The organism is Nucisporomicrobium flavum (genome assembly GCF_016464385.1).
Classification (GTDB): domain Bacteria; phylum Actinomycetota; class Actinomycetes; order Mycobacteriales; family Micromonosporaceae; genus Actinoplanes; species Actinoplanes flavus_A.
Genome location: NZ_JADMLH010000008.1, coordinates 70621 through 127929, shown reverse-complemented (window position 1 = coordinate 127929; position 57309 = coordinate 70621). Strand labels below are relative to the sequence as shown.

52 protein-coding genes (1 of these 52 only partly in view) are annotated in these 57309 nt (G+C 72.1%); 17 read left to right on the top strand and 35 right to left on the bottom strand.

Annotation, left to right across the window (positions count from 1 at the left end; all coding sequences use genetic code 11):
* Positions 1-3145 carry the 5' portion of a hypothetical protein gene (locus IT780_RS20485; protein ID WP_199513222.1) on the bottom strand. 884 nt of this gene lie to the left of the window's left edge, so the window shows 3145 of its 4029 coding nt (coding positions 1-3145); the start codon lies at positions 3143-3145; the stop codon falls past the left edge of the window.
* A gap of 746 nt (positions 3146-3891) precedes the next feature.
* On the opposite strand from IT780_RS20485, the gene dnaB reads away from it, so the two are divergent.
* Positions 3892-6549 carry a replicative DNA helicase gene (dnaB, locus tag IT780_RS20480; RefSeq protein WP_372443742.1) on the top strand — a complete coding sequence of 886 codons (2658 nt, stop codon included), beginning with the start codon at positions 3892-3894 and terminating at the stop codon, positions 6547-6549.
* A 182-nt stretch (positions 6550-6731) separates the two neighbouring features.
* Here the strand turns inward: dnaB and IT780_RS20475 are convergent, their stop codons facing one another.
* The 3 genes from IT780_RS20475 to IT780_RS20465 form a co-directional block, all read right to left on the bottom strand.
* Positions 6732-7160, bottom strand: coding sequence for a TFIIB-type zinc ribbon-containing protein (locus IT780_RS20475; RefSeq protein ID WP_199513221.1), 429 nt, complete (start codon positions 7158-7160; stop codon positions 6732-6734).
* Positions 7161-7272: 112 nt separating this feature from the next.
* Positions 7273-8541: a glycosyltransferase 87 family protein gene (locus IT780_RS20470; RefSeq protein ID WP_372443755.1), complete on the bottom strand. Its 1269-nt coding sequence runs from the start codon at positions 8539-8541 to the stop codon at positions 7273-7275.
* Between the two features lie 2 nt (positions 8542-8543).
* On the bottom strand, positions 8544-11048 hold the full coding sequence (locus IT780_RS20465; protein WP_372443741.1) for a putative bifunctional diguanylate cyclase/phosphodiesterase: 2505 nt from the start codon (positions 11046-11048) through the stop codon (positions 8544-8546).
* 586 nt (positions 11049-11634) lie between these two features.
* Here IT780_RS20465 and moaC point away from each other — a divergent pair.
* Genes moaC through IT780_RS20445 form a run of 4 tightly spaced genes read left to right on the top strand, consistent with a single transcriptional unit; the run spans position 11635 to position 14247 of the window.
* Positions 11635-12108, top strand: coding sequence for a cyclic pyranopterin monophosphate synthase MoaC (gene moaC, locus IT780_RS20460; RefSeq protein ID WP_233413191.1), 474 nt, complete (start codon positions 11635-11637; stop codon positions 12106-12108).
* Positions 12105-12590: a MogA/MoaB family molybdenum cofactor biosynthesis protein gene (locus IT780_RS20455; RefSeq protein ID WP_199513218.1), complete on the top strand. Its 486-nt coding sequence runs from the start codon at positions 12105-12107 to the stop codon at positions 12588-12590. Before moaC ends, IT780_RS20455 begins: the two co-directional genes overlap by 4 nt.
* A gap of 11 nt (positions 12591-12601) precedes the next feature.
* On the top strand, positions 12602-13825 hold the full coding sequence (locus IT780_RS20450; RefSeq protein WP_199513423.1) for a molybdopterin molybdotransferase MoeA: 1224 nt from the start codon (positions 12602-12604) through the stop codon (positions 13823-13825).
* The gene (locus IT780_RS20445) at positions 13822-14247 is read left to right on the top strand and encodes a molybdenum cofactor biosynthesis protein MoaE (protein WP_199513217.1); all 426 of its coding nucleotides are present in this window, start codon (positions 13822-13824) and stop codon (positions 14245-14247) included. Before IT780_RS20450 ends, IT780_RS20445 begins: the two co-directional genes overlap by 4 nt.
* Here IT780_RS20445 and IT780_RS20440 read toward each other — a convergent pair.
* From IT780_RS20440 to IT780_RS20425, 4 genes are all read right to left on the bottom strand, one after another.
* Complete coding sequence (locus tag IT780_RS20440; protein ID WP_199513216.1) at positions 14234-15583, bottom strand: glycosyltransferase 87 family protein; 1350 nt, start codon at positions 15581-15583, stop codon at positions 14234-14236. The genes IT780_RS20445 and IT780_RS20440 overlap by 14 nt on opposite strands.
* Before the next feature lie 126 nt (positions 15584-15709).
* A complete protein-coding gene (locus IT780_RS20435) occupies positions 15710-16285 on the bottom strand; it encodes a DoxX family membrane protein (RefSeq protein WP_199513215.1) in 576 nt (191 codons plus the stop codon).
* A 40-nt stretch (positions 16286-16325) separates the two neighbouring features.
* Positions 16326-17528: an ATP-binding protein gene (locus tag IT780_RS20430; protein ID WP_199513214.1), complete on the bottom strand. Its 1203-nt coding sequence runs from the start codon at positions 17526-17528 to the stop codon at positions 16326-16328.
* A 91-nt stretch (positions 17529-17619) separates the two neighbouring features.
* A complete protein-coding gene (locus IT780_RS20425) occupies positions 17620-18315 on the bottom strand; it encodes an LppU/SCO3897 family protein (protein WP_233413189.1) in 696 nt (231 codons plus the stop codon).
* Between the two features lie 172 nt (positions 18316-18487).
* Here IT780_RS20425 and IT780_RS20420 point away from each other — a divergent pair, with 172 nt between their 5' ends.
* Positions 18488-19186 (top strand): prepilin peptidase, encoded by a 699-nt coding sequence (locus IT780_RS20420; protein WP_199513213.1) that lies wholly within the window; start codon positions 18488-18490, stop codon positions 19184-19186.
* On the opposite strand, the gene IT780_RS20415 is transcribed toward IT780_RS20420, so the two are convergent.
* From IT780_RS20415 to IT780_RS20390, 6 genes are all read right to left on the bottom strand, one after another.
* Positions 19183-22341 (bottom strand): UvrD-helicase domain-containing protein, encoded by a 3159-nt coding sequence (locus IT780_RS20415; RefSeq protein WP_199513212.1) that lies wholly within the window; start codon positions 22339-22341, stop codon positions 19183-19185. The genes IT780_RS20420 and IT780_RS20415 overlap by 4 nt on opposite strands.
* The gene (locus IT780_RS20410) at positions 22338-22679 is read right to left on the bottom strand and encodes a hypothetical protein (RefSeq protein ID WP_199513211.1); all 342 of its coding nucleotides are present in this window, start codon (positions 22677-22679) and stop codon (positions 22338-22340) included. The genes IT780_RS20415 and IT780_RS20410 overlap by 4 nt, the downstream gene beginning before the upstream one ends.
* A 605-nt stretch (positions 22680-23284) precedes the next feature.
* Positions 23285-24631, bottom strand: coding sequence for a metallophosphoesterase (locus IT780_RS20405; RefSeq protein WP_372443754.1), 1347 nt, complete (start codon positions 24629-24631; stop codon positions 23285-23287).
* A 35-nt stretch (positions 24632-24666) separates the two neighbouring features.
* Positions 24667-24909: a MoaD/ThiS family protein gene (locus IT780_RS20400; RefSeq protein ID WP_199513210.1), complete on the bottom strand. Its 243-nt coding sequence runs from the start codon at positions 24907-24909 to the stop codon at positions 24667-24669.
* A 5-nt stretch (positions 24910-24914) separates the two neighbouring features.
* On the bottom strand, positions 24915-25964 hold the full coding sequence (moaA, locus tag IT780_RS20395) for a GTP 3',8-cyclase MoaA (protein ID WP_199513209.1): 1050 nt from the start codon (positions 25962-25964) through the stop codon (positions 24915-24917).
* 136 nt (positions 25965-26100) lie between these two features.
* Positions 26101-26982, bottom strand: a complete 882-nt coding sequence (locus IT780_RS20390) for a fructosamine kinase family protein (protein ID WP_199513208.1) — start codon at positions 26980-26982, stop codon at positions 26101-26103.
* A gap of 71 nt (positions 26983-27053) precedes the next feature.
* On the opposite strand from IT780_RS20390, the gene IT780_RS20385 reads away from it, so the two are divergent.
* Both IT780_RS20385 and IT780_RS20380 read left to right on the top strand, forming a co-directional pair.
* A complete protein-coding gene (locus tag IT780_RS20385) occupies positions 27054-27542 on the top strand; it encodes a GNAT family N-acetyltransferase (protein WP_307831279.1) in 489 nt (162 codons plus the stop codon).
* A gap of 200 nt (positions 27543-27742) precedes the next feature.
* A complete protein-coding gene (locus IT780_RS20380; RefSeq protein WP_199513206.1) occupies positions 27743-28849 on the top strand; it encodes a DUF4192 domain-containing protein in 1107 nt (368 codons plus the stop codon).
* Between the two features lie 22 nt (positions 28850-28871).
* Here the strand turns inward: IT780_RS20380 and IT780_RS20375 are convergent, their stop codons facing one another.
* Both IT780_RS20375 and fdhD read right to left on the bottom strand, forming a co-directional pair.
* Complete coding sequence (locus tag IT780_RS20375; RefSeq protein WP_199513205.1) at positions 28872-30524, bottom strand: alkaline phosphatase D family protein; 1653 nt, start codon at positions 30522-30524, stop codon at positions 28872-28874.
* 105 nt (positions 30525-30629) lie between these two features.
* Positions 30630-31457, bottom strand: coding sequence for a formate dehydrogenase accessory sulfurtransferase FdhD (gene fdhD / locus IT780_RS20370; protein WP_199513204.1), 828 nt, complete (start codon positions 31455-31457; stop codon positions 30630-30632).
* Positions 31458-31652: 195 nt separating this feature from the next.
* Here fdhD and mobA point away from each other — a divergent pair, with 195 nt between their 5' ends.
* The 3 genes from mobA (at position 31653) to IT780_RS20355 (ending at position 33933) form a co-directional block, all read left to right on the top strand.
* Complete coding sequence (gene mobA, locus IT780_RS20365; RefSeq protein ID WP_307831278.1) at positions 31653-32252, top strand: molybdenum cofactor guanylyltransferase; 600 nt, start codon at positions 31653-31655, stop codon at positions 32250-32252.
* Complete coding sequence (locus tag IT780_RS20360; protein ID WP_199513203.1) at positions 32249-32491, top strand: DUF6457 domain-containing protein; 243 nt, start codon at positions 32249-32251, stop codon at positions 32489-32491. The genes mobA and IT780_RS20360 overlap by 4 nt, the downstream gene beginning before the upstream one ends.
* A gap of 353 nt (positions 32492-32844) precedes the next feature.
* The gene (locus IT780_RS20355; RefSeq protein WP_199513202.1) at positions 32845-33933 is read left to right on the top strand and encodes a T3SS (YopN, CesT) and YbjN peptide-binding chaperone 1; all 1089 of its coding nucleotides are present in this window, start codon (positions 32845-32847) and stop codon (positions 33931-33933) included.
* 98 nt (positions 33934-34031) lie between these two features.
* Here IT780_RS20355 and IT780_RS20350 read toward each other — a convergent pair whose 3' ends face one another.
* A complete protein-coding gene (locus IT780_RS20350; RefSeq protein WP_199513201.1) occupies positions 34032-35888 on the bottom strand; it encodes a beta-propeller domain-containing protein in 1857 nt (618 codons plus the stop codon).
* A gap of 97 nt (positions 35889-35985) precedes the next feature.
* Entirely contained in the window at positions 35986-36444 is a 459-nt protein-coding gene (locus IT780_RS20345) for an Lrp/AsnC family transcriptional regulator (protein WP_199513200.1), read from the bottom strand.
* Positions 36445-36512: 68 nt separating this feature from the next.
* Between IT780_RS20345 and ddaH the strand changes: the two genes are divergently transcribed.
* Together ddaH and IT780_RS20335 are read left to right on the top strand one after the other, a co-directional pair.
* Positions 36513-37340 (top strand): dimethylargininase, encoded by an 828-nt coding sequence (gene ddaH, locus IT780_RS20340; protein ID WP_199513199.1) that lies wholly within the window; start codon positions 36513-36515, stop codon positions 37338-37340.
* A gap of 52 nt (positions 37341-37392) precedes the next feature.
* A complete protein-coding gene (locus IT780_RS20335) occupies positions 37393-37965 on the top strand; it encodes a bacterial proteasome activator family protein (RefSeq protein ID WP_199513198.1) in 573 nt (190 codons plus the stop codon).
* 4 nt (positions 37966-37969) lie between these two features.
* On the opposite strand, the gene IT780_RS20330 is transcribed toward IT780_RS20335, so the two are convergent.
* From IT780_RS20330 to IT780_RS20315, 4 genes are all read right to left on the bottom strand, one after another.
* Positions 37970-38779 carry an HAD family hydrolase gene (locus IT780_RS20330; protein ID WP_199513197.1) on the bottom strand — a complete coding sequence of 270 codons (810 nt, stop codon included), beginning with the start codon at positions 38777-38779 and terminating at the stop codon, positions 37970-37972.
* Positions 38779-39591 (bottom strand): Cof-type HAD-IIB family hydrolase, encoded by an 813-nt coding sequence (locus tag IT780_RS20325; protein WP_199513196.1) that lies wholly within the window; start codon positions 39589-39591, stop codon positions 38779-38781. Before IT780_RS20325 ends, IT780_RS20330 begins: the two co-directional genes overlap by 1 nt.
* A gap of 132 nt (positions 39592-39723) precedes the next feature.
* A complete protein-coding gene (gene serS, locus IT780_RS20320) occupies positions 39724-41007 on the bottom strand; it encodes a serine--tRNA ligase (RefSeq protein ID WP_199513195.1) in 1284 nt (427 codons plus the stop codon).
* Positions 41008-41041: 34 nt separating this feature from the next.
* A complete protein-coding gene (locus IT780_RS20315) occupies positions 41042-41809 on the bottom strand; it encodes a hypothetical protein (RefSeq protein WP_199513194.1) in 768 nt (255 codons plus the stop codon).
* Between the two features lie 67 nt (positions 41810-41876).
* Here IT780_RS20315 and IT780_RS20310 point away from each other — a divergent pair, with 67 nt between their 5' ends.
* The 3 genes from IT780_RS20310 (at position 41877) to IT780_RS20300 (ending at position 43552) form a co-directional block, all read left to right on the top strand.
* The gene (locus IT780_RS20310) at positions 41877-42305 is read left to right on the top strand and encodes an OsmC family protein (RefSeq protein WP_199513193.1); all 429 of its coding nucleotides are present in this window, start codon (positions 41877-41879) and stop codon (positions 42303-42305) included.
* A gap of 83 nt (positions 42306-42388) precedes the next feature.
* Positions 42389-42751 (top strand): metallopeptidase family protein, encoded by a 363-nt coding sequence (locus tag IT780_RS20305; protein ID WP_199513192.1) that lies wholly within the window; start codon positions 42389-42391, stop codon positions 42749-42751.
* A 66-nt stretch (positions 42752-42817) separates the two neighbouring features.
* Positions 42818-43552, top strand: a complete 735-nt coding sequence (locus tag IT780_RS20300; RefSeq protein ID WP_199513191.1) for an AIM24 family protein — start codon at positions 42818-42820, stop codon at positions 43550-43552.
* A 123-nt stretch (positions 43553-43675) separates the two neighbouring features.
* On the opposite strand, the gene pheA is transcribed toward IT780_RS20300, so the two are convergent.
* The 5 genes from pheA to IT780_RS20275 all read right to left on the bottom strand — a co-directional run bounded on the left by pheA (position 43676) and on the right by IT780_RS20275 (position 47185).
* Positions 43676-44632: a prephenate dehydratase gene (gene pheA / locus IT780_RS20295; RefSeq protein ID WP_199513190.1), complete on the bottom strand. Its 957-nt coding sequence runs from the start codon at positions 44630-44632 to the stop codon at positions 43676-43678.
* Between the two features lie 26 nt (positions 44633-44658).
* On the bottom strand, positions 44659-45294 hold the full coding sequence (locus tag IT780_RS20290; RefSeq protein WP_199513189.1) for a hypothetical protein: 636 nt from the start codon (positions 45292-45294) through the stop codon (positions 44659-44661).
* Between the two features lie 64 nt (positions 45295-45358).
* On the bottom strand, positions 45359-45748 hold the full coding sequence (locus IT780_RS20285) for an ACT domain-containing protein (protein WP_199513188.1): 390 nt from the start codon (positions 45746-45748) through the stop codon (positions 45359-45361).
* 77 nt (positions 45749-45825) lie between these two features.
* Complete coding sequence (locus IT780_RS20280) at positions 45826-46296, bottom strand: hypothetical protein (RefSeq protein ID WP_199513419.1); 471 nt, start codon at positions 46294-46296, stop codon at positions 45826-45828.
* Between the two features lie 148 nt (positions 46297-46444).
* Positions 46445-47185 (bottom strand): hypothetical protein, encoded by a 741-nt coding sequence (locus IT780_RS20275; RefSeq protein WP_199513418.1) that lies wholly within the window; start codon positions 47183-47185, stop codon positions 46445-46447.
* Positions 47186-47512: 327 nt separating this feature from the next.
* Here IT780_RS20275 and IT780_RS20270 point away from each other — a divergent pair, with 327 nt between their 5' ends.
* On the top strand, positions 47513-48739 hold the full coding sequence (locus tag IT780_RS20270; RefSeq protein WP_199513187.1) for an arginine deiminase: 1227 nt from the start codon (positions 47513-47515) through the stop codon (positions 48737-48739).
* On the opposite strand, the gene IT780_RS20265 is transcribed toward IT780_RS20270, so the two are convergent.
* From IT780_RS20265 to IT780_RS20230, 8 genes are all read right to left on the bottom strand, one after another.
* A complete protein-coding gene (locus tag IT780_RS20265) occupies positions 48711-49442 on the bottom strand; it encodes a glycoside hydrolase family 16 protein (RefSeq protein ID WP_199513186.1) in 732 nt (243 codons plus the stop codon). The genes IT780_RS20270 and IT780_RS20265 overlap by 29 nt on opposite strands.
* Positions 49443-50029: 587 nt before the next feature.
* Positions 50030-50917 (bottom strand): DUF5926 family protein, encoded by an 888-nt coding sequence (locus IT780_RS20260; RefSeq protein ID WP_199513185.1) that lies wholly within the window; start codon positions 50915-50917, stop codon positions 50030-50032.
* 67 nt (positions 50918-50984) lie between these two features.
* A complete protein-coding gene (locus IT780_RS20255) occupies positions 50985-52205 on the bottom strand; it encodes a sensor histidine kinase (RefSeq protein WP_199513184.1) in 1221 nt (406 codons plus the stop codon).
* Between the two features lie 85 nt (positions 52206-52290).
* Positions 52291-53094 carry a glycerophosphodiester phosphodiesterase gene (locus IT780_RS20250; protein ID WP_199513183.1) on the bottom strand — a complete coding sequence of 268 codons (804 nt, stop codon included), beginning with the start codon at positions 53092-53094 and terminating at the stop codon, positions 52291-52293.
* Positions 53091-53426, bottom strand: coding sequence for a rhodanese-like domain-containing protein (locus tag IT780_RS20245; RefSeq protein ID WP_199513182.1), 336 nt, complete (start codon positions 53424-53426; stop codon positions 53091-53093). The genes IT780_RS20250 and IT780_RS20245 overlap by 4 nt, the downstream gene beginning before the upstream one ends.
* Positions 53427-53441: 15 nt before the next feature.
* The gene (locus IT780_RS20240; RefSeq protein ID WP_199513181.1) at positions 53442-54629 is read right to left on the bottom strand and encodes an LCP family protein; all 1188 of its coding nucleotides are present in this window, start codon (positions 54627-54629) and stop codon (positions 53442-53444) included.
* 166 nt (positions 54630-54795) lie between these two features.
* Positions 54796-56139 (bottom strand): LCP family protein, encoded by a 1344-nt coding sequence (locus tag IT780_RS20235; RefSeq protein ID WP_434062843.1) that lies wholly within the window; start codon positions 56137-56139, stop codon positions 54796-54798.
* A 110-nt stretch (positions 56140-56249) separates the two neighbouring features.
* A complete protein-coding gene (locus IT780_RS20230) occupies positions 56250-57215 on the bottom strand; it encodes a UDP-glucuronic acid decarboxylase family protein (RefSeq protein WP_199513179.1) in 966 nt (321 codons plus the stop codon).
* Between the last annotated feature and the right edge of the window lie 94 nt (positions 57216-57309).

Genomic DNA, 57309 nt, shown 5'->3' with positions numbered 1-57309 from the left:
TCCGGGCGGCCGGTTCAGTGGGAGCTGGGCCCGCGGCGATGCCGTCCTCGGCGCGCATCTGGCTGCGCCAGGAGTCCGTGCGGGCTGCCGCCTGCGCCTCGGGCCGCCATGCGCCGGGCTGGGACGACACCGGGCGGGTGGGCGTGCCGGACACCGGGCGGGCCGGTGTCTGGCCGGGACCGGGCTGCGACGAGACCGGGCGTACGGCGGCCTGGCCGTACCCGGTCGGCGAGGCGGGGCCGGCGGGCGGGGACGAGACGGGTGGTGGCTCTCGACGGTCCTGCTGCCAGGCCGTGGGTGCCGCGGGTCCGGGACGGTCATCGGGTACGGCGGAGACCGGACGATTCGCCGCCACGTCCCAGCCGCCCGGCGCCGCCGAGACGGGACGCTCGGTGGGGGCGGGGTTCGGGCGGCCGTCCGGGCCGGCGTCGCGTTGCCAGGCGGCCGGTCCGGGTTCGAGCTCGCGGCGGCCGCCCAGGATCGGCCGGGTGGGTGCCTCGCCGTCGCGGCGGTAGATCTCCGGGTCGAGCGGTGCCTCGGGGGCGGCGCCCAGTTGCAGGGGGCCGTCCGGCGCTCGGCGGCGGCCCACGCCCTGGCGGCCACCACCCTGCGGACCTGCGCCGGGACGGTCGTCGTCGTCCTCCGCGCGACGGCGGCGCCGGGGTTCGCCGCTCTCCAGTGCGAGCGGCCCGCCCGGGACGTCGTCGCGCGTACGGGACCGGGAGGGGCCGCGGCGGGGTCGTCCGTCGGCGTCCCGGTCGTCCTCGTCGTCTTCGTCGTCCTCGACCTCGGCGCGGTGCCACTGGCCGGTGTCGCTGTCGCGCAGCCAGACGTCCGACTCCGGGTCGCGGTGCCAGGCGCCGGACTCGAGCTCGCGGGTCCAGCTGGTGTCGGGTTCGCGCCTGCGGGCGTACGCCGCAGGTCCCTCGCGTCGCGGCATGCCGGCGCCGCGCTGGGCGTCCAGGCCACGACGGGGCTCGCGTTGCGTCTCCGGGCCGCGGGGGCGGGCGGCGCGGCGGGCGCGGGTGCCTTCCGCGTCGCGCTGCCAGGAACCGGTGTCGGTGCGGCCACGCGGTTCGTCGTGACGCCGCCACGAGCCGGTGTCGGAACGGCCGTCCGGGCGCGCCTCGTCGTCGGGCTGCCACGAGCTGCGGCGGCCGCCGCGCTGCCGCGTACCCGTGTCCGGGTCGTCGTCGTCCCGCTGCCAGGGGCCGGATCCCGACCGCGCGCCGGACTCGATCTCCCGCTGCCAGGAGCCGGTGTCCGTCCGGTCGGCCCGGCTGCGCCGGCCGCCCTCGCCCTGCCGGCCGCCTTCGCCCTGGCGGGTGCCGGTGTCGCGCTGCCAGGTGCCGGTGTCCGAGCGGCTCTGCCAGCCGCCGCCGTCACGCTCCCGGGGCTGCAGAGGCAGCGGGATGACGCCGGTCTCCGACGCGCTCTGCGCCCACGGGTCCGCCGCCGGGCCCGGCTCGGGGTCGCGCCGCCACGAGCCGGTGTCAGGCCGCCCGTCACGCGTCTGATCGCCGCTGCGCCAGCTTTCGGCCGGCGGCTCGGCGGAGCGCCATCCGTCGCGGTCGGGATCCGGGGACCGCCAGCCGGTGCCTGTCTCGTCCGCGCCGCGGCGGCTGCCGGTCGTCGGGGCGCTGCTCTGCCAGCTGTTCGTGGTCGAGCTGGTCCGCCAGCTGTCCGGCGGGTCGCCGGCGTCGCGGCGCCAGCTGGGACTGTCGGCGACCGGGTCCTGGAACGCCGGGATGCTGCCGGTGTCGGTGTGCCCGGCCCAGTTGTCGGCGTCCGAGCGGACCGTCCAGCCGGTGCCTCCGCTCGTACGCGAACCCGGCTCGGCGGCCCGGCGGCGACCCACCTGGCGTGACCCGTCGTCGAAGCCGGTCTCGCGACGCCACTGCGCGCGGTCGTCCTCACGGACGAGGTGGCGGCCGTCGTCGAAGGTGCCGGGCGCGGACCGGCTTCCCGTGTACGCGGTGGGCGGCTGCGGATTTTGCCAGCTCGACGAGCTTTCTCCCGGCAGGTCCGCGGGCGTCTCCCGGCTCGCACCGTTCTCCCGCCGCGACGAGCGGCCGGTGTCGGTGAACTGCTGCCAGCTCGGCCGGCTGTCCCACGACGGGCGCGGCGCGTCGGCCGGTTGTTGCCAGGACGGCGTGGGAGTGGGCGGGACCGGCGGTGTCGCCGACGGCGCGGCGAACTGCTGCCACGACGGGCGATCCTCCGCGGCCTGCCAGCTCGGCGCCGCGTCGGCGGGGCGCTGCTGCCAGCTCGGCGTGGCGTCGGCGGGCCGCTGCTGCCAGGTCGGCGTCGGGTCCGCCGGCCGTTGCTGCCAGCTCGGTGCGGCGTCGGCGGGCCGTTGCTGCCAGGTGGACGGGGGGTCCTCGGCACGCTGCCACGACGGCGTGGGATCGGCCGGACGCTCCCACGGCGGCGCCGCGTCGGCCGGCCGTTGCTGCCAGCTCGGCGTGGGGTCCGCGGGCTGCTGCCAGCTCGGCGCGGCGTCGGCCGGCCGCTGCTGCCAGGACGGTGTGGCCCCCGGGACGGACCGGTCGCGTTGCCAGCCGGGAGTGTCGTCGGGGGTGGAGGGCTGCTGCCAGCTCGGCGCGGGCGGCTCGCCCGACTCGGGGGTGGGCCAGGCGGTGCCGGAGATCGCCGGGAGCCGGGTGGGCGGCTCGACCGGCGGCACGAAGCCGTTGGCGTCGCCCGACTGCCACGCCTCGGTCGTCGTCCGCCATCCGTGCGTGCCGGACGCGGAGCGCCACTCCGTCGTCTGACGCCAGCGGGCGCTGTCGGTGGAGCGCCACTCCGCTGTCGACGTACGCCATCCGACGCCGTCGGCGGGAATCGGCGGCCGACCGGTCGCGGCGACGTCGGACCAGCGGCTGACCGTGCCGGATCCGGACCGCTCGACGGCCTGATCCTCGTTCTGCGCCCAGGCCTCGGCACGCAACGACCAGGCGACGGCCTCGGGGATGGGCTGCATGCTGCCGGTGTCGGTGACCGATCCGGTCCCCCACACGGGCGCGCCGGGCTCCACAACCTGGGAGGAATCGGGACTTTCCGGGCTCTCACGGGTGGACCAGGGCTCCGCGGCGCTCCTCTCCCGCGGCAGGCGGGCGCCGTAGTCCCACTCCCGTTGGTCCACCTGAAAAGCGTGACGTGCGTTCCCCGGATCTGCAACGCCCAGGGGCGATGGCTTCGTCACGGGCCGCACCTTTTTATTCCCTCCACACGCTGGGGACACCAAAAACCCAGGTCATCGGGGTACGCCGGGCAGCATCCCCCAGCGTTGTACACAGGCTGTGCACAGGGCTGCACACAGGTTCGGAGGCATTGTCCACAACTTGTCCCGAGGCTTGTCCACCGGCCCGCTTGGGCCGATGACGTGCAGCTTCGTATGGTTACCCGCGCCGGATCACGCCCCAGGGCCGACCCGGTCCGCGCGAACCGACGATTCGGGCGGTTCGGTGGGATGGGTCACCCGGCGGTGGGCGTGCTCACCCGAAAGTGTCGTACCGGGGTTGTTTGATCGACTCGGGAGGCGCAGCGTTGGTCGGTTTGCGCGGCGCGGGCCGGGTGAGCCGGGCGGGGCAAGCGCGTGACGTGCAAGCCGGGTTGGGCGCGGGGCGCGCGTGTCGCCGAGCCCGGCGTTGCACCACGACGGGACGGGCCCGGCGTTGCACCATGGCGGCGAGCTCGGCGCTGCGCCGGGCGGCTGCACGTAGGGCGCTCGGCGTGGCATTACGGCGCCGAGCTTGGCGTTGCTGGACGGCGCTGAGCTGGGCGTTACTCAGACGGCGCTGCGCTAGGGCGGCTGCACGTGGGGCCGCGCTCGGCGCGTGGCATCGCGGCGCCGAGCTGGACGCGGCACACGAGGAGAGGGAGGTCGGAGTGTCGATCACCGATGACGCACGGCCGGAGTCCCGGCAGCAGTCGCCCGGCGGGCGACCGGCCGGCGGCGGACGCCCTCCCGGCGGCGGACCCCCGTCCGACGGCGGCTTCGACAAGACGCCGCCGCAGGACATCGCCGCCGAGCAGAGCGTGCTCGGCGGCATGCTGCTGTCCAAGGACGCCATCGCCGACGTCGTGGAGATCCTGAAGACCCACGACTTCTACCGCCCGGTGCACGCGACGATCTTCGACATCATTCTCGACCTGTACGGGCGCGGCGAACCGGCCGACGGTGTCACGGTCGCGGCGGCGCTGGCCGACTCCGGCGACCTGCAGCGCATCGGCGGGGTGCCGTACCTGCACACCCTCATCGAGAGCGTGCCCACCGCCGCCAACGCCGCGTACTACGCGCGGATCGTCTCCGAGCGGGCGGTGCTGCGCCGGCTGGTCGAGGCCGGTACGAAGATCGTGCAGCTCGGGTACGGCGCCAACGGGCACGGCGGCCGGGACGTGGACGACATCGTCGACCTGGCCCAGCAGGCGATCTACGACGTCACCGAGAACCGGGTCAGCGAGGACTTCGCCACGCTCGGCGACATGCTGCAGCCGACCCTCGACGAGATCGAGGCCGTCGGCGCGTCGGGCGGCATGATGACCGGCGTACCCACCGGCTTCGCCGACCTGGACCGGCTCCTCAACGGCCTGCACCCCGGCCAGCTGATCATCGTGGCCGGGCGTCCCGGTCTGGGCAAGGCGCTGGCCCTGGGCACCGAGCTGGTTACCCCGGACGGCTGGACGACCATGGGCGAGATCGCGGTGGGCGACCGACTGATCGGTGCTGACGGAAAGCCCACCACCGTGATCGCCACCAGCGAGATCATGCTCGGGCGTTCGTGCTACGAGGTCGAGTTCTCCGACGGCACGGTGATCGTGGCGGATGGCTCCCACCAATGGAGCACCCATGATCGCCGGGCCCGCCGGTATGGGCGGCCGGCGGAGGTACGCACCACTCGGCAGATCGCGGAGACCTTGCGTACCCCGACCGCAGACCGTCGGCTCAACCACTCGGTGATGAACCCCGCGCCACTCGATCTGCCCGAGCGCGACCTCCCCATCGCGCCCTACACCTTCGGTGCCTGGCTGGGAGACGGGCACAGCGCGGCCGCGCGGATCACGTCAGCCGATCCAGAAGTGACCATGCTCATCGAAGCTGATGGATACATTGCCGAGCCCAGCGGGCCCATGCTCTACTCGGTCCGCCTTCCCGCCGCTGCGCCGCTGCGCCGCCGCGCATGCGTGGTGTGCGGTGTGAGCTTCCAGCCGCGTCACGCCGGTGCCAGGGCCTGCGGCAGAGAATGTGGCGGCAAGGCGCGCTTCTTCTCGTCACCGGGGGAGCAGCCGGTCTGCGTCGATTGCGGCTGCGCCTCCCCGGCAATGGTGAAGGGCAACGGCGGCCAGCGGTGCAACGACTGCAGAAGGCGTTCCGGATCGGTCACCGCGCTGCTCCGAACGCTCGGAGTTCTGGGTAACAAGCACGTACCGACGACATACCTCAGAGCGTCCGAGGATCAGCGCCGTGCCCTGCTGGCGGGTTTGCTCGACACCGACGGGACGGTGACCACGACCGGCAATTGCCAGTACACGTCGACGTCGCGCCGCCTTGCCGAGGATGTCCGCGAGCTGGTCGCTTCGCTGGGATACCGATGCTCGATGACGTCGAAGACAGTCGCGGGCCGGTCCCCGGAGTCCTCCATCGCCTACACGCTCACCTTCACCACGACCGACGACGTGTTCCGTCTGCACCGGAAGATGCTGTCGCACAAGCAGCGCCGTCGCGCCACCGGATCGACGCGATCCGACCGCCGCTTCATCGTCGACGTCCGAGTTGTGCCGAGCGTGCCGGTGAAGTGCGTGTCCGTCGACAACAGCGACAAGCTTTACCTCGCCGGGCGAACCATGGTTCCGACTCACAACTCCACGGTGTCGATGGACTTCGCCCGCAACGCGGCCATCCGGTCCAACTGCGCCAGCGCCATCTTCTCCCTCGAAATGAGCAAGATCGAGATGGTGATGCGTCTGCTCTCCGCGGAGGCGCGCGTACCGCTGCACTCGCTGCGTTCCGGCCAGCTCTCCGACGACGACTGGACCAAACTCGCCCGCCGGATGGGCGAGATCAGCGAGGCGCCGATCTTCGTCGACGACACCCCGAGCATGAACCTCATGGAGATCCGCGCGAAGGCCCGGCGCCTCAAGCAGCGCCACAACCTCAAACTCCTGGTGATCGACTACCTCCAGCTCATGACGTCGCCGAAGAAGACGGAGAGCCGCCAGCAGGAGGTCTCCGAGCTGTCCCGAGGCCTGAAGCTGCTGGCCAAGGAGATCGAGTGCCCGGTGATCGCGGTGAGTCAGCTGAACCGAGGCCCGGAGCAGCGTACGGACAAGCGCCCGCAGCTGTCCGACCTGCGTGAGTCCGGCTCGATCGAGCAGGACGCGGACGTGGTGCTGCTGCTGCACCGCGACGACTACTACGACAAGGAGTCGCCGCGGGCGGGCGAGGCGGACTTCATCGTGGCGAAGCACCGTAACGGCCCGACCGACACGGTGACAGTGGCGGCGCAGCTGCACCTGTCGCGCTTCGTCGACATGGCGATCGTCTAGCGACCGACCGCACCCGGCCCCGCGCCGGCCGGCCCGGCCGAAAGCGCGGTGCGACCAAGAGGGGTCGCCGGCCGAAAGCGCCGAGCGCCGAGCGCCGAGCGCCCGAGACGGCCTCGGAACTCCGAGACGCCCGCGGTGCGCGCACGGCCAATATCTCCGGCGCGCACCCGCGGACGGGGACCTCAGTCGAACAGCTCGCCCAGGAAGCTCTTCCGGCGCCGGTAGTGCCCGTGGTGGCCGCCGTGCCCGTGCCGGTAGTGGCCGTGGTAGCCGCCGGCGTGGCCGTACTGCGGGGTTCCGTACGCGGGCGCGGCCGGCGGGTAGGCGGGCTGGCCGTATCCCGGCTGCGGCGGGGGCGGCGCGGCGTAGCCACCACCCGGGGGCGGCGGGGGCGGCGGGGCGTACCCACCCGGTGCCTGGGCCGGGCGCGGGGGCGGCGAGGCCTGGGTCTGGGTCTGGCGGCTGTTCCAGTTTGCCTCGGCCTCGAACAGTTTCTCCAGCTCGCCGCGGTCGAGGAAGATGCCGCGGCACTCGGTGCACTGGTCGACCGTGACGCCGCTGCGCTCGTACACCCGCATCTCGCCGTGGCACTTGGGACAGGTCATCTGCATGTCACAAACGGTACAAGCCCGGGTCACGGCGTGGTGCCCTCGGAGCTGTGGGTCTGCTGAAGACCGGCTGGCAGAGCGGACAAAGCCAGAGAGCGGACGAAGCCGGAAGACCTCAGGTCAACCGAGGACCCGAGGCGTCGTCGAGCGTGGAAGCCGGCGGGGATGGACGTCGCAGCGCCGGGGACCACGCCAGCAACGCCAGCGGGTACAGCAGGTAGCCGAACCGGGTGGTCGGCATGAGCAGGATCGCGGCGAGGAGGCCGTACCCGCAGAAGAGCGCGGCGGTCGCGGCCGTGCGCGGCGGACGGCGGACGAGCAGCACCGCGATCGCCAGACCGGCCGCGACCAGCAGCCCCGCCGCGACGTAGCGGCCGCCCGGCACCGCCTGGGTGATCAGATAGCCGGGGAACGGCGACTGGGCCGGGCTGGTGACGAGGCCGTGCCCGAGCGGGAAGCGGATCACGTTCTCGGCGAACGCGTCGCTGTCGACGGCGGCGGGGAGCAGCGCGATCAGGGGTACGCCGAGAGCGAGAGGCGCGAAGCGGCGCAGGTTGCCCGAGGTGTACGCCAGCACCAGCAGCACCGCCAGCACCGGCAGGGCGAAGAGCTTGAGCGCGGCGGCGGCACCGATGGCCAGGCCCGCGGCGGTGAAGCGGCCGGACGCGCAGCACGCCAGCGCCAGCAGCGACAGGGCGAGCACGGGCAGGTCGTCTCCGCCCGTGGCCAGCGTCAGGGCGCAGATGGGGAACACGGTGGCGAACTGGACCGCCCGTACCGGATGGGGGCGCAGCAGGCGGACGGCCGCGACCAGCGCACCCGCCGTGACCAGCGCAAACCAGATCCGCGCGTCCGTCCACCAGGCGTCACCGAAGGCGGCGCGGGGCAGGCCGAAAACGGCCATTCCCGGCTGGTACGGCGCATAGCCCAGCAACTGCTCCCCCGGCGGCAGCGCGCTGATCGCCTCCGGCCCGAGGTAGGGCGTGCCCGTGTCGGCGAGCCGCCCGCCCATGTGCTCGACGACGAGCACTTCCTCCTGGGCCCGGTCGGCGCGCCCGCCCGCACGCTGCACCGCCTGCACGACCAGCGGGAGCAGCGCGACACCGGCCCAGGCCACCCACGTCAAGGCTGTCCGGAGGGCCGGCCGGCGCAGGAGGAACTGGGTGCCGACCACGACGAACATGGCGAGGTACGTCCACGCCGCGATCGCGCCCCAGGCGCGGTGCGGCAGCAGGGTCGAGGTCAGCGCGGTGATCAGGGCGAACGCGGCCGAGAGCCCGTAGAGCGCGGCGTCCGCGGCCAGGCCGCCGGCCGCTCGGTCGAGCCGCGCCACCGGGCCCGTACGCGAAGGGCCGCTGCCGGCCCGGGCGGTCTGCGCCGGCAACCTCACGCGGGCAAGTGTGGCAGAGACCTTCTCGGTGGCCGGCGACGTGGCATGCGGACGACGGATCCGGTGGTGTGCAGCGGCTCGGCGAGCGCACCGGGCCGGCCGCCCGAGCCGCGCTGCAGGGCGGCCAGGAAGCGTGCCGCCGCCATCGGGCGGGCGAAGAGGTGGCCCTGGCCGGCGACGCAGCCGATCTCCCAGAGGGCGTGCCGCTGGGGCTCGCTCTCGACACCTTCCGCGATGACGCTGAGGTGCAGGCTGCGGGCGAGGTCGACCGTCGAGCGGATGACCGCGGCGGCCTCCGCGGAGGTCTCCACCGCCACCACCAGGTCGCGATCGATCTTGAGCTGGTGCACCGGGATGCGGGACAGCACGGGCAGCGACGACACGCCCGTGCCGAAGTCGTCGAGGACCAGCTTGACGCCGGCGTCGCGCAGCTCGCGCAGCGCGCGGTCGACGACCTCGAGCTGGCTCAGCGTCAGCGACTCGGCCAGTTCGAGCACGAGCCGGTCGGGCGGTACGCCGAGGGCCGCGAGCCGGTCGAGGACGCCGGCCGGGAACGTGGGGTCGAGCAGGCTGCGCGGCGAGACGTTGACGGCGACGGAGAGGTCGAAGCCGGCCTCACGCCACGTACCGACCGCGGTCAGCGATTTCTCCAGGACGGCGTCGGCGAAGGCGGGCAGGTGGCCGGAGCGCTCGACGCTCTCGAGGAACTGCAGCGGGGTGAGGTCGGTGTGCTGCGGGTGGTGCCAGCGGGCGATGGCCTCGGCGGAGACCACCTCGCCGCTGCTGAGATCGGCGATCGGCTGGAAGTCGACGACGAACTCGCGCCGGGTGACCGCCCGGGTCAGCTCGCCGCCGAGCACGAGCCGGCCGATGTCCGCGGTGTCGCGGGCGTGCGCGTACGTCGCCGTGCGGCGGCCACCGCGTTTCGCCTCGTACATGGCCACGTCGGCGCGGCGCATCAGCTCCTGGACGCCGCCGCTGCCGGGCGCCAGCGCGATGCCGCCGGCGGCCTCCACGGTGAGCTGCATGCCGTCCACCTCGATGGGCTGTTCGAGGGTCGCCAGCAGGTCCGTGGCCCGGTGGGTGGCGACGGCGGGGGTCGGCAGCCCGGTCAGCAGCACCGCGAACTCGTCGCCGCCGAGCCGCGCCACCAGGTCGCCGGGGTGCGCCGCGGTCTCGATCCGGTGGGCGACCTCGCGGAGAACCTCGTCACCCGCGGTATGGCCGAGCGTGTCGTTGACCTCCTTGAAGTGGTTGAGGTCGATCAGCAGCATCGCGACCATGCCGTCGGTGGCGCGCCGGCCGAAGGTGCGGTTGGCCTGGTCGAGCAGCTCGCGGCGGTTGGCCAGCCCGGTCAGCGGATCGTGGGAGGCCGCGTACGCATTCTCCGCGTTGATCCGCTTGAGCTCCGCGTACGCCCGCGCGTTACCGATCGCGGTGCTCAGCGAGGAGGCGAAGGTCTGCAGTTTGTACTGCTCGGACTCGTTGAGCTTCACGGGCTTGCGGAACCGCAACCGCAGCACGCCCATCCGGCCGTCGGGGCTGTCGAGCCACGCCTCGATGGTCGACCCGTCCCGTTCGGGCGCGTCGGCCACCGCTCCCTCGTAGCGCAGGCTCCCGGCCGATCCCCGGATGAGACTGGGGGTGTCGAGGTCACGCAGCTCGATCTCGGCTTCGTCGGCGGAGAAGAGGTCCGGCGCCAGCGTCACCGCGGCGTGCAGGACGGACGTGAGCTCGGTGACGTTCAGCCGGTCGGTCGTGCTCGCCAGGCGGTGCCAGGCCTCCTGGTCCTCCCGTTGACGGGTCTTGTTCTTCGCGACCAGCTGGAACGCCGCGACGGTCGGGACCATGGTGAGGATGAGCAGCTGTTGCTGCTGAACCACCAGCACGGTGAGCAGCGCCAGGACGAGGTTGACGGCGCGGCTGCGCAGCATCACGTCACGGTTCTGGCGGGCGACCTGGCGCCATGGGGTGTTCGTCGCCAGCGTCACCACCGTGTTGCCCAGGAGGTCGTCCACGATGGCGTAGACGACCGCGGCTGCCGCCAGACCGAGAACCAGTACCGGCAGGCGGGGCAGATCGATCTGAGGGTAGACGGTGGGGCGGACGCCGACGAAGGAAGCGATCGAGGCGGCCGCCGTGGCGGCGATGATGTCCTTCGCCACGTTGAAGGCGATCTTGATCGGCTGCCGAATGAAGATCTTGGAGGCGAGCACGCCCAGCGCGGTGCAGATGACCACCCAGGGAGCCGGCACGGTGGCGACGGCCAGGAGGATCGAGGCCGAGGTGGCCGCGAACACCCGGGTGTCGGACCGGACCCGCAGCTTGATGATCGGACCGCTGGCGAAGGCGATGATGATCGTCGTCGCGGCGAGGAAGAGGAGCTTGCCGGGGTGGACGGTGGTCGCTGTCGCCACGGAAGCGACCAGGCAGCCGACCCCCAGAAACGCGACTAGACCGACATACAGCTCAAGCTGCTTGTCGGTCCTCGCGTCGTTCACTGCGGACGCCCCATGCCTCCATGGTCCCTCGTCGCCCGCACTGTCTGTCAATGCCTGGTTGCCGATAGGTAGCGAACCGTGGCCGGTGGAGTCAGTGCCAGTCGTTGTCACGCATCTCGCGCCTCGCCTTTCGTGAATAGCTGGATTCATTACTTCCCGCCGGCGCCGAAATCAGCTCGCCGGCCGTCCGTTCGGTGTCTCTCTGGCAAGAGATTAGGAAAGGAACCGTCTGGATGGAAGAATGATTTGTCGCTCGTTTCACGAAATGCGAGCATTGCTCCCTTTGTGCCGAATCCGTAACCGGGCAATGACGCTGTGCATTGGCGATATGCCCTGATCTAGTCGTTGTAAACGACCGAATCCCCTGCTCGTGCCTGCCGGGAGCGGGTTGAATGTACGACGACTGCGGCCGTTCGGACTAATCCGGTAGGCGTCGCGCGGATCAATTTGTCGCGTAGAACGGATTGCGTCGTGAAATGGCTACGGAAAGTGGAGGCGTGCTGACTATCCGCCATTGCCGGGCGCGGCGAATTTCAAGACCATCGGGCCCGGCGATACCCTGGCCGATGTGACGAACGCAGCGAAAATGACTCATGTCGACGCCGACGGTGCCGCCCGCATGGTGGACGTGTCCGCCAAGGACGTCTCCGCCCGGCGCGCCGTCGCCGCCGGCCGGCTGGTGACCACCGGCGAGGTCGTGGCGCTCCTGCGCGCCGACGGCCTGCCCAAGGGCGACGCCCTGGCGGTTGCGCGGCTCGCCGGCATCATGGGTGCCAAGAAGACGCCCGACCTGGTCCCGCTGTGCCATCCCATCGCGCTGCACGGCGTCACCGTCGACCTCACCGTCACGGACACCGGCGTGGACATCGTCGCGACCACGAAGACCGCCGACCGCACCGGCGTGGAGATGGAGGCGCTCACCGCTGTCGCGACCGCCGGGCTCGCCCTGATCGACATGGTCAAGGCCGTCGACCCCGCGGCGAGCGTCGAGGCCGTCCGCGTCCTGCGCAAAGAGGGTGGCAAGACCGGGGATTGGGTACGCCCGGAGAACCGTCCGTGATCCGCGCGCGGGTGATCGTCGCCTCCAACCGTGCGGCCGCCGGGGTGTACGAGGACACCAGCGGCCCCCTGCTCGTCGCCGGCCTGCGCGAGCTCGGCTGCGAGGTGGATGCCGCGCCGGTCGTGGTTCCCGACGGCGAGCCGGTCGCGGAGGCGCTGCGTACGGCCGTGGCTGAGGGCGTACAGGTCGTGCTGACCAGTGGCGGCACCGGGGTCACGCCCACCGACCGCACGCCCGAGGCGACCCGGCCACTGCTCGACTTCGAAGTGCCCGGCATCGCCGAGGCGGTCCGCGCGTACAGCCGGGACAAGGTGCCCGCCGCCGCGCTCTCCCGGGGCCTGGCCGGGGTGGCCGGCCGCACGCTGATCGTCAACCTGCCCGGCTCCAGCGGCGGCGCCCGTGACGGCCTCGCGGTCCTGGGCCCGATCCTTGTCCACACGGTGGAGCAGATCGGCGGCGGCGACCATAGGCTGCACGGGTGAGCGCTGACAGCATGCCCGTCGACTGGGACAAGGCCCGGAGCCTGGCGTACGAGGCCGGCAGGGCGGCCGCGGGACCGGTCGAGCAGATGCCGCTGGCCGGGGCGGACGGCCGGACGCTCGCCGAGCCCCTCGTCGCCGTCACCGACCTGCCCGCCTTCCCCACCTCGAGCATCGACGGCTGGGCCGTGCGCGGCCCGGGTCCGTGGCGTCCGGTGGGCCGGGTGCTGGCCGGCAACACCGCGGAGCCGCTCATCGAGGACGGCACGTGCGTCGAGATCGCCACCGGCGCGATGGTTCCGGCCGGCGCCGCGGCGGTGATCCGGGTCGAGGAGTCGACGCGGGACGCGCAGGGGCTGGTCAGCGGCGCGCCGCGGCCCCAGCCGGAGTGGCGCCTGCCCGGCGACGAGGCGCGGCGTGGCGAGGAGCTGCTGCCGGCCGGGACGCCGGTCGACCCCGCTGTGCTCGGCATGGCCGCCACCTGCGGCTACGACACCATTCCCGTACGGCCCCGGCCGCGCGCGGCGCTGCTCGTCTTCGGCGACGAGCTGCTGACCAGCGGGCCGCCGGGCGACGGGCGGGTCCGTGACTCGCTGAGCCCGCTCGTGCCGGCCTGGCTGCGCCGGTACGGGGCCACCGTCGACCCCGCCGCCGTCCAGGGCCCGGTGCAGGACACCCTCGAGGCCCACGTCGAGGCGATCGAGCGGGGCCTGGCCATGGCGGACGTGGTCTGCACGACCGGCGGCACGATGCACGGGCCGGTCGACCACCTGCACCCCGCCCTGTCCCGCCTCAACGCCGAGTACGTGGTGAACACCGTCGCCGTCCGGCCGGGCTTCCCGATGCTGCTCGCGCGCGTACCGGGACCCGGCGGCCCCAAGTTCCTCGCCGGGCTGCCGGGCAACCCGCAGTCCGCGGTGATCGCCCTGGTCTCGCTGGTGGCGCCGCTGCTGGCCGGCCTGCACGGGCGCGACCTGCCGGCCCTGCCCCGGGTCGAGCTCACCGCACCCGTGCCGGGCCGGGGCGGCTTCACGCATCTCGCCCTGGCGGCCCTGGACGCCGATGGGCGCCGCGCGACGCCGGCCGGCCACGTCGGCTCGTCGATGCTGCGCGGGCTCGCCCGGTCGCACGGCTTCGTCGTCGTACGCCCCGCCGGCCATGCCGAAGCCGGAGGAGCCGCGGCCGGCGACCTCGTACCCTTCCTGCCCCTTCCGTTGTTCTCCGGGGAGCGCTCATGACCGACAGCGTCCGCATCGCCGAGGTGGGCGACGTCGCCCTGGACCTCGCCGCGCACGAGAAGGCGGTCGCCGACCCCCGCGCCGGGGCGGTCGTGTCGTTCCAGGGCGTCGTCCGCGACCACGATCACGGGCGGGGCGTCACGCTGCTGGAGTACGAGGGTCACCCGACCGCGGCCGCCGTGATCCGCGAGGTGGCCGAGGAGATCGCCACCGACCCGGACGTGTACGCGGTGGCCGTCTCGCACCGCGTCGGCACCCTGCAGATCGGCGACGTGGCCCTGGTCGCCGCGGTCAGCACCGCGCACCGGGCGGCGGCGTTCGCGGCCTGCGCGCGGTTGGTCGACGAGGCCAAGGCCCGGCTACCGATCTGGAAGCGTCAGGTCTTCACCGACGGCGCGGAGGAATGGGTCAACTGCCCCTGACCAGCGGTTCCCGCGGTGGCGGGATCGTGGCCGTGGCCGGGCGCCGGTGCAGCCACCGGTTCACCGGGAAGGCCGGCGCCGCGGCCGGGCGCCATGGCAGCGCGTTCACCAGCACGATCATGGCGAGCGCGTAGGAGTTGCGCGAGAACGCGTCGGACAGGCTCCACATCGGAGCGAGCACGAGCAGCAGGTACGTGAGCCCGGCAGCCGTCGCCAGCCCCGCCCCGGGGAACCGGGGGCGCCCGGGCACCCCACCGCGTGCCTCCGCTCGCCGCCGCGCCGCGGTGTCGACGAGCACGAGCATCGCGGGCAGCATCCACAGCACCTCGTGCGTGCCGGTCACCGGGCCCGTCCCGGCGGCGGTCAGCCCGACCAGTGTGAACGCCGTGACCTCATCGCCGTCCGCGTGCGCCGACCGGGCCCGGATCAGGCCGACCGCGACGAGCAGCATGGCGAACGAGAGCCAGACCAGCAGCGGTGTGCTCGCCGAGTCGTACAGCCGCGCGAACACGCCGCCGAGCGACTGGTTACCCGGCGCGTCGACGGGACCGGTGCGGTCGAGGCGCCACAGCACCTCGCCCAGCCAGGCGGCGCTCTCGTGCGGGGTGACCAGCACCGCGGCCGTCGCGGCTGTCGCGGTCGTCGCCAGCGCGGTCAGCGCCGGTCGCCACTGCCGGGTCAGCATCAGGTACGCGATGAAGAACGCCGGGCCGACCGTCAGCGCGGTCGCCAGCCCCACCCCCACCCCGGCCCAGCCGCCGGTGGCGCGCAGGCGGTGCAGCGGGGACCCGGCGAAGGGCCGGTGCCCGGGCCACCACAGCTCGCGGCTGCGCGCCCACGCCCCGCGGCGCAGGGCCACGATGTCGGCGGTGACCAGCCCGAACGCCACCAGGTCCAGGGTGCCCAGGCCGAGGGAGGCCCGTACCGGCTCGATCGTCAGGGCCAGGGCGCCCACGGCGAGCACCACCGGCCAGCGCCGGCGGCCGTAGCGGCGGGCGACCGGACCGGCGAGCGCCACGAGGGCCAGCCCGAGCGCGGCCAGCCCGGCCAGCGCGAGCGCCCAGCCGGCGACCGCCAGCGGCAGGAAGGCGGCGGGGGCGGTCAGCACGGCCGCGGGCGGGGGCAGGGCGGTGCCCAGATGGCTCACCGGCGACCGGTACGCGTACAGCCCGTCGCCGCCCAGCCAGCTGCCCGCCGCCGCGCGGTCCAGGTCCAGCGTGCTGAACCCGTACCGTCGGGCGATCGTGGTCATCGCGGCCAGGACGCCGACGCACACCAGGGTGACCACCACGGACCGTGCCGTTCCCGGGCGTGCCGGTGTCCGCATCGCGGGCATGCCCGACCTCCCGTGGCTCGTCCAAGGCGCTCCGATGCGCTTAACGGCGGGACGGCCGGTTTGGTGATTGCGCCGGGAGGGTGGACGCGCCGCAGGTCAAAGGCCTGCGTGCCGCCGCCGCGAGCCTCAGCCCGGCAGCCTGCGGGCCACCGCGGCGGAGGCGGCGGCGATCTTCGCCTCCCGCTTGGCGGTGCGCACCGCGCGGCGCGCCGACCGGGTGGACCGGTCGACCGCGCGGCTGACCGAGCGCTGCGAGCGGTCCAGCGCGTGGCTGGTCCGGTACTTCAGGCCCGGCTTGCCCTGCGTGTCGGCCGCGGCGAGGAGCAGCCCGCCCAGCAAACCGAGGTTCTTGAGGAAGTGCGTCTCGTGCTGCGCGCGCTCCTCCTTCGGGTACGCCCAGAACGGATGCCCGGCGAGGGTCGTCGGCACCAGCCCGGCAGCGAGCACCGCGGCGGCCGGACGGGTGAAGCGTCCGGTCGCCAGCAGCAGCCCCGCGGCCACGTCGGCGCCCGCCTTGAGCTGGACGAGGGCCCGGGCGTCGCTGGGCAGCCGCGGGTCCATCCTCTCGATCATCGGTGCGACCTTGTCGGTCACCCGCTTCGCGGCGGGGACCTTCGAGTCGGGGTTGAGCACGATGCGAGCTCCGCTGACGACGAAGATGGCACCGAGCATGGCGCGGGCGGCGGCACGTACGGGCTTCATAGCCTCGTTATACCCGCGTCGGCCGATGTCCACCGGGGAACTATGGCTGGGTACGCAGGTAGCGCCCGAAATGCGGCACGGTGAACGCCACCGTGCCGCGCTCCCCCGAGTAGATCAGCCCCTTCTTGATCAGGGCGTCCCGGGCCGGGGACAGGCTGGCGGGCCGGCGGGACAGCGCCGCGGCGATCTCCGAGGTGGGCACGGCGGCGTCCATGTCGTTCCCGGACTCGCCGGAGAGCGCGGCCATCGCCCGCATGTACTCGCGCTCCGCCGGGGTGGCCCGCTCGAAGCGCGAGCCGAAGAAGCCCACCGCCAGCTCGGCCTCCGCCTCCGGGGACGCCACCCGGACGTCCTCCGCGGTGATCGGTGAGGCCGGCGCGTGGTCCCAGGTGGCCTTCCCGTACGCCTGCACGAAGTACGGGTAGCCGCCGGACTTCTCGTAGAGCAGGTCCAGCGCCTTGGACTCGTACTCGACGTCCTCGCGGGCTGCCGGCGCGCCCAGCGCCAGGTCCGCCGCGATCCGGTCGAGCCGGTCGATGCGCTGGTACCGGAAGAGCCGCTCGGAGTACGACTTCGCCGCCGACAGCACCGCGGGCAGGTGCGGCAGGCCGGCGCCGACCACGATCAGCGGGGCGCCCAGCTGCGACAACTCGTGGCAGGCGGCGCACAGCGCGGACACGTCGGCCGGCCCGAGGTCCTGCATCTCGTCGATGAACAGGGCGATGCCGGTGCCCACGTCGGTGGCCAGCGACGCCACGTCGGTGAAGAGCTCGACGAGGTCGATCTCGATGTCGCCGGAGTCGGCCCGGCCGCGGGCCGGCGGCACGTCGATCCCGGGTGTCCAGCGGTCCCGGAGCTTCGCGTTCGCGTCGTTGGCCCGCAGCGCGAAGGCCTTGAGCACGCCGAGCACCTCGTCGACCCGCTCGGGGTTGCGGTGGTGCGGGGTCAGCTCGCGGACGGCCATGTGCAGCGCGGCCGACACCGGGCGCCGCAGCGACTGGTCGGGCCGGGCCTCGATCTTGCCGGTGCCCCACAGCCGGCCGATGGCGGCCGACCGCAGCGTGTTGAGCAGGACCGTCTTCCCCACCCCGCGCAGCCCGGTGAGGACGAGGCTGCGCTCGGGCCGGCCCCGGGCCACCCGCTCGAGGACGACGTCGAACGCGTCCAGCTCGCGGCCGCGCCCGGCCAGCTCGGGTGGGCGCTGGCCGGCGCCGGGAGCGTACGGGTTCCGCACCGGATCCACGGATAGCACCGTATCGGGCTGTCTAGCCTGAAAGCTAGAGTTGGCTATTCGAGGTGCCTATAGCGCTCTCTAGGGATATTCCTAGACGGCGCTAGTTGGCTCCATACTCGCGGAGGCAGAGCACGAAGTCGAGGCTGTCGAGCTCGCTGTCGTAGAAGTACCACTTGGTGTACTTGGCCACCTTGCCGCACTTGCTCTCCGCGTCCGCCTCGCCGGTCGTCCGGCCGTCGACCCGCTTGAGCACCTCGTACGTCCCGCTGGCGCACGACACGATCTTCAGGTCGGGGCTGTCGTCGGCGTTGCCCTCGTTGCGTACGCACTGGCCCTGCTTCACGAACCGGGCGCCCTCGCTCGTCTGCGGCTCCGGGACGGCCACGTCGTTGGTGACCCGCGTCGTCGGGGTCACCGGGCCACGCGTCCCGTTCGCGTCGGGCGTGCCGGACCGCGACAGCAGCACCGCGGTCGTGCCCAACCCGCCGCAGACCAGCAGCCCGAGCACGACCAGCAGCGCGACGATCGGCCCGTTGCGGCGTTTCGGCGGCAGCGGCACCGGCGGCTGGTGCCACGCGGGCGGCGGTGTGTTCAGCGGCGCGGACTGATACGGCGGCGGGGTGTACCCCTGCTCCTGCGGCGGCACCGACATCGGCTGGCCACCCCACGCGGACTCCGGCGCCGGATGCGTCGCGGACTCGCCCCACGGGTCGGCCGGCTCCGTATACGGCTCCTCGGAGCCCTGCGAACCCCCGGCCGACCAGCCCTGGCCGGGGTACGGGCCATTCTGCGACATCGGATTTCCTCCCGGCGGGATTCGCTGAGGCAACCGTAGCGTGGACCTCCGGCGCGATCCCTCCCGGAATCGCGCCGACCATGGTCTCAACGCGGCGACAGCCGGGGACACCGCCGCGTCTGTCGGCAACAAGACGCGCCGGGCCAGTATCCGCCGGATACCGTTCCTGCCCATGTCCCCTTGGCTCGTCCTGTGCTCGGCCGTCTTCGGCGCGGCCGCGGCGGCCTTCGTGCCGCGCGTCGCACACCGCCTGGCCGTGCCGCGAGGAACGCCGGCCCGCGCGGCCTGCGCTCGCTGCGACACACCCTTCACCGATTGGGTACGGGCGGGAGCGGCATGCTCCTGTGCCGGGGCGCCGGTGTGGACAGTCGTCGCCGGGGCGCTCGCCGCCGGCCTGCTCGGCGCCGCGATCGGGCCGGCACCGCTGCTGCTCGTCGTGCTTCCGGCGACGGTCCTCGGGGTGCTGCTCGCGGTGATCGACATCTGGTGCCTGCGCCTGCCCGACCGGGTGGTGGCCGCGCTGGCGGGTGTCACGGTGCCGCCCCTGGCCGTGGCGGCGTTGCTGGCCGGGGAGCCGGGCCGGCTCGGGCGGGCGGCCGTGGCGGCGGGGCTCAGCGCCGCGGCGTACGGGATCATCGCTCTGCTGCCGGGCCACGGCCTGGGCCTGGGCGACGTGAAGCTGGCGACGGTCCTGGGTTTCGTCCTCGGCTTCGCCGGCTGGCCGGCGACGGCCGCCGGGCTGCTCGCGCCGCACCTGATCAACGGACCGGTCGCGCTGGCGCTGCTGGCGTCCCGGCGGGCTGGCCGGCGCACCGCCCTGCCGTTCGGACCCGCACTGCTCGCCGGCGCGCTCCTCGGGCTTTCGATCTAGAGAAGCCGCAGCTGGCGGTCCTTGGGGCGGGCCGGCACGGCGTCCCCCATGCGCTCGAACAGGCCGGCGTCGATCGCGTCCAGGAACGGCGTCGGCGACTGCTCCCGCTCGGTGCCGTGCCGGAAGCGCCGCGCGGCATGGCTCACGTAGAGGCGGTCCTGCGCGCGGGTCAGGCCCACGAAGAACAGCCGGCGCTCCTCCGCGGTCTCCTCGTCGGTCGGCGTGCCGCCCGGCCAGCGCAGCGGCAGCAGCCCGTCCTCGCAGCCCACCAGGAACACGACCGGGAACTCGAGGCCCTTCGCCGCGTGCAGCGTGAGCAGGTTGACCGCCTCCGCGCGGGGATCGAGCGCGTCGACCTCGGCGCCCGTCGCGATCTCCTGGAGGAAGCGCGGCAGGTCGTCGCCGATCCGCTGGGCCAGCGGCATGAGCAGGTCCGCCGCCGTCCAGATGTCCTCCGGGGCCAGCTGCTCGGCGTCCAGCGTCGGGGCCGCGTACCGCTGGGCCAGGATCTGCGCGCTCACCTTGACCCGGGCCGGCAGCGACCCGCCGGGCGCGTCCGCGTGCCGCAGCTCGCGCGCGATGACCTGCACCCCGGGCCGGTCCCGCAGGCGGTTGTGCGACCGCTTCTGCACCGGTACGCCCGCCCGCGACAGCGCGTCCACCACGGCCTGGGCCTGTGAGTCCGTCCGGTACAGCACCGCGATGTCCGAGAAGGACAGCGTGCCCGGCGCGACCGCCCGCGAGTCGATGCGCCCGGAGTCGAGCGACCGGTGCGACAGCCCGCCGACCAGCTCGTCGACCGTACGCACGACGAAGTCGGCCTCGTCCGCCACGCTCGCCGCGAAGTACCGGCCGATCAGCGGCGACTCGGGGTTCACCCGCGCCGGATCCAGGCGCCGCCCGCTCACCAGCGAACTCGGCGCGATGGCCTGCACGGCGGCCGCGAGGATCGGCGCGGACGACCGGTAGTTGCGGGTCAGCCGGACCAGCCGCGCGTCGGTGAAGTCCTCAGCGAACCGCAGGAAGTACCCCACGTCGGCGCCGCGGAACGAGTAGATCGCCTGGTCCGGGTCCCCGATCGCGCACAGGTTGCCGTCCGCGGGGCTGAGCAGGCGCAGCAGCTCGTACTGGGTGTCGTCGACGTCCTGGTACTCGTCCACGAAGATCCACTGCCACTGCCGGCGGTACCGGTCCACCATCGCCGGGTCGTCGCGCAGCAGCGCGACCGGAAGCGTCAGCAGATCGTCCAGGTCGACCAGGTCCTGCTGGCGCAGCAGCTTCGTGTACGAGGCGTCGTCGTCGCCGGCCTGCTCCCGGGCGGCGGCCCGCTCGGCGTCGTCCGCGATCCGCCACCCCGCGCCCAGCCCGGCGGCCTTCGCGTTCTCCTTCAGGATCGTCAGGCCGACGGCGTGGAACGTACCGACCGTGATGTCCTCGGCGGCGTCACCCATCAGCGCATCCAGCCGCGCGCGCATCTCCTCGGCCGCCCGCCGGGTGAAGGTGATCGCCAGGCAGCGGTGCGGAAACACGTTCATCTCCGCACACAGGTACGCGATCCGATGCGTCAACGTCCGCGTCTTGCCGGTGCCGGGACCGGCCACGATCAGCAGCGGCCCGCCCGGCGCGGACGCGGCCACCCGCTGCATGGCGTCGAGCCGGTCGAGCAGCCCGGTGCCGACCTCCTCCATGCCGGCCAGCATCGGCTCGAACGGCTCGTGCGGCGACGGCGGCGGCGGGATGGGCGGCACGGACCTGCGGACCGGCTCCTTCGCCTTGGGCACGGTGGCGCGCCCGACCGCCGGCTCACTGCGCCGCTGCTGCGGCACCGGCACCGGCGCGATGTCGAACAGCGTCTCGGCCTGTGGGGCGCTCTGCTTCGTCCGGAGCTCGCCGGGCTCGAACAGCGTGATGACGCCGTACTCACCGTCGTACCCGGCAACCCGCCGCACCGCACCGCGCCGCAGCCGGGTGATCGCCTCCCGCAGATTCTCCCCGCCGTGCCGCCCGATCTCGTCGACCGGCACGGTACGCAGAATGTCCAGCTCGGAGCCGAGATTCGCGACGAGATGGTGGAGCTGGCCGTCCACGGTCTTCGACTTCGGACCCACCCCGTTGATCTCCCCGACGATCTCGGCGAGCTGGATCAGATGCTCCACGGTCTGCTCGCGCGGCGCACCCACCTCGCGGTCGGCCAGGTCCTCGACCCGGCTCAGCACCCCGACGGTCAACGGCTTACCGCACTCCGGGCAGCGCCCACCGGCCTCCCGCGTACGGGCAGGCTCCCAGTTCACCCCGCACGCCCGATGCCCGTCGGCGTGATACTTGCCCTCCTCCGGGAAGAACTCGATCGTCCCGGCGAGGGTCCGCCCGTCCTTCACCGCGAAGTAGTCGGGCGTACCGGAGAAAAGCGTCGCCTCCCGCCCGAGCGCCCCCGGCGAATGCGCGTCGGAATTCGAGACCAGCCGGTACCGATCCAGGCTCGACACCCGCCAGTTCATCTCCGGATCGGACGACAACCCGGTCTCGACGGCGGTGATGTGCCCGGCCAGGTCGGCGTAGCAGTCGGCGATCGCGTCGAACCCGGACTTCGAGCCGAGAACGGAGAACCACGGCGTCCAGATGTGCGCCGGGACCAGATAGCCGTCGGGGCTGGCCTCCAGCACGATCTCCAGCAGATCCCGCGAATCCAGCCCGAGAATCGGCCGCCCGTCGGCGGTGAGGTTCCCGATCCGGCCCAGCGCGGCATTGAACCGCCCGGCAGCCTCCAGATCGGGCATGTAGATCAGGTGATGCACCTTGCGCGTACGGTCGTCCCGCTTGTAGATCGTCGAAATCTCGACGCTGAGCATGAAACGCGCCGGAGCGCCGGCCTGCAGTGAGCCGGGGAGGCGGCGGGTGACGTCCTTCTCGGCCTCGGGGGTGAGGCGGAAGAGCCCGGGTTCGGGGGCGGGACGAAGGGCCTCGCGGAGATGATCGAACCAAGCGGGGTGGGTGAAGTCGCCGGTGCCGAGGACGGCGATGCCCTTGCGGCGGGCCCACCAGGCGAGGTTCGGCAGGGTGAGGTCCCGGCTGCAGGCACGGGAGTAGCGGGAATGGATGTGCAGGTCCGCGACGTAGGTGCTGGGGTGGGAGGGGGCGGGGACGGGTTCGGTCACGACGTCACCGTTCCGGTCCCGGTCGCCTTTCCGGGCGCCGTCGTGTTGCGGTCGCCGGTGTTGGCGCTATCGCCGCTGATCTTGCTGCTGATCGCGCCGCTGGTCGGAGTCCCGCTGCTGGTCGCGGCCCCGCCGCTGATGGCAGTCCTGTCGCTGGTCGCGGTCTCGCCGTTGGTCGCGGCCCCGTCGTTGGTCGGGGTCTCGCCGTTGGTCGCGGCCCCGTCGTTGATCGGGGTCTCGCCGTGGGTGGTCACCGTGTCACCGCCGTCGCCGGCAAACCGCAACGGCGCGACGTCCGTGTCCGCGGCAACCGAGGACCCTGCGCTGTCCGAGGGCACGCTGCATCCTGTCACGACGCCGCGGCGAGCATGAAGCCGCCACGCGCGAAGTGACATAACCGATCCACGATTGATTCATGCGGAGGTGAAGATCGTGGCTGGGTGGAACGGCGCAAGATTCACTTCCAAGGGGTACGCGGAACGGCCGGGCCTCCGCCTCGCCGGCTGTCTTCGGGTATCCCCCGGTGACCTCGGCCTGACGTGCGGCGCTTGCCTTCCGTGACCTCGGCCTGATGTGCGGCGCCTGCCTGCCGTGACCTGGGCCTGACGTGCGGTGCCTGCCATGACCTCGCCTGACGTGCGGCGCTTGCCGGGCGTCGCCTGTGGCCGTGGCCTGCGGCGCTTGCCTCCTGTGGCCTGGCGTGTGGCTCCGGCTGGCGGGTGGCCTTTGGCCTGGTGGGTGGCCTTTGGCCTGGCGGGTGGCCTTTGGCCTGGTGGGTGGCGTCCTGGCCGGGGCTTACGGCGTTGCCGCGAAGGAGGTGACCGCGTAGCCCTGCGGCGTGGCGGTCAAACCCAGTCCCGGTCCGGCCTGGGGAAAGACCACGCCCTTAGGTGGCGCGCGCTGATCCCCTCAACCTCGCGGCCACCGCGCCGGCGCGGCGATGTCATGGCGTGCGGAGTTCGATGAGGGTGACCTGCGGGGGCGCGCCGACCCGGACCGGCGGTCCCCAGAATCCGGCGCCGTTCGTCACGTACACGGGCACCCCGTCGACCTTGCCGTAGCCGCTCACGACCGGCTGCTCCAGCTTGACAAGAAGGTTGAAAGGCATCATCTGCCCGCCGTGGGTGTGCCCCGAGACCTGCAGGTCGACCCCGTACTCGGAGACGTCGCGCGCGACGACGGGCTGGTGGGCCATCAGCACGACCGGCCGGGCGGTGTCGCGGTTGCCGAGCGCCCGCTCGTAGTCGGGCCCGTCGCCGAACTCCGTCCCGCCCAGGTCGTTCACGCCGGCCAGGTCCAGCCCGTCGAGCTCCAGCCGCTCGTTACGCAACGGCCGCATCCCCAGCCGGGCGACCTCGTCCACCCACTGCTTGTACCCCGAGTAGTACTCGTGGTTCCCGGTGACGAAGTACGCCCCCCGCCGTGACCGGATCCCGGCGAGAGGAGCGGCGGCCCGCCCCAGCTCGGCGACGCTCCCGTCCACGAGGTCGCCGACCACGCACACGACGTCGGCGTCGACGGAGTTGATGAGGTCGACGATCCGCTCGGTGTGCCGTACGCCGGTCAGCGGCCCGAGATGGATGTCGGACACCACGGCCAGCCGCGTGCCGTCCATCCCCCGTGGCAGCTTCGCGATCGGGATCTGGACGCGGTCCAGGCGAGGCCCACCGGTCGCCGTCTTGACGCCGTACCCGGTGATGCCGGCGGCGGTGAGCCCGGCGAAGATCGCGGCACCGCGGGCGAGCACGAGCCGCCGATCGACGCCAGGCTGTCGCTCCGGTCCCGCGGCCGAGGCTTCGGACCCGGCGGGAACGCCCGCAGCTCCGGCTGCCGCAGGCACGGCCTCCGCCGCCGCAGTTGCTGGCCCCGCTGCCGAAGGCACGGCCTCCGCAGTTGCTGGCCCCGCTGCCGCAGGCACCGCCTCCACCGTCGCGGTCGATGGCGAGTCGCCGAGGCGCCCCACTCCGTCGCCGGCGGTCTGACGATCCGGCGCGTCAGCAGCGCCAGCAGCCGGCACGGTCCGCCTCGCCCGTGCCCGGAGCCACAGGTTCGCGATCAGGCGCGGAACCTCCAGCACAGCGAGCACGACGAGCAGGTAGAACATCAGCGCCAGCCACAGGTAGCCGGGCCAGGCGAGCCACTTCGCGAAGCCGGCGCGCGTACCGATCAGGGTGGCGGGGATCAGCAGCGCGAGCACGACCGCCGCGATGGCGCCGAGGCGGGAGGCGCGGCCCTTGCCGAAGGGGTCCCGGACGAGGCGTTTCCACAGGTAGAGGTGGATCAGCCCGATGACGACGAAGACCAGTCCGACCAGCCCGAACAAGCTCAGCCTCCGGCGAAGGGGGGCAGGACGTCGACGGTCGCCCCGGCGGGCAGCGCCGCTTGCCGATCATGGCAGGCGAGGCCGTCGACGAGGAAACTCGCGGCCTTGAGGACGACGGCGAGTCGTTCCCCGTGCCGGGCGGTCAACTCGTTCACCAGCTCGTCCACCGACGTGGCGTCGGCGGCTTCCTCGCGTACACCGCCGGCCGCGGCGCGCGCTCCTGCGAAGTATCGGACCTGAGGCATGCCGCTCAACCCCCGATCGCCGACATCGGGCGGACAGGCTGGAGGAACGACGGGTCATCGATCCCGTGGCCGGCCTTCTTGCCCCACATCGCCGCCCGCCAGGCGTCGGCGACCCTCTCGTCGGAGGTGTCGCCGCGTACGAGCCCGCGCAGGTCCGACTCTCCGGTGGCGAACAGGCAGTTGCGCACCTGACCGTCGGCCGTCAGACGCGTACGGTCGCAGTCACCGCAGAACGGCCTGGTCACACTGCCGATGACGCCGACCCGTGCGGGGTTCCCAGCGGCGTCCACGTACCCCGGCACCAGCCACGTCTCGGCCGGCGCTGTTCCACGTGAAACCGGGTCGGGCAGCAACCCGTACGGCTCCAGCGACTGCAGGATCGCCGCTGCGGTGACCATCTCGTGCCGGTCCCACTTGTGCTGGGCATCCAACGGCATCTGCTCGATGAACCTCAGCTCGTACCCGTGGTCCAGCGCGAACTGCAGCAGAGCCGGCGCCTCGTCGTCGTTGATGCCCCGCATCAGCACAGTGTTGATCTTCACCGGCGTGAGCCCGGCCTCCGCGGCGCCGGCGAGGCCCTTCAGCACATCGGCGTGGCGATCGCGGTGCGTGAGCTGCTGGAAGCGGGCGGGCGACAACGTGTCCAGCGAAACGTTGACCCGATCGAGCCCCGCGTCTCGGAGCGGGCGCGCCAGCCGCTCCAGGCCGATGCCGTTGGTCGTGATCGACAGCCTCGGACGGGGCCGCAGCTCGGCCGCCGCGGCGACGATGCCCAGCAGGCCGCGCCGGATCAGCGGCTCGCCGCCGGTGAACCGGACCTCGGTGACGCCCAGTTGCTCCACGGCGATCCGCAGGAGCCGCCCGACCTCGCCGTCGGTCAGCTGCTGCTCCTGCGGCATCCACGCGAGCCCTTCCTCGGGCATGCAGTAGGTGCACCGCAGGTTGCAGCGGTCGGTCAGCGAGACGCGGAGGTCGGTCGCCACCCGCCCGAAGCGGTCGGTGAGCATCCCACCGCGCCCCGGACGCTCCGGAACGGACGGCGAGAGCTCAGGCATGCCTCCGTGCTCGGACGCCCGCTGCGGAACGGCAGGTACGGCAAGCTCGGTCACTGCTCGAACCTAGCGCCTGGATACGACAATTGCCGCTGCCCGATCCGTACTGCGGTGCATGTCATGCGCCCTCGCTGGAGACCTATCTCCCGAGCAGGGAGTCCACCGCCGAGCGCACCGCCCCGCCGTACGCCGCCCCGAACGCGGCCGTGTGCACAAGCAACAGGTGCAGCTGATGCAAGGCGACACGGTCCCGCCACCCCTCGCTCAACGGCCACACCTCCTCGTACGCCGACAGGATGCTCTGCAGGTGCGGTGCCCCGCCGAACAGCGCCAACTGCGCCAGGTCGGTCTCCCGGTGCCCACCGTGCGCGGCCGGGTCGACGAGCCAGGCGCGGCCGTCCGCCCCCCACAACACGTTCCCCGGCCACAGGTCGCCGTGCACCCGCGCCGGCCGCTCGTCCCCGCCGTACGAGTCGATGCGCTCGATGATGCGGTCGACGGCCGCGACATCGTCCGGTGACAGCGCCCCCCGATCCGCCGACGTCCTCAGGTGCGGCCGCAGCCGACGCTCGCCGAACCACGCGCCCCACGGTCCCTCCGACGGGGTGTTGTCCTGCTGCAACGGGCCGATGAATCCAGGCCATGAGGCACCGAAGCCGTCGGCCCCGGCGCGATGCATGCCGGCGAGGTCCCGCCCGAAGCGTTCCGCCGCGGCCGCAGTGGCCGAGCCCGGTTCCACCCATTCGAGGGCGAGCATCTCGTCCAGCGCCACGAACACTTCCGGAATCGGCACCGTGCCCGCTTCGCGAAGCCAGGACAATCCGGCTGCCTCGGTGGCGAAGAAGTGCTCCGGCGGCTTGCCGGACGGCCAGGTCTTGGCGAACAGCGAGAAGCCATCGTCCAAGGTCAGGCGCGATGCGGTGCATACGTGACCCCCTCCGACAGGCGTCTCACGGATTCGCTGGTGCGTGAGAAATGTCGGGAGGTGCTGCGGGTGCGCGCGTAGGTACGGCAGATCCACCGCCTTATCTTCCACTTCGGGTTACGGCGCCTCCCAATCGGAGTCAAAATGTCGGCATGACACCTGTCGCTGTGCGTTCGTACCGGCCGAGCGATCACAGTTCCGGCCGCCGCCTGTGGGCGGAACTGTCGGCTCAGCACAACCGGATGTACGGCGACGCCTCGGACGACGGCGGCGCGGGCTTCGAGGAATACCTCACCCGGCTGGACCTGGGCGGGCTCTGGGTCGCCGACCATGCGGACGACGGCGTGATCGGGCTCGTCGGGCTGATCATGCGGGGGCGTGCCGGCGAGGTGGAGCCGGTGGTCGTGACGGCTTCGCACCGCCACAAAGGCGTAGGCCGCAAGCTGCTGCGCCACGTCGCGCAGGAAGCGAAGAAGCGCAACATGCTGTCGCTCACGATCTCGCCCGCGTCCAGAAACGTGGACGCGATCCGCAGCTTGCACGCTGCGGGCTACGACGTGGTGTCGTCGATCGAACTGACGATGGACCTGGACCGCCACACGCACGAGTGGCAGCAGGACGGCCTTGAGCTGCACGAACTTCAATTCCGCTCCTGACTCTCGTGGGACCCGGGACAAGGCCTGCGTAGGCGGGGTCCGGCGGGCCGCCTCCTCTGCCCGGGCAGCCTGCCAGGCTTGGCGGACCCGCTCGCCGGTTATCCACATCAGGGCTTTCCGCCTGTCATGATCTTGGGGTTATCCACAGGCCGGCCGATTCGGCACGCGGCGTCCGGGCGCTCTGGGCCACGCTGCCGGGCATGACGAAGCTGAAAGTCCGCACGCCGGCCGAGTTGATCACCGCGGTTCCGTACCTGATCGGTTTCCATCCGTCGGACAGCCTGGTCGTCGCCGCGGTCAAGGAGAGCCGCCTGGCTTTCGCGGCCCGCATCGACCTGCCGGAAGCCGGCGTCGCCGACACCGAGGCACGCGCCCCCGTGCTGCACCTCGCCACGGTCGTCGCCGAGCAGGAGCCCGAAGGCGTCACGATCATCGGGTACGGGGACGGCGAGCGGGTGACACCGTCCGTCCAGCACCTCGCCCGCGCGCTGACCGGGGCGGGTGTGAGGATCCTCGACGAGTTCCGGGTCGCCGACGGGCGCTTCTGGTCCTACCTGTGCACCAAGCCGGCCTGCTGCCCGGCGGAAGGCAAGCCGTGCGACCCACCGGACAGCGTGCTGGCGACGGAGGCGACCTTCGCGGGGGCGGTCGCTCTGGCAAACCGGGGGGTGCTCGAGGAGCGACTGGCCGCGGCCACGGGCGACGAGCGGCAAGCGATGGACGCGGCTGATGGACGAGCGCTGTCCCACTTCCGCGAGCTGAGAGGCCGTGGACCAGCGAAGCATGACGTCGAGCTGGTACGCGCCGGCCGGGCAGCGATCCGGCACGCCGAGCGCACCGCCCGCGCCGGGGAACGCCTCACCGACGACGAGGTCGCCTGGCTTGGCTACCTCATGACGTCCGTGCGCGTCCGGGACTACGCGTGGATCCGCAGCGGTACGGCGGACTGGGAAATTTCGCTCTGGTCGGACGTGGTTCGGCGCGTCAACCCGCTGCGGGTACCGGCCCCCGCCTCCCTTCTCTCCTTCGTCGCGTGGCGAGCGGGCATGGGCGCCCTCGCGACCATCGCCGTCGAGCGCGCCCTGGACGCCGACGACACCTACTCGATGGCCCTGACGATGATCAGCACCCTGCACGCCGCTGTCCCGCCGTCGGCGCTGGCCGGCTGGCCCAAGCGCCTGCGCAGGCTGGAAGGCGGCAACCACAGCGGCGGGAAGACGGGCCGTCGCGAAACACGCGTCAAGCACCGACCCGACGACGGGTCGGCAGCCCGCAAGGCTCGCTACCGTTCCCGCCGCCGGGTCTGATGCCATGACAGCGCTGTGGTTGTCAGGGGCGCTCCGTCTCCTGCCGTACGGTCGCCGCGCCCAGGTCACCCGTACGCAGGGCCGAGGCCGTGCCGCCGGGCGTCGGGTCGTCGGCGATCTGGTGCAGCCCGGGCACCCGGTCCTCGATGACGAACGAGGCCCGCGTGTGAGCCGGTGCGTCGGGACGGCTCACGTACGGCACGACCCGGAAGTCGGCCGTCAACGAGTCGGGCGTGATCGTCGTGCGGACGTAGCCGCGCTGGTTGTTGTAGAAGCGAAGGTGTGGGTTCCAGGCCGCCCAGGGGTGGGTTCCGGGCACCACGTCCGCGCCGTCGCCCGTGGAGGTGATCGAGGAACACACCAGCTCGGTGCCGACCGTGCGCGACGTCGGGTCGGCCCAGTCCAGCTTCAGCTCGTCGGCCCAGTGCGCGTGGACGTCGCCGGTCAGCACGACGGGGTTCCGTACGCCCGCGTTCACCCAGCCTCGCGTGATGCGATCGCGCGAGGCGGCGTACCCGTCCCAGCTGTCCATGCTCACGACCTTGGCCGGTCCGGAGCTGTTGTCGCGCTGGCCGAAGAAGACCTGCTGGCCGAGCACGTCCCAGCGGGCCGACGAGCGGTGGAACCCGTCGATCAGCCACGCCTCCTGCTGCGCACCGGTGATCGAGCGGGCCGGGTCGGCGGCCGCGGGGCAGTCCTTGTAGCCGTCGTCGCACCCCTGATCGTCGCGGAACTGCCGGGTGTCGAGCATGTGGAAGGTGGCGAGGCGTCCCCAGTGCAGGCGGCGGTAGAGCTGCATGTCGATGCCGCGGGGCACCGAGGTACGGCGCAGCGGCATGTTCTCGTAGTACGCCTGGAAGGCGGCGGCGCGACGGGCGAGGAAGTGAGGATCGGGCTGCTCCGGCACCTCGTCGGCCCAGTTGTTCTCGACCTCGTGGTCGTCGAAGACCACCGCCCATGGCGCGACGGCGTGCGCGGCCTGCAGGTCCGGATCGGACTTGTACTGCGCGTGACGCTGGCGGTAGTTGGCGAGGGTCACGGTCTCCGGGCCGGCGTGATCACGCGGGTTGCCGGTCGGCGCGTTGTAGGTGTGCGGCGCGTATTCGTACTGGTAGTCGCCCAGGTGCAGCACCAGGTCCGGCTGGTCTTCCGCCAGCCGCCGGTACGCGGTGAAGTATCCGTGCTCGTACTGCGAGCACGAGACGAACGACATGGCGAGCGCCTTCGGGAAGGCCCAGCGGGACGGGGCCGTACGCGTCCGGCCGACCGGCGACACGTACTTCTCGGCTTTGAAACGGTAGAAGTACTCCCGTGCCGGCAGGAGACCGTTCAGCTCCACGTGAACGGTGTGGGCAGCCGACACACGCGCCGCGGCGACGCCCCGACGCACGATCTTGCGGAAGCGCGCGTCTGCGGCGACTTCCCAGTGCACGGGCACGTCCCGCGACGGCATTCCGCCGAGCCCGTCCTCTGCCAGCGGTACGGGGGCCAGGCGGGTCCAGAGCACGAAGCCGTCGGCGTCCGGGTCGCCGGACGCGACGCCGAGGGTGAACGGATCACTGCGCAGGGGGCCGCGGTACGGGGCCGCGGAGGCGGCCAGCGGCCAGGTCGTGGCGGCGGTGGCCGCGCCGACCGCCGCGCCGCTGAGCAGGAGGGTACGTCGCGACAGTGCCATGTCAGGCTCCCAGCGATTCCGAGGGTACGGACGCTGGACAGCCTCATGACCGTGAATGTCCGGGCCGGGTGGCGCGGATTAATGCCCGCCGAAGACGGAACGAACTCAGACGGTGACCCGCTGCGTTCCGGTGTAGACGTTCATCGAGGATCCGCGCAGGAAGCCGACCAGGGTCATCCCCGCCTCGTCGGCCAGCTCCGCGGCGAGCGTGCTCGGGGCGGACACCGCCGCCAGCAGCGGAATGCCCGCCATCCACGCCTTCTGGGTGAGCTCGAAACTGGCCCGGCCGGAGACCATCAGGATGTGCCCGGCGAGCGGCAGCCGGCCGTCCCGCAGGGCCCACCCGATGACCTTGTCGACCGCGTTGTGCCGCCCGACGTCCTCCCGGAGAACCACGAGGTCGCCGCCGGCGGTGAACAGCCCGGCCGCGTGCAGTCCGCCCGTACGGTCGAACGTCCGTTGCGCGGCCCGCAGTTTGTCCGGCAGCTCGGCCAGCGTCGTGGCGGCGACCGTCACTTCGTCGGCGGTCACGTCGAACCGCGACCGGGTACGCACGGCGTCGATGCTCGCCTTCCCGCAGACGCCGCACGAGCTCGTCGTGTAGAAGTTCCGGCTCGGATCGGTGTCCGGCGGCGGCACGTGGGCGCCCAGCACGACATCCACCACGTTGTACGTGTTCGGCGCGTCAGTCCCGGCGCACAGCTGTACGGTGACGACGTCGTCCGCGGCACGGATGATGCCCTCAGTCAGCAGGAAGCCCATTGCCAGGTCGATGTCCTGACCAGGCGTACGCATCGTGACGGCGAGCGGCTCCCTGCGCAGCCGGATCTCGAGCGGCTCCTCGGCCGCGAGGTCATCGGACCGCCGCCGAGGCACACCCGACCCGTCCAGGTCGATCTTCATGACCGGTCGCCGGTTCATCGTGCGCGCCATCCGTCGAGCGTAGGCCGGTGCGCCCGATTGCACCGGGTGCCGCAAACGGCCGCGCACCCGGTCGCATTCGCGGCGAGCCCGCACGGTGGCGCCGTACGCCCGCGACCAGCACGAAAGCCCGGTGAAGTTCCAGGCCCACGCGGTGTCGGGCTCCGCACAGTCACGCTCGACGGCTCGGCGGGATACGGTACGTACGTGGGGGGATTCGCGGCGGTGGTGCTGGCCGGCGGTGCAGCGCGTCGGATGGGTGGGGCTGACAAGGCTGCCATCCCGGTCGCGGGGCAGTCGATGCTGACCCGGGTGCTCGCCGCGGTGCACGACGCCGACCCTCAGGTGGTCGTCGGCCGCGTACCCCCGGACCTGCCCGTCGAGGTGGCTTCGACCAGCGAGGATCCACCCGGCGGTGGGCCGGTCGCGGCCACCGCGGCGGGGCTCGCGCTGGTTCCCGAGGGCGTCAGCTTCACCGCGCTGCTCGCCGCCGACCTGCCCCTCCTCACCGGTGAGGCGATCGACGTGCTGCGGCTCACGGTGGAATCCGCTCCCCTGCAGGGCGCGGTCTACCGGGACGCCGAGGGCCGGCGGCAGACGCTCTGCGGGGTGTGGCGTACGACCGCCCTGCGCGAAGCTGTCGCCAAGCTGGCCGAGGAGCGCGGCAGCCTGCACGGCGCCTCGATGCACGCCCTGCTGGACCACCTGCGCTTCATCGAGGTGTCGTGGCGCAGGCCCGGGCCGCCGCCCTGGTTCGACTGCGACACGGACGACGACCTGCGAACCGCGGAGGAATGGGCCCGATGAACGTCCTCGAAGAGTGGATCAAGCTCGCGTCCGCGGAGCTGGGCCTCTCCCCCGCCGACCTGGACCAGCAGGCGGTGCTCGACGTCGCCCGGGATGTCGCGCACAACGTCGTGCGCCCCGGTGCGCCGGTGACGGCCTACCTGATGGGCATCGCGGTCGGTCGCGGCGCGGACCCGGCGGCGGCCGCCGCCCGCATCAGCGAACTCGCCCTCAAATGGCCGAGCAACAACACGGACTGACCACCGCCCACCGCCACCCGCGATAAAGCAAGCGGCGGCCCGCGACAAGGCGCGCGTCCGCCCGCGATGAAGCGCGCAGCGGCCCGCGATGAAGCGCGCAGCGGCCCGCGACGAAGCGCGCAGCGGCCCGCGACGAAGCGGACTGCGGCCCGCTACAAAGCCCGCGGCAAAACCCCCGCGGCGGGCCGCGACAAACCCCCGCGGCAGCCCGCGACAAAGCCCGCGTCCGCCCGCAAAGGTCGAGCGTCAGCCCCTGAAGACCGCACCCCCGAAGCCCTCACACCCGGCGGGAATGAGACGCGGCCGGTGGGCGTACGGTTCGCTCGATAGGGTGGCGGGCGGAGGTGACGATCATGACGGCGGAGAACATGGCCGAGCAGCCGGAGGGTGTGCTGCTCGATGAGCCGACCACGGCCGACCTGCGGGCCAAGGTGACCGAGGCGTGGCGGGAGTTCGCTGCGGCGCTGGCCGGGCTGCTGCCCACGCTCGAGCCCGGCGCGCACGTCGATCTCACCCTTGATCCGACCGCTTCCGGGACCGGCACCGCCGTGTACTCGGTGAGTATTCGGGTGCTGCCCGACGGCGTCATCGAGGCGCTGGCGGTCGGCAATGCGGGCCTGCCCGAGGGGTACAGGATGGACCGCTCGTCCGTGGCCGGCCTGGTGGCCCTGGGCTGGTCGCCTCCGGGGGTGCTTCCCGGCTCGGGTGACTCGTTCGGCCTGCGGACGACGGTCGACGCGGCGAAGCAGCTCGCGACAGTGGTCTCTCGCACGCTGCGTGACGTGTACGGCGCCCCGCACCCCGCCTTCCTCGTGTACCTGGTGCACGATGAGGAGGACGAGCCGATCGAGACCGCTCCCCTGGCCACGGCCCGGCACGAGCCCTCGATCGACGAGGAGCTCAGCCTCGACGACCTCGACGAGGACGGCGTGCTGTCCGAGGCCCTCGCCAACGCCGCCGACGAGGTGGTGCCGTTGGAGGAGCGCGTACGCACGGTCGTCGCGACCATGTCCAAGACGACCGTCGACCAGCTTCAGGTCGACACCGACGGTGACATCGGCATCCGGGCCGGTTCGGCGATGGTCTTCGTCCGGGTTCGTGACAACCCGCCGCTGGTGGACGTCTTCTCGCCGATCCTCACCGAGGTCGAGCCCACCGAGCAGCTGTACGTGAAGCTGTCGGAGCTCACCAACCGCATGCCGATCGGCCGCCTGTACTGCGCCCAGGACACGGTGTGGGCGTCGATTCCGGTGTTCGGCCGCAACTTCCAGGCGACCCACCTGATGCTGGCCGTGCAGGTGATGACCGGGCTCGCGGACGAGCTGGACGACCGCCTGCACGGCGAGTTCGGCGGCAAGCGGTTCTTCGGCGAGGGCGACAAGCCCGCCCCGGCCAAGGCGGCCCCGGAACCCGGCGACCACCGCCCCGGCATGTACCTGTAGCCCGCGAACCACCCGAACCCGCCGAACGGACCCGCGAACCGGCCCCGGCCCGGGGAAGGCGGCCGGCCCGGAAAGGGCCGGCCCAGGCACCCCAGGACCTAAGCGTTAGGCAGCCAGGCCACCCGCTCCATCGTGGACAACCGAGACCCCCGCAGCCCGTCATCCGACAACGTCCACAACACCTCCCCCACCACCAGCGACCGCCGTACCGTCGCCTGGTCGACCATCCCGATCTGCTCCAGCCCACTCCCGGTGACCCGCAACGCCACCGCGCCGCCCGTCGGCATCGCCCGGTCGGTGGTTGGCCAGGCCGTCAGCGGTACGACCAGCAGATTCGTCGCCGGCCACCACAGCAGCGCGTGCGGGTCGTACTCGGCCTCGGACTGGCCGGCCGGGATCTTGTGCTGCGCCAGCCGGGCCGGCTTGGCTGGGTCGGACACGTCGAACAGCGAAATCTGGGTGCCCTGGATGCGGCCGTTGCCGTCGGCTTCCTGTCCGACGCCGATCAGCCTGTTCTCCCCGACCGGCTGCAGGTGCGCCGAGTAGCCGGTGATCTTCAGTTCGCCGGTGGCGCGGGGGTGGGCCGGGTCGCTCAGGTCGAGGCTGTAGAGCGGGTCGGTCTGGCGGAAGGTCACCACGTAGCCGCGGGGGCCGATGAAGCGTACGGAGTAGATGCGCTCGCCCTTGCCGAGGCCGTCGACCTCCCCGGTCTGCACGAGCTTCTCGCCGTCCTGGCGGAGCACGCGTACGGCGGACTGGCCCTTGGCTTCGTCGGTCGTGGCGACGCGCAGGTGGCCGTTCCATTCGCTGAGGGCGTACTGATTGATCAGGAAGCCGGGGACGTGACCGGCCGCCGCGTAGACCGGGGGCTGGTTGCCGGTCGTGGTGAAGCGGTAGAGGTCGGTCTCCTGCCGGACCGGCGCGGCGGCGCGGCCCTTGAACCAGTCGAGCCGCCAGCGTTGGTCGCCGGCCAGGTAGAGGCTGTCGCCGGTCGCGTAGACGGTGTCGCCGTCCGCGACGACCGTGACCGGGTCGCCGGTGCCGAGCGCGGGCCGGGTCAGGTCGAACGTCAGGATGCTGACCATCGAGGCGGCGGAGTAGTCGGTGGGCCGGCTGACGCGGCCGCAGTCGACGGTGCCCTTGCTGGTGGTGCCGTCCGTGGTGATCTCCCAGGCGGGCAGCCAGGCGTCGGCGGGGGCGGCGTCGATGGCGGCGCGGTTGGCGCTGATGCGGTCGGCGTCGTCGTCGTCCGGCCGGTTCATCGGGAAGGTGATGCGCGGTGAGGTCTTCAGGACGACGCGGGCCGTGGAGCCCGTGAGCCGGGCGTCGACCAGCGTGCCTTCGCCCTTGTAGCGGCTGATGACGCGCGGCGGTCCGCTGATGTCCACCGACAGCACCTGCGGCCCGACGGGTGCCGGCGTTCCGTCGTCGGCGCGGTACCGGCCCGTCCCGCCGGATGCGAGCACCAGGACCACGTTGCCGGAGAGCAGCAGGTCCAGCTGGTCGCCGGCGAGCGGGAGGCCGAGGTCGAGCTTGCCGATGAGCCGCTGGGTCGCCGCGTCGATCAGCCGGAGCGTGCCGTTCTGGACAGTGACGATGCGCCGGCCGTCGGTCTTCACAATGTCGGGCTCGTCGGCGTCCTGCTCGTGGTTGTTCGTACCCGAGAAAGCAGGAGCCGCCGCACCCGCGCTGTCGGCCATCGTCCGCGCCCCGCCGGCGGCCATCGCCTCGGGCATGGGGGCACTGCCGGGGAACCCGTACGGTCCGACGCTGGCCTTGGCCGCCCGCTTGAGGTCGGCGGAGAGGCGTTCGCAGGAGTCGAAGGCGACGAGTCGCATCGCCCCGGACGAGACGGGGGCGGGCGGCGGCTGCGGCTCCGGCCCCGGGTCGGAGGTGCAGCCGGCGAGCGGGAGCGCGACGGCGAGGGCGGCGCAGAGCAAGGAACGGCGCGACATGGGGGTGGGACGCCCGGTGACGCCGCCGGGTTCCCGCGAAATCCAGCCGCCAGGTTCCCGCGAAATCCAGCCGCCGGGTTCCCGCGAAATCCGACGGTCAGCTCGGCGCGGGCACCGGGGTGGGCGTCTCGACCAGCCGGGACAGCACCACCATGCTGCGCGTCGACGTCACGAACGGCTCCGCGCGCAGGCGTTCGAGGGCCTGCTCGAGGTGCCCGATGTCCGCCGCCCGCAGGTGCACGAGCGCGTCCGCCTCACCCGAGACCGTGTACGCCCCCACCACCTCGGGATGCCGGCGCGTCGCGACGGTGATCTGCGCCGGGGTCGTGCGTCCCGTGCAGAACAGCTCGACGAACGCCTCGGTCGTCCACCCCACGGCCGCCGGTTCGATGACGGTCGTGAATCCCTTGATGACCCCTTCGGCGCGGAGCCGGTCGACCCGTCGCTTCACCGCCGGCGCGGACAGGGAGACCTTCGCGCCGATCTCCGCGTACGAGGAGCGCGCGTCGGCCACCAGTAACGCAATGATTCGCTGATCTACCGCGTCCATGCGCAACGATTAGCCTCTCGCGGACAAGGGATCGAGCTGTTTCCTGCGTGCCACCCTACCTACGCTTTACCTCTATGAGCCACACGGAGCGCTTGCCGCGAACCAGGACATATCTCATGTGTCCGCCCGAGCACTTCACGGTCGAGTACGCCATCAACCCGTGGATGGACACCACCGTCCCGGTCGACCCGGCGCTCGCGCTCAAACAGTGGCAACTGCTCCGGGAGACCCTGACGGACCTCGGCCACACCGTCCACGTCCTCCAGCCGCGTCCCGAGCTCCCCGACATGGTGTACGCCGCGAACGGCGCGTTCTCCGTCGACGGCAAGGTGTACGGCGCGCGCTTCGCGTACCCCCAGCGTGCCGCCGAGGCCGCTGCGCACCGCCACTTCTACGTCTCCGGCTCGTGGGAATTCACCGACCCCGAGCACGTCAACGAGGGCGAGGGCGACTTCGCGTACCTGCCCGACGCGTACGGCGGCCTGATCCTCGCCGGGTACGGCTTCCGCACCGAGCCGGTCGCGCACACCGAGGCTCAGGAGGTGCTGGGCCGGCCGGTGATCTCCCTGCAGCTCGTGGACCCGGCGTACTACCACCTCGACACGGCGCTCGCGGCGCTCGACGACCGCAACGTCACCTACTTCCCGGAGGCCTTCTCCCCCGCGTCGCAGCGAGTGCTGGCCCAGCTCTTCCCGGAGGCGGTCATCGCCGACCGCGCCGACGCCGAGGCCTTCGGCTTGAACCTGGTCAGCGACGGCCGCCATGTGGTGCTCAACACGGAGGCCACCGCGATGGGCGAGAAGGTACGCGCGGCCGGCTACACCCCGGTGCACGTCGAGCTGGGCGAACTCAAGCGCGGCGGCGGCAGCGTGAAGTGCGCGGTGGCCGAACTCCGTCCCTGACGAAGGGGGCCCTCGGCGGGCGCCATGGACCATGCGAGGGAAGATGGTTCGCATGACCGACGAGACCCGTACCGCAGACAAGCAGGACGACGGCTCCGTCATCGTCGTGGGCCCGGACGGCCGCCCCATGGGCACGGTGGAGGCCGACGGCACGATGAAGGCCGAGGAGCCCGGCAATCTCATCGAACAGCCCGCGAAGGTCATGCGGATCGGCAGCATGATCAAGCAGCTGCTCGAGGAGGTTCGCGCGGCGCCGCTGGACGAGGCGAGCCGGGGCCGGCTGCGGGAGATCCACCAGCGTTCGATCAAGGAGCTGGAGGACGGCCTGGCGCCGGAGCTGCAGGAGGAGCTGGAGCGGCTGTCGCTGCCGTTCGAGTCCGAGACGCCGCCGAGCGAGGCGGAGCTGCGCATCGCCCAGGCCCAGCTGGTCGGCTGGCTGGAGGGGCTGTTCCACGGCATCCAGGCGGCGCTGGTCGCGCAGCAGATGGCGGCGCGCCTGCAGCTGGAGCAGATGCGCGGCGGCCAGGGACGCCCGGCGCTGCCGATGGGCCCGAACGGGATCATCCCGGGGATGCCGGGCCAGGGCGGCGGCGACGGCACCGGCCGCACGGGCCAGTACCTGTGAGGCGCTACAGCTGGAAAAGCTTCTCCAGGTAGACGGCCACCCCGTCCTCGTCGTTGGTGAGACCGACCTCGTCGGCGACCTCCTTGACGGCGGGGTGGGCGTTGCCCATCGCCACGGAACGGCCTGCCCACGCCAGCAGGGGCAGGTCGTTCGGCATGTCCCCGAACGCCACGACCTCGCCGGCCTCGATGCCCTCGCGCTCGCAGAGCCAGGCGAGCCCGGCCGCCTTGGTCACCCCGGCCGCCGAGATCTCCACCAGCGCCGACGAGGAGGAGTGGGTCGCGGTCGCCAATTCGCCGAGCGTACGGCTGACCAGCTCCGCGAACTCGTCCGGCTCGTGCCGTGCCGACCGGGCCAGCAGCTTCACCGCCGGTACGCTTGTCAGCTCCTCCGGCGCGGAGAGCACCCGTACGGTGTGGTGCTCCCCGTCCCAGTGCAGCGGCCACTTCTCCTCGTACCAGAAGCTTCTGCCGTCATCGACCTCCACGGCGAGGGTGACGTCGGGCACGGCCTCGCGCAGCCGCTCGGTGACGTCGAGCAGCAGCTCGGTGGTCAGCGGGGCGGCCCGCAGGATCTCGTCGGTGTCGGGGTCGTAGACCACGGCGCCGTTGGCGCAGACGGCGGGCAGCGGCTCGGCCATCTGGTCGTAGAGCTGGCGCAGCCAGCGCACCGGCCGGCCGGTGACCAGCACGGTGGGAATGCCGCGCTGCTGGAGCCGGTCGAGGGTTTCGGTGGTACGGGGGCTGAGCGAACCGTCGCCGCGGATCAGGGTGCCGTCGATGTCGGAGGCGACGAGGCGGAATGGCGCATGCATCACCTCGACAGTAGCCGGTCGAGGAACACAGCCACGCCGTCCTCGTCATTGGTCAGCGTGACGTCGTCGGCGACCGCGAGCAGCTCCGGGTGTGCGTTGCCCACGGCCACCCGTCCCCAGCCGGCCCAGGCGAACATCGGCAGGTCGTTGGGCATGTCGCCGAAGACCAGCACGTCCGCGGGGTCGACGCCGACGGCCTGCGCGACCACGGCCAGGCCGGTGCCCTTGTCGACGTCCGGCGGGCAGATCTCGACGTAGTTCAGGCCGGCCTGGGTGACCGATGCCACGTGCGCGGGCACGACCCGGCGGGCGGCCGCGAGCAGGTCGTCGACGTCGCGGCCGAAGCACCTGGCGAAAGCCTTGATCACGTCTCCGGTCAGGCACTCCGCCCGCTCGCGTCGCTCCAGGGTCACCGGGTAGCGCCAGGTCGGGTCGTAGTCGCCCCAGAGCGGGGAGTCCTCGTGCTCGAGCGCCTCGACCATGACGGAGAGGGGGCCGACCTCGGCCTCGAGGTTCTCCAGCGCGATGCCCAGGTCCCGGCCCGGCAGCCGGGCGCTGCGCAGCACCTGCGACTCGTTCTGGTCGATCACCCAGCCGCCCTGGGCGAGCACGAGGAAGTCGGCGGCCCGGATGTCGTTGCGGGTGAGCTCGGTCAGCCGCGGCCCCCGGCCGGTAGCGCCGACGATGCGGATGCCCGCGGCCCGGACCCGGTCCAGCACGTCATGGGTGTAGTCGGACACCGTGTCGTCGCTGCGCACCAGCGTGCCGTCGAGGTCGGTCGCGATGAGCTTCGGCAGCCCGGGCTTCGCCATGGGAACCTCCGTGGGTCACGAGACCCCCGCGGAGGGCGGAAGGAAAACGTTACACCGGCCCGGCTACCAGCGGCTATGACTTCTGGTAGCGGGCCGGTGTATTCCGCGTCAGCGGTCAGCCTTCAGTCGTTCTTATGGGTGGCGGGCGGGGCGGTTGGATAGGGGTTCCAACACGTCGCGGCCGCCGAGGTACGGCTGGAGCGCCTTGGGTACGCGCACCGAGCCGTCCGGCTGCTGGTGGTTCTCCAGGATCGGGATCAGCCAGCGGGTCGTCGCGAGCGTGCCGTTGAGCGTCGCCGCGGTCTGGGCCTTGCCGTCGGAGTCCCGGTAGCGGATGTTGAGCCGCCGCGCCTGGAACGTGGTGCAGTTCGACGTCGAGGTCACCTCGCGGTAGCGGCCCTGCGACGGCACCCACGCCTCGCAGTCGTACTTGCGGACCGCGCTCGAGCCCAGGTCGCCGGCTGCCACGTCGATCACCCGGTACGGCACCTCGACCTTGGCGAGCATCTCCTCCTCCATGGCGAGCAGCCGCTGGTGCTCGGCCTGCGCCTCCTCGGGCTTGCAGAACGAGAACATCTCGACCTTGTCGAACTGGTGCACGCGCAGGATGCCGCGGACGTCCTTGCCGTGCGAGCCGGCCTCGCGGCGGTAGCACGACGACCAGCCGGCGAACCGTTCCGCGCCGCCCTCCAGATCCAGGATCTCGTTCGAGTGGTACGCCGCGAGCGGCACCTCCGACGTGCCCACGAGGAACAGGTCGTCGGCCTCGAGCCGGTACACCTCGCTCGCGTGCGAGCCGAGGAACCCGGTGCCCTCCATCGCCTCCGGCCGGACCAGCGACGGCGTGATCGACGGCGTGAAGCCGCGCTCCACCGCCTGGGCGATGGCCATCTGCAGCATGCCCAGCTGCAGCAGCGCACCCACGCCGGTCAAGAAGTAGAACCGCGAGCCCGAGACCTTGGCGCCGCGCTCGGTGTCGATCGCGCCGAGCGCCTCGCCGATCTCGAGGTGGTCGCGGGGCTTGTCGATGGCGGGCCGCTCGCCGACCTCGCGGAGCACGACGAAATCGTCCTCGCCGCCGGGCGGCACGCCGTCCTCCACCAGGTTGGGCACGGCCAGGTGGGCCCGGCGCAGCGCCTCGTCGGCCGCGCTCGCCGCGGCCTCGGCCGTCTTGACCTCCGAGGCGAGCTCCTTGGTGCGGGCGAGCAGCGCCGAACGTTCGTCGCCGGAGGCCTTCGCGACCTGCTTGCCGAGGGACTTCTGCTCCGCCCGTACGGCCTCGAAGCGCTGGGTGGCCGATCGGCGCTCCTCGTCGGCGCGCAGCAGCTCGTCCACCTTGTCGGCGGACTCGCCGCGCAGCCGCTGGCTGGCACGGAACAGCTCGGGGTCCTCGCGGAGCAGACGCAGGTCAATCACGATTGATGAGCCTACCGGCGGCGCTGTCCGATCTTCACCCGGATATGCCGGGGTCCGCCTTGTCGCGGCTGTCGTCCGAGGCGGTCCACGGCTTGACCGGCGCGACGGTCAGGTCGAACGGCGCCTCCGGGGTCTCCTCCTCGGCGGGCGGCCGCCGCCACGCCCACACCGGCTCCACGGGCTCCTCGCCCGCACCGGCTCCCGGAGCCTCCCCCGGGGCCGCGGTGGGCGCCGGGAGGCCGCGCCCGGCGAGCCATGCGGCGAGCGTGACCAACGCGACACCGACCCCCGCGCACCACAGGCCGCGGCCCACCGACACCTGCATCTGGTCGTCGTCGAGGGTCATCGCGTCGATCTGCCCGACGATCCGGCTGGTCTCCCCCAGGTACGACCACAGCGTCACCACCACGGCCAGCAGCAACCCACCGGCGCTCAACGCGGTGAGGCGCGCGTACGCCCGCCCCGCGACGGGGCCGAAGAGCGTGAGCACGGTCGCGGTCACCAGCAGGAACAGCCCGGCCAGATAGCCGCCGCCCCAGCCGCCGAGATCGGCGATCGTGGTCGTGAACGGCCGCTGGCCGGTGTCGGCCCCGCGCAGGACCGTCTCGTCGATCGCGGTGATCTGCCACTCCGAGATCAGCGAGCCGAACAGCGCGAGCGCACCGAGCGCCGCGGCGACCGGCACGAGCCGGCGGTCCCGCAGGGTCCCGGCGAGGAAACCGCCGATCCCGGTGCGGCGGCGCGGCGGTCCGTCGTCGCCGGCGGGGCCGAACTCGACCACGGCTTCCTGGCTCTGCGACATGACACCCATCATGTCCCGCGGGCCGTCCGCCGACCAGCGACGCGGGACATGGACTAGCGTCGTCGGTATGCCTATTCGCACTGCTTCCGCCCGCTGGTCGGGCAACCTCACCGAGGGCTCCGGAACCGTCAAGACCGGAAAGGGCGGGTACGAGGGGAACTACTCCTTCAAGTCCCGCTTCGAGGAGGGCGAGGGGACCAACCCCGAGGAGCTGATCGCCGCCGCGCACGCCGGCTGCTTCTCGATGGCGTTCTCGAAGGCTCTTGCGGACGCCGGTTTCACCCCCACCTCCGTCGACACCACCGCCAAGGTGCACCTCGACAAGACCGACGCCGGCTTCGGCGTCACCCGCATCGACCTGGAGACCGTCGGCGACGTCCCGAATGTCGACGCCGACACGTTCCAGAAGCTCGCCGAGGGTGCCAAGGAGAACTGCCCGATCTCGCGGCTGCTCTCCCCCGGCGCCCAGATCACCCTCAGCGCCACCCTGGCCTGATCCGGCCCGCGCGCACTCCGCCCGCTCCCGGGTGGGCGGAGCGCCGCGGCACGGCCACCGGAAAACGCCGCCGGTGGAGCACAATGGTCGGCGTGCCGGTCGAGATGAGCCGTGAACGCTTCGAGGAACTGGTCGGCGAGGCCCTCGACGAGGTGCCGGCCGAGCTGCTCAGGACGATGAGCAACGTGGTGATCCTGGTCGAGGACCTGCCACCCGACGGCAGCATGGACCTGCTCGGGCTCTACCAGGGCATCGACCTCACCCGGCGGGGCTGGGACTACGCCGGCGTGCTGCCCGACACCATCACGATCTACCGGCTGCCCACGTTGAACGTCTGCGAGACCGAGACGGACGTCATCGACGAGGTGGCCATCACGGTGGTGCACGAGATCGCCCACCATTTCGGCATCGACGATCACCGGCTGCACGAGCTGGGTTGGGGCTGAACGTCCGAGCCCTCACCGTTGCCGTCCGGTCCTACCCTGATACTCCACGCTTACAGGAGGACCTTCATGCGCAGCGATCTGTTCTCGGCGGACAACCTCGAGAAGGAGTCGGCCCAGCCCGGTCTCCGGCTGCAGAATTCGAAACTGCTCAAGGCGGAGCTGAACGGCGACTTCATGGCCCGGGTCGGCTCGATGGTCGCGTACCAGGGGCAGGTGCAGTTCGAGGCGCTGGGCTCGGGCGGCATCGGCAAGTTCCTGAAGCAGAAGCTCACCGGCGAGGGCGTACCGCTGATGCGGGTGTCCGGCCGCGGTGACGTCTTCCTCGCCGAGCGCGCCGCCGACATCCACCTGATCGACCTCGAGCCCGGCGACGCCCTGTCCATCAACGGCGCGAACGTGCTGGCCTTCGACTCGTCGCTCACCTACGACATCAAGATGGTGCAGGGCGCCGGCATGATGTCCAACGCGGGCCTGTTCAACTGCGTCTTCACCGGCCACGGCCGGATCGCGGTGACGACGAAGGGCACGCCGGTCGTGCTCACGGTCGACCAGCCCACCTATGTGGACCCGCAGGCGGCTATCTGCTGGTCGGCCAACCTGCAGACCGGCTACCACCGCGCCGAGCAGCTCGGCCTCGGCACGCTGCTGGGCCGCACCACCGGCGAGCGCTTCACGATGAGCTTCGCCGGCCAGGGCTTCGTGGTCGTGCAGCCGTCGGAGGAGCCGCCGGGCGGCCTCGCCGGCGCCGCGCAGGGCCAGCAGCAGCAGGGCGGCATCCTCGGCAACCTGCTGGGCGGCTAGCCCAAGAGCAAGATCAAGAACTTCATGTCGTAGCTCGGTGGGTGGTGCGGACCGCAACTCCCGTCGAGGCCGGGCCGGGGCCCAGCATTCGCTGGCCCTGGCCCTTCATTCTGCGTGCGTGGATCAGGACGGCTCGCCGGACCGCAGCCGGGCCAGCCACGCCGCGCTGTCCGCGAAGTCCTCGTTGGTCAGTCCCGGCTGCGTCGGCAGCGGCTCTTCCTGCGCCTGCCTCGACCAGCGGTGGCGCGGGTACGACCCCAGGAAGCGCACCTCCGCGCAGATCCGGCGCAGGCCCTGCAGCGCCTCGCCCAGCCGCGGCTCCGCGACGTGGCCGGTGCAGTCGAGGAAGAAGACGTACACGCCGAGCTGCTCGCCGGTCGGCCGGGACTCGATGCGGGACAGGTTGATGCCCCGGACCGCCAGCTCGGTGAGCACCGACAGCAGCGCCCCGACCCGGTCGTGCGCGATCATCACGGCCAGCGACGTCACGTCGTCCCCGGTCGGCGGGGCGGGCGCGGCCGGGCGGGACAGCAGCGCGAAGCGGGTCACCGCGTCGGCGTGGTCGGCGATCTTCTCGGCCAGCACGGTGAGGTTGTTGCGCGGGATCCCGATCGGGGCGCAGATCGCCGCGTCGTACTCACCGGCCGCTGCGGCCGCGGCGGAGGCGGCGTTGGACAGCATGTCGACAACCACCGCGTCGGGCAGGTTGGCGCGCAGCCAGTTGCGGCACTGCGCGGAGGCCTGCGGGTGCGCGGCGACCGTACGGATGGCCGCGAGCGGCGTCAGCGAGGCCGATCCGAGCACGAACTCGACCGGCAGCACCACCTCGCGGGTGATGACCAGTGGGCTGCCCGTACCGAGCTCGTCCAGCGTGACCGGCACGGCCCCGCCGACGGAATTCTCGAGCGGCACCAGGGCGGCGTCGGCCTCACCGGCCCGCACCGCCTCGAGTGCTTCGGGCACGCTCCGCGCCGGGGTGCGGATCCCCCGCTCGGCGGCGGGGATGGTCCGCAGGGCCTGCTCGGTGAAGGTCCCCTCGGGGCCGAGATACACGAATCGGGTCGGTGGCGTGCCGGGCATGCCACCACCCTATGGCGAACCGCACCTCACGCGCCGCACGCGCGCACTCGGATGCCCGCCGGGGCGTCGTTCTGCACCTGCTGGCTGCACACGTCGGTGCCGGCCTCGACGAGCCGGAGCGTCGACGGCTTGCCCGTGGTCACCACGAACAGCGGCTCGTACTTCTGCTCGGCGTCCCGGGCCACGATCTCGACGGTCGCGATCTGCCACGTACCCGAGCAGAACGGCCCGTCGATGACCTTCAGCTCGCGGTCCGGGATGCCGGGCGTGCCCTTCACGACGGCGATCACCTGCGCGGCGCTCGGCCCGGCGGTGCATTTCGGCGCTCCCGGCGGCCCCGGCGTCCGTGGGGTCGTGGTCGCCGGCGTGGCCCCCGTGGTCGCCGGCGGGGTGAAAGGCGTGTACGGCGTGTACGCCGGCGGCACCCCACCGGTGGGCAGCCCTGCCGTGGGGAGCCCGGCCGGGGGAAGCGTCGTCGGCACAGTGGGCACGACACCCGGCGCGTACGCCGAAGCCGACGCCCCGGCGCTGGAGCTCCCGGCCGGCTCGGGCGGGGAACTGGCCGGCGGCGCGGGCGGCTCACCGCACGCGGCGAGCGCCGTCAGCGCGGCCACGAACGGCAGCAGCCGCCGGGCGGCCCGGCGTCGAACATCCCGCAGCACGCGCTCATGGTAGGTCGTCCGGGGCCCGGACAAAGGTCTCGATCCGGTCGCGGTGCACGGACCGTCAGACCGCGATGCGGTGGCCGACGGCCGAGAGCGTGTCCATCGCCTCGGTCAGGCGCACCCGCGGCACCAGCAGATAGTCCGTGTCGTACGTCGAGAAGGCGATGATGTTGACCCGGGCGTCGGCCAGCGGGGTCACCAGCGAGGCGAGAACCCCGGTCAGCGCCAGGTCGAGCGGTCCCACCACGCGCAGGCAGCGCCAGGCCGCCTCCACCGTGGCGCCGTCGGGCACCCGGTCGCTCGGACAGATGATCGACATCTCGTCCGGCGTCCAGGTCACCGAGATGACGCTCTTGTCGTCCGGACCGTTGCTCAGGGAGGCGGGCAGGGGGGAACCGGCGGGCAGCCGGCACACCGCGTACTCCTCCGGGAGCAGGTCGAGATCGAGCATGAGGGAAGACTACGGTCCGAACCCCCGTCACCCCAATGGGTGATGGGTGCGGTGATCACCACATGGGTGACCGCGGGTCAGTAGCGGATCGCGGAGAAGAACGTCAGCGAGGCGACGACCCGGCCGGTCTCGGAGATCGGCGTGGCGATCGCGTCCACGGTGACGTGCCGCTTTCCCTTGGGCGGCTGGATGCGCATCAGGCCCCGGGCGAGCCGCTCCGAGGTCAGCGCCAGCAGCGGTGGGATCTTCTCGATCTCCTGCTCGCTGAGGTCGCCTCCGCCGGCCGTGAAGTCGATGAGGCGCAGCGCCCCGTCGCCGCCGAGCAGGGGCCGGCCGACGACCTCGGCGCCCTTGGCCAGGCCGAGCAGGTCGCTGGCGGACGGCGACACGGCGACGATGGTGGAACTCACGTCGAGCACCAGGCACGGCTCGACGGCCTGCCAGACCGTCGCGGCCCACCGGTCGATGTTCGAGACGAACTCGGATTCGACCGGCGTCCGCGCCTGTGGCACGAACGCTCCCGAGAGTGAGAGCTCGACGTGCGCCACCCGCACCTCCCTGATCTGCGTGCCGTCCGGCGGACCCGACTCCGGCCGGACCGCGAGGTCCCGAGACTCCAACGGTCTCACACCTCGAGTGTCCGGCCGGCGTCGCTCGCGTCAAGCCTCGACGGCGAGCGGTGCACTGCAGGGAACGTTACCGGCGGGTTGCCCGCTTGTCAGCGGCCGTTTGGCCGCCCGCGTACCAGCGATAGTCGCCGGCCGGCCGGTATGGCGCGTTGGCCCAGGTGGCGGGGTGTTGTGCCACGGCCGACAGTTTGCTGGCGGTGGCCGGCGAGATGCGGGCGCCGCCGGCGATGAGCAGCCGGTCGAGTTCCTTGTGGGTGGCCACCAGGCAGTCCTTCGGCAGGCCGTGCACGCTGATCACGCCGGAGCCCACGAAGGCCAGCACGGGCGTGACCGGCACGGTGATGCCCACGGCGGAGCTCATCGCCCGGCCGGCGCGCTTGGCGTCACGGCGGGCCTCGGACACGTACGCCGGGCGCTTGCCGTTGATCTGCACCACGTCACCGGCGATCAGCACGCGGGCGCGGCCGTGGTCGGCGACGGTGACGGCGTACACGCCGCCGGGTCCGATCGCCAGGAAGCCGGCGCGGTTGTCGCTGGGGTCGTACTCGTACGCCTGCGAGTCGGTACGCGGCCAGTCGACGATGTGCCACGCGGGGCCCAGGCGGTCGAGGCGGGTCAGCGCACGGGCACCGGCGGCCTCGAGACGGCGGGCGTCACGTTCGGCGCGGCGGCGGCGGGCCCACTCGACGGGGCTGGGGCGTACCGGCTCCAACGCCGCGGGTGGTGCGTCGCGACGGGGTTCCAGAGCTGGCGGGTAGCTGCGGTGCGGAGCGGGAAGGGCGGGTGGGCGGGCGGGGAAGACAGTCACTGCGACCTCCGGCAAAAGGTCCATCGGGCTCTCTTTCCACTACGGTAAGTGTTTGACCCGGTACTCAAGCAACCCGTGGGACAGGAGAGAAAGCGGAATGAGTGGGGATGAATGCCGCATTCACGCACAAGCTCTTTTTCCGTATGGTGCATCACGCGACCTAGGGCTCCCCTGGGATCCGAAACGTCCTCCGTCAAGTTAGCCGACCCTTAGCAGGTCTGCATCCGTCTCCCGGATCTTGGCGCTAGGTCACAGGACGGATGCGGACAGTGGAGACAAAATCGGCTCACCGCGCTGGATCCGGCCGCAGGATCTAGGCTCGACGGCGTGGCCCCATACGTCGACAGCGAGGTCGGCCGCCTCGCCACCGTGATCCTGCACCGGCCCGGCGCCGAGCTTGCCCGGCTCACCCCGCGCAACAACGACTCCCTCCTCTTCGACGGCATCCCCTGGGTCGGCCGGGCGCAGGAGGAGCACGACCGGTTCGCCCAGGCCCTGCGCGACCGCGGCGTGGAGGTGCTCTACCTCGGCGGTCTGCTGGAGGAGACGCTCGCGGTGGCCGAGGCCCGGGCCGAACTCACGCGCAGCGTCCTGGAGTCGACCCGGCTGGGCGACACCCTCCGCGAGCGCGTCGCCGCCCACCTGGCCGACCTCGCCCCGCCCGAGCTGGCCCACGTGCTCATGGCCGGCCTGGCGCACGAGGAGGTCAAGCCGGGACCCGGCCGGACCGGCGGCCTGGTGTACGAGCTGATGGACCGGCACGACTTCGTCATCGATCCGCTGCCGAACCTGCTGTTCACCCGCGACTCGTCGGTATGGGTACGCGACAAGGTGGCGGTCACGAGCCTCGCGATGCCCGCCCGCAACCGCGAGACCACGCTGACCCGGGCCATCTACACGCACCACCCCCGGTTCGCCGGCACGGAGCTGCTGTACACCCCCGGCCTCGAGCACGTGGAGGGCGGCGACGTGCTGCTGCTCGCCCCGGACGTGCTCGCGATCGGCGTGGGGGAGCGCACCACGCCCGCCGGCGCCGAGCGGCTGGCCCGCCGGGTCTTCGCGGCCGGCCTGGCGGAGACAATCCTCGTGGTGCCGATCGCGCAGGAGCGCGCCACGATGCACCTCGACACCGTCTGCACGATGGTCGACGTCGACGCCGTGGTGATGTATCCGAACGTCGCCGACGCGCTGCGGGCGTACCCGGTGACCAAGGGTTTCGATGGTGAACCGGTGGTGGGCGAGGGCCGGCCGTTCCTGGTCGCCGCGGCCGAGGCGATGGGCATCGACCGGCTGCGCATCATCGACACCGGCCTGGACCCGGTGACCGCCGAGCGGGAGCAGTGGGACGACGGCAACAACACGCTCGCGCTGGCCCCACGGCTGTGCGTGGCGTACGAGCGCAACGTCGAGACCAACGCGCAGCTGGAACGCGCCGGCATCGAGGTCATCGCGATCAGCGGCTCCGAGCTCGGCTCCGGCCGCGGCGGCCCGCGCTGCATGTCGTGCCCGGTCGAGCGGGCGCCGCTCAGTCCCCCCGCACGTGCGACACGATGAGCTCGGGAACGGCCGCCGGACCGCCCTTCGCGGGAAAGTCGAAGACGGCGAGCATCAGCTGCATCGGGTAGTTCGGTGACTGGCCGACGCGCTTGACGACCTCGCCGTCGACCGTGAAGGAGAGCGAGCCGGGCGCCCAGTCGACGCCGTACGTGTGGAACTCCGCGACGTCGATGTCGAGGCGCGGCGCCGCCCAGTCCTCGGTGAGGCCGGGGTCGCGGAACCTGTGCAGCCCCATGCCGACCTCGCACGAGCCGTCCCGTACGGAGGAACCGAAGATCTCCATCACGCAGATCTCGCCGGAATGATGGGGTTTGTCCTCGATCCCGGACATCCAGAACGCGACCATGGACCGCGGCGTCACGATGCCCCGGGCCCGCACCTCGACGTGCCCGTAGAGCGGCGTGTACCCGAAGAAGCCGGGCTCCTCCGTGGCGACCAGCAGCCCCTCGCGGAACGGCTGGCCGCCGACGGGACTGCCCACCGGCCCGGAGAAGCTCGCACTCTGCACCGCCGAGACCCGCAGCGGTTCGGCGTGCGTACCCTCGCACCACAGGCCCTGCTCCGGCGGGATGCTCAACGTCAACTCGCCGCCGCGCACCCGGTAGGTGGCTGCCGACGCCTCCCGCGAACTCCAATGCGGCAGGTAGTACGGCAGCCACACGTCCCGGTCGAGCTCCCGCCCGCCGAACAGGTCCTCCATCCCGCCGAATGTAGCGGCATCGTCCGGCGATGTCGTGAGCGGTCGACGGACCGGCGCGGTGAGGCGCCGGCCCGTCATGTCATTTGTTCAACAGCTGGAGGAGGGTGGTGACAGCGGCCGTCAGCGCGGCGGCGGCGAGAAGGACCCCTCTGGCCGCATTCATTAATCGCACCGCCGTCATCGCGGCGGTCCGGGGCTGCGGGGACTCTCCGTTGTCCGGTCTTCGTGCCCTTGTTACGGTCAAGCGGAACCTCCGGTGTGGGCTTTGACGGGCTTCCCCGCGAGGATCACTGGGGCGGCATCCGCGGGCTGTGCGGGTGTCGCTCCTTGCGCGTCGGCGCGAGGTCAACCGCGCCTTCGGCAAGGGTTCCGCGGGGCTTCTAGAGGAAGACCGTAGGTGATTGACCCGGTAGTCCAGCAAGCCGAAGACCCGGATAGAAATCGGAATGAGTGGGGATGAATGCCATCTTCACGGTTACCCTGTTCCGCCGGATGGCGTCTAGAAGGCCAAAGTGGGCAGAGCCCCCGCACGGCAATCGCCCGCCGCGACCCGGAGGTCGCGACGGGCGATCGGATGTTCCGGCTGGTCAGCGCAGCGTGAGCTGGCGGCCGACCAGGCCCTGCTTGGCGCGGCGCGCGGCGGCGTCGAGCGGGGCGGTTTCGGCGAGGGTGTCGGCGTACCGCTTGGCGAAGTCGGCGAGCGGCGCCTCCCAGTCGCCGGCCTCCGGCTCGCCCGGGACGTCCCACACCGGCACGAGCAGCCCGTGCGCGCGGAACATGCCGGCGAACTTCGTGTCCTCGCCGAGCAGCAGGTCACCCGCGGCCGACAGGCGGGCCAGCGCGTCCAGCGCCGCGTCCTCCGGGTCGGCCAGGACCCAGCGCACGTGCGCCTTGTCCGGCACCCGGCACCAGTACGCCGCGTGCGCCGCGGACATCCGTACGGTCGGGTAGATCGACGCGTTCGCCCGCTCGAGGGACGCCTTCACGTTGGCGTCCTCGGCCTGCTCGGCGTCGAGCCAGTACTCGAAGCCCTCGTGCATGCTGATGTCGAGCGGGCCGTCCTCGAGGATGTCCTGCAGGCGGGGACCCTCGCCGGGCAGCGCGGGAACCGCGACGGTGTCACCGGGCTGGGTACGCAGCGCGCACAGGATGGCCTCCGCGACGTCCCGGGACACGTCACCGGACTGCAGGTGGCGCTGGAGGCCGACGAAGACGCGGCCGTCCTGGCGGGTCATGGCCGGCCACGCCATCGGCAGCACCGTGGAGAGCGTGACCGGGCGGTCGCCGTACTCCTCGATGATCTCCGGCTTGAGGGTCAGCGGCGCGGAGGCGGCCGGGACGAGTTCCCGCAGCGCGATCCACTCGGTCTCGTCGGCCAGGCCCTCGAACGGCCGGGCGACGAAGACGTCACGCACCTTCTGGCGCTTGGGCGCCGCGTCGGCGGCGCCCCGGGGGTTCTTTCGACGCTTGCTCACGACGAACCACCCTAGGCGGTATCGGGCCGCCGCGGGTGACGCGGGCCACCCGTGTCCACATCGATCTTCACGCCCGCGGCAGGCTGACCTCGGCGACCGTGCCCCCGCCGTCGCGCGGGCGCAGCGACACCCAGCCGCGCTGGCGTTCCACGATGCGGCGGACGAGGTACAGCCCGAGGCCGGCGCCCGGGTTGCGCCCGTCGGCGTCCGGGTCGCCCTGCCAGTAGCGCTCGAACGCCCGCTCGACGTCCTCCGGACCGACGCCGATGCCGCGGTCGGCGACCCGGAACGTGACCGTCGAGTCGTCGGCGGCCGCGGTCACGGTCACCTCGGTGTCGGCCGGCGAGTACTTGTCCGCGTTGGTGGCCAGCTCGGTGAGGATCGTGGCGAGCGACTCCCGGTCGCCGAAGGCCTTGGGCAGCTCGCCGGGGAGCTCCGCGACGAGCCGGCGGCGCAGGTCCTCGGGGAGCTCCGCCACCGCCGCCCGCAGCGCGTCCACGAGGTCGAACGGGCCGGGCGGGGAGCCGCCGGTCCCCCCGTCGTCGCTGGTGGCCGAGAGCAGCCGGTCGACCAGGCGGGCGAGCTCACCGGCGCGGGCGCCGACGACGCGTACGGCCTCCCGGCGCCCAGCCTCGCCGAGCGACTCCCAGTGGTTGGTCAGCGTGTCCGCGTACCCCTTGATGACCGTGACCGGCGTCCGCAGCTCGTGGCTGGTCACCGCCACGAACAGGTCGCGGTCCTCGTGCGTGCGTTTCGCGGCGGCCGGGGACTGCGGACCGCCAGCCGGGGTGAGCCAGGCGCCGGTCGTCTCCGGGCTGTCGCCGTGGACTGGCAGGCCGGCGCGGTCGCCGTAGAGGTGGGAGGCGTGCGCGGCGAGCAGGTCGAGGACCGTGTGGTGCTCGGGGCCGGGCGCGGCGCCGGGCTCGGTGTAGGCGACGTACAGGAAGCCGATGAGCACATCGCCGACCGTGCAGCGCGTGATGAGCAGGTGGGCCGTGCCGGTGCCGTCCCCGGCCGGCTCGACCGGCAGGTAGGCGGCGCCGTCGCCGGTCAGCCGGTCGTGGTCGACCCGGCGGCCCAGGGCGTGCTCGCAGTCGCCCGCGCCCGCGATGATGCGGCCGTGACCGGCACCGCACTCGGCGAAACCGGCGCCGCTGCCGCCGAGCACGTCCAGCGCGAGCCGGACGACGTGCTGCAGGGCGGCGAGGCCGGTCTCGCCCGTGTCGATCCGTCTCAGGAGCGCGAGCTGCCCCCGCGCCAGCGCGATGTAGTCGGGTCCATCCGGCATGTCTGCGAGTGTGCCTCGCTTCCGGGGGTTTGGGCAGAGCGGAGAGTGTGGATCTTGTCGCTGATCGGGCTCGGAGTGTCCCGTGTCACACCGGCCGTGCGCTTTCCAGGCGTTCGATCACGAACCCGGGGCGGTCGGTGATGATGCCGTCCGCCCCGGCCGCGAGCACCATGTCGAGATCGCGCTCCTCGTTCACGGTCCACACGTACGTCTGCAGTCCCGCGGCGCGCAGCGTCGGGATGAGGTTGCGGCGGGACCGGACCAGTCCGACGCCCGGCCCGGCGATGCGGGCGCCGAACGGCAGCCGCCCCCGGCTGACCCCCGGAGGCAGGATCTCCAGGAGGTAGACGGTGGGGATGGTGGGGGCGAGCGCGCGGATCCGGCGCAGGGCGAGCGCGGCGAAGGACATGACTGTCACCCGTACGGGCACAGCCGGCGACGGTTCCAGCAGCCCGTACCGGCGCAGCGTCTCCACCAGCTTGCGTTCCACCTCGGCGCCGTACCGCGACGGGTGTTTCGTCTCGATGAGCAGCCGGACCGGCCGGTTGCGCTCGCACAACGCCTGGAGCAGCCGGTCCAGGGTCAACAGCCGGGTGTGCTCGGCCAGCTCCTCCTCGGCCACGTCCGCCGCGGCGGCGTGCCAGGAGCCGAAGTCGAGCTCGTCCAGCTCGGCGAGGGTCTTCCTGCTCACCCGTCCGGTGCCGTTGCTCGTCCGGTTCAGCCGCCGGTCGTGGACGCAGACCAGATGACCGTCACGGGTCAGCCGGACGTCGCATTCCACGCCGTCGGCGCCGTCGGCAAGTGCCCGAAGGTACGCGGCCAGCGTGTGCTCGGGCAGCGCGTCCGCGCCGCCGCGGTGTGCGAAGACCAGGGGACGCGCGGGTCTCACAGGACGTGGGCCGGCTGACCGTTCTCACTGACGACCTCGCGGCCCGCGGCGGCCCAGGCGTGCATGCCGCCGTCGAGGTTGCGCACGTTGTCCCAGCCGTTGCCCATGAGGTAGGAGACGACCTGGCCGGAGCGGCCGCCGGAGCGGCACACCACGACGACCTCGGTGTCGGTGGGGATCTCCGCGATCCGCGCCGGCACCTCCATCATCGGGAGGTGGTGGGCGTGCGGGGCATGGCCCGCCTGCCACTCGTCGGGCTCGCGCACGTCGAGCAGATAGGCCGACGGCTCGACCTGCGCCGGGGTCACGCTGGGTACCTGGGGTCCGAACACAACACCAGCGTAGAACTACTTCTCGTTGGCGACGACGTCCGGGTTGGCCAGGATGAACTGCGAGAGCTTGTCCTGCCGGACCGCCTTGTACATCTCCATGCTCTTCGGCGTGATCGTCTCCCGGCCGTTGCCGTTGCCGGCGAACGTGCCGTTGTTGGTCCGCAGCAGCACCATGTCGTTGGCCGCGACGCCCTTGAGCGCGAAGATGAAGTCGATGACCGGAACGTTGCCGGTGTCCAGCACGAACGCCTTGCCCGCCGCCTTGATGAGGCTGTTCACCTTGAGCGGGTTGGTCAGCACGCCGCTGCTCGCCGCCTTCTTGGCGATCGCCTTGATCAGCTGCTGCTGGTGGCGCTGGCGGTCGTAGTCGCCGTTCTTGAGGCCGTACCGCTGGCGGGCGTAGTCGAGGGCCTCCCAGCCCTCCATGTCCCGGCAGCCCTTCTTGTGCACGACCGGCTCGTGGGTGCCGGCGGTCTTGCGGGCCTCGGCCAGGTACATCGGCTTGCCGTTGACGATCTGCATGTGGTGCGACTTGACCTCCTGGTCGACGCACATGTGTACGCCCTTGAGCGCGTCGATCACGCTCTTGAAGCCGTTGAAGTCGATGATCGCCGCGCCGTCGAAGGTCATCCCGGTGTTGGCCTTGATGGTCTGCGCCATGAGCTGCGCGCCGCCCGCCCAGCCGCCGCCGTTCTGCGCGCCGTGGAAGAACACCTCGGTGGCCTTGGCGGTGCCGCCCGCGTACTTCGCCTTGGGGAACGCCGGGACCTGCATCTCCGTGTCCCGCGGGATCGACACCAGGTACGCCTGGTCGTGGCTGGCCGGGATGTGCAGCGCGATGATCGTGTCGGAGCGCAGGTCGTCGACCGCCCAGCGCTTCCGCGCGTCGACACCCATCAGCAGGATGTCGATCGGGCCCTTGATGTCGCCGCCGCCCTCGGCCGTGCCCTTCTGGTTGCCGCCGAGCAGGTTCTCCTGGGTGACCGCGTCGGTGGCGTTGCTGACCAGCCACTTGGTGCCCGCGATGCCCGCACCGCTGCCCATCATCAGCACCGCGCCGAAGACGACGGTGAGCTTCGCCCACATCGGGTCCTTGCGCTTCTTGGGTTTGGGCGGCGCCACGGACGGCCGGGTGCTGCGTGGGGGAGTACGACTGCCGTCCCGCTCCGGCGACGACGGACGCCGGGTGGTTTGGACGGTCATCTGCTCTCCCAAGCGCGCTAGGGGCCAACGGCGGATGTCACTGTACGTTCAACTTCGATCTCGTGCGAGGCCTTGAGAGTTTCAGGTCCGTGACACCCTGCGTTCATGCAAACGGCGCGGGTGGCCATTGATACCGACCCGCGCCGTTTGACCGATTTTTGGGAGATCAGCCGCCGGACTGCGCCGATTTCGGGTTGTTCGCCGCCATCCACTCGCCCATCTTGTCGGCAGCGATCGCCTTGTACATAGCCAAAGCCTTCTCCCGGTCGGAGACGACGACGCTCTGTCCCGCGATGGTCTCGCTGCCCTTGTTGGGGCTGGTGATGAAGGTGAGGTTCTCGCCGCGCAGGCTGCGGAACTGCAGAGCCATGTCGGTGAGCGAGAAGTCCTGGTCGGCGGTGATGGCGTTGGTGACCGCCTTGAGGAAGCTGTTCAGCTTCGCCGGGTTGGTCAGCGTGCCGGTGCCGGCCGCCTTGTCCATCAGCGCCTTGAGGAACTCCTGCTGGTGCCGCATCCGGGCGAAGTCACCCTGCGGGAACTGCTTGCGCTGCCGGATCCAGTCGAGCGCCTCGGTGCCGTTCATGTGCATGGTGCCCTTGGTGAACTTGCGGTGCGGCTTGTGGATCGAGGTGATGGACTGCTCCACCTTCAGGTCCACGCCGCCGAGCGCGTCGGTGACCTCCTTGAAGCCGCCGAAGTCGATCGCGAGCACGTGGTCCAGGTGCACGTCGGTCATGCACTCGACCGTACGGACGGCGCGGGGCAGGCCGCCGAAGGCGAACGCCGCGTTGATCTTGGCTCGGCTGCCGCTGCTGCAGTCGGCGTCGTTCGCGGACGGGATCTGCACCCACAGGTCACGGGGGATCGACACCAGCTGGGCGGATTTGTGGTCCGCCGGGATGTGCATGACGATCAGCGTGTCCGCGCGCCAGGCGTTCGTCGTGTCCTTGGAGGCGTCCGGGTCCCGCGAGTCGCTGCCGACCAGCAGGATGTTCAGCGCCCCGTCGACGGTCTTGACCGGCCGGCCTTTCGTCAGGTCGGAGAACGCGTCGGTGCGCTTCAGGTCGCCGTTCAGCCCGTTGGCGTAGCCGTACAGCGAGATGCCGGCGACGAGGCCCAGCACCAGCACGGCGGCGCCGGCGACCAGGGCGATGCGGCCCCATCGCGGCTTGCGCCGGCCCTTGTACGGGCGCCCGCCGGGCCGTCCGCCACCCGGTCCCCGCGGCGGTCCCGAGGGGCCACCCGGTCCGCCGCCGGCGCCGCGCGGCGGCCAGTCGTCCCCGCCGTCGCTGTACGAGCGTCCGGCGGGGCGGTCGCTGCCCCCGTACGCGCGGCCCGTGCCGGCAGCGGGGCGGTCGCCGTACGCGCGGCCGGAGCCGGGACGGCTGGTGCCCACTCGACCGGAGGAGCCGGGTATCGAGGCGCGGTTCATGACGCCAGGCATACCCATCGATCCCGGCACCGAAGCCCGGCCGGCGGGGCTACCCCAAGGGGACGAGATCGCAGACATGAGTTCAGGTTACGAGCCGGGATCGACGCAAACCGTGCATCCACACCGGCTCGGCACGAACGTGGGAGACAATTACCGTTCGTGAAACGTTCACTACTGCGGCGGATTGCTCACTTCGCGAAGAACTCGATCGTCCGGCGCAGCCCCTCTTCGGGGCTGACCTGCGGCTCGTAGCCCAGCAGCGTACGAGCCAGGGTGAGGTCGGGGCGGCGCCGCTCCGGGTCGTCGGCCGTACGCTCGAGGAGCTCGATGCGCGAGTCGCTGCCGGCCAGCTTCACGATCAGCTCGGCGAGCTCCAGCATCGTCAGCTCGTGCTCGGTGCCGCAGTTGATCGGCCCGGTCTCCGTCGAGTCCAGCAGCAGCAGGATGCCGCGGACCAGGTCGTCGACGTACGTGATCGAGCGGGTCTGCGTCCCGGTGCCGTGCACGGTGATCGGGGCGTTGCGCAGCGCCTGGCTGATGAACGTGGGGATCGCCCGGCCGTCGTCCGGCCGCATGCGGGGGCCGTACGTGTTGAAGATGCGCACGATGGCCGTGTCGAGCCCGTGGAAGCGGTGGTACGCCATGGTGGCCGCCTCGGCGAAGCGCTTGGACTCGTCGTAGACGGCGCGGACGCCGATCGGGTTGACGTTGCCCCAGTAGCTCTCCGGCTGCGGGTGCACGGCCGGGTCGCCGTACGCCTCGGAGGTCGAGGCCATCAGGAAGCGCGCGTGGTCGGCGACGGCGCGGTCGAGCAGCGTCAGCGTGCCCGCCGAGCCGACCTTGAGGATCTCCACCGGCAGCTTCGCGAAGTCGGTCGGGCTGGCCGGGGACGCCATGTGCAGGATCGCGTCGAACCGCTCGGTCATCGCGGGGTGGGCCGGCAGGCCGTCGGTGACGTCGGCCTCGATGAGCGTGAACCGCGGCTCGGAGGCCAGGTGCGCGACGTTCTCGGCCGAGCCGGTGACGAAGTTGTCGATGGCGACGACGGTGCAGCCCCGCGCGAGGAGGGCGTCGACGAGATGCGACGGCACGAAACCGGCCCCGCCGCTGACCAGAATCCGATGTCCCTCGCCGAACCGCTGCTGCACTGACATGCAGGCCACTTTAGGCGAGGGGGGGGGGGGGGGGGGGGGGGGGCGGGCGCCCCCCCCCCCCCCCCACCCCCCCGGGGGGGGGGGCGGCCCCGGC

Coding starts and splice junctions, on each gene's coding strand:
- IT780_RS20475 (WP_199513221.1), bottom strand. CDS start 7,160: ATGCAGATGACCTGTCCCAAGTGCCACGGCGAGATGCGGGTGTACGAG.
- moaC (WP_233413191.1), top strand. CDS start 11,635: ATGACTCATGTCGACGCCGACGGTGCCGCCCGCATGGTGGACGTGTCC.
- IT780_RS20450 (WP_199513423.1), top strand. CDS start 12,602: ATGCCCGTCGACTGGGACAAGGCCCGGAGCCTGGCGTACGAGGCCGGC.
- IT780_RS20445 (WP_199513217.1), top strand. CDS start 13,822: ATGACCGACAGCGTCCGCATCGCCGAGGTGGGCGACGTCGCCCTGGAC.
- IT780_RS20440 (WP_199513216.1), bottom strand. CDS start 15,583: ATGCCCGCGATGCGGACACCGGCACGCCCGGGAACGGCACGGTCCGTG.
- IT780_RS20435 (WP_199513215.1), bottom strand. CDS start 16,285: ATGAAGCCCGTACGTGCCGCCGCCCGCGCCATGCTCGGTGCCATCTTC.
- IT780_RS20425 (WP_233413189.1), bottom strand. CDS start 18,315: ATGTCGCAGAATGGCCCGTACCCCGGCCAGGGCTGGTCGGCCGGGGGT.
- IT780_RS20420 (WP_199513213.1), top strand. CDS start 18,488: ATGTCCCCTTGGCTCGTCCTGTGCTCGGCCGTCTTCGGCGCGGCCGCG.
- IT780_RS20400 (WP_199513210.1), bottom strand. CDS start 24,909: ATGCCTCAGGTCCGATACTTCGCAGGAGCGCGCGCCGCGGCCGGCGGT.
- moaA (WP_199513209.1), bottom strand. CDS start 25,964: ATGCCTGAGCTCTCGCCGTCCGTTCCGGAGCGTCCGGGGCGCGGTGGG.
- IT780_RS20380 (WP_199513206.1), top strand. CDS start 27,743: ATGACGAAGCTGAAAGTCCGCACGCCGGCCGAGTTGATCACCGCGGTT.
- IT780_RS20375 (WP_199513205.1), bottom strand. CDS start 30,524: ATGGCACTGTCGCGACGTACCCTCCTGCTCAGCGGCGCGGCGGTCGGC.
- fdhD (WP_199513204.1), bottom strand. CDS start 31,457: ATGGCGCGCACGATGAACCGGCGACCGGTCATGAAGATCGACCTGGAC.
- IT780_RS20360 (WP_199513203.1), top strand. CDS start 32,249: ATGAACGTCCTCGAAGAGTGGATCAAGCTCGCGTCCGCGGAGCTGGGC.
- IT780_RS20355 (WP_199513202.1), top strand. CDS start 32,845: ATGACGGCGGAGAACATGGCCGAGCAGCCGGAGGGTGTGCTGCTCGAT.
- IT780_RS20350 (WP_199513201.1), bottom strand. CDS start 35,888: ATGTCGCGCCGTTCCTTGCTCTGCGCCGCCCTCGCCGTCGCGCTCCCG.
- ddaH (WP_199513199.1), top strand. CDS start 36,513: ATGAGCCACACGGAGCGCTTGCCGCGAACCAGGACATATCTCATGTGT.
- IT780_RS20335 (WP_199513198.1), top strand. CDS start 37,393: ATGACCGACGAGACCCGTACCGCAGACAAGCAGGACGACGGCTCCGTC.
- IT780_RS20330 (WP_199513197.1), bottom strand. CDS start 38,779: ATGCATGCGCCATTCCGCCTCGTCGCCTCCGACATCGACGGCACCCTG.
- IT780_RS20325 (WP_199513196.1), bottom strand. CDS start 39,591: ATGGCGAAGCCCGGGCTGCCGAAGCTCATCGCGACCGACCTCGACGGC.
- IT780_RS20315 (WP_199513194.1), bottom strand. CDS start 41,809: ATGTCGCAGAGCCAGGAAGCCGTGGTCGAGTTCGGCCCCGCCGGCGAC.
- IT780_RS20310 (WP_199513193.1), top strand. CDS start 41,877: ATGCCTATTCGCACTGCTTCCGCCCGCTGGTCGGGCAACCTCACCGAG.
- IT780_RS20305 (WP_199513192.1), top strand. CDS start 42,389: ATGGTCGGCGTGCCGGTCGAGATGAGCCGTGAACGCTTCGAGGAACTG.
- IT780_RS20300 (WP_199513191.1), top strand. CDS start 42,818: ATGCGCAGCGATCTGTTCTCGGCGGACAACCTCGAGAAGGAGTCGGCC.
- pheA (WP_199513190.1), bottom strand. CDS start 44,632: ATGCCCGGCACGCCACCGACCCGATTCGTGTATCTCGGCCCCGAGGGG.
- IT780_RS20285 (WP_199513188.1), bottom strand. CDS start 45,748: ATGCTCGATCTCGACCTGCTCCCGGAGGAGTACGCGGTGTGCCGGCTG.
- IT780_RS20265 (WP_199513186.1), bottom strand. CDS start 49,442: ATGGAGGACCTGTTCGGCGGGCGGGAGCTCGACCGGGACGTGTGGCTG.
- IT780_RS20255 (WP_199513184.1), bottom strand. CDS start 52,205: ATGCCGGATGGACCCGACTACATCGCGCTGGCGCGGGGGCAGCTCGCG.
- IT780_RS20240 (WP_199513181.1), bottom strand. CDS start 54,629: ATGACCGTCCAAACCACCCGGCGTCCGTCGTCGCCGGAGCGGGACGGC.
- IT780_RS20235 (WP_434062843.1), bottom strand. CDS start 56,139: ATGTCTGCGATCTCGTCCCCTTGGGGTAGCCCCGCCGGCCGGGCTTCG.
- IT780_RS20230 (WP_199513179.1), bottom strand. CDS start 57,215: ATGTCAGTGCAGCAGCGGTTCGGCGAGGGACATCGGATTCTGGTCAGC.